At 67.1% G+C, this 55,371-nt stretch carries 54 protein-coding genes, 2 tRNA genes and 1 other RNA gene (1 of these 57 only partly in view); 36 read left to right on the top strand and 21 right to left on the bottom strand.

Going from position 1 to position 55,371, the window contains the following annotated elements; translation table 11 throughout:
* The 10 genes from ccmE to GON01_RS00235 all read left to right on the top strand — a co-directional run.
* Positions 1-221, top strand: partial view of a cytochrome c maturation protein CcmE gene (gene ccmE, locus GON01_RS00280; RefSeq protein WP_157024978.1) — the end only. Its footprint begins 226 nt before the window's first position; only the last 221 of its 447 coding nucleotides appear in the window; its start codon lies beyond the left edge, outside the window; its stop codon occupies positions 219-221.
* A complete protein-coding gene (locus GON01_RS00275) occupies positions 218-2,143 on the top strand; it encodes a heme lyase CcmF/NrfE family subunit (protein WP_157024977.1) in 1,926 nt (641 codons plus the stop codon). The genes ccmE and GON01_RS00275 overlap by 4 nt, the downstream gene beginning before the upstream one ends.
* On the top strand, positions 2,140-2,667 hold the full coding sequence (locus GON01_RS00270; protein WP_157024976.1) for a DsbE family thiol:disulfide interchange protein: 528 nt from the start codon (positions 2,140-2,142) through the stop codon (positions 2,665-2,667). Before GON01_RS00275 ends, GON01_RS00270 begins: the two co-directional genes overlap by 4 nt.
* Positions 2,668-2,810: 143 nt before the next feature.
* Positions 2,811-3,203: a cytochrome c-type biogenesis protein gene (locus GON01_RS00265; protein ID WP_157024975.1), complete on the top strand. Its 393-nt coding sequence runs from the start codon at positions 2,811-2,813 to the stop codon at positions 3,201-3,203.
* The gene (locus GON01_RS00260) at positions 3,203-3,814 is read left to right on the top strand and encodes a tetratricopeptide repeat protein (RefSeq protein WP_181600139.1); all 612 of its coding nucleotides are present in this window, start codon (positions 3,203-3,205) and stop codon (positions 3,812-3,814) included. The genes GON01_RS00265 and GON01_RS00260 overlap by 1 nt, the downstream gene beginning before the upstream one ends.
* Before the next feature lie 15 nt (positions 3,815-3,829).
* Positions 3,830-4,221: RNase P RNA component class A (gene rnpB, locus GON01_RS00255), an RNA gene on the top strand.
* 294 nt (positions 4,222-4,515) lie between these two features.
* Positions 4,516-6,114 carry a phosphoenolpyruvate carboxykinase gene (locus GON01_RS00250; RefSeq protein WP_181600138.1) on the top strand — a complete coding sequence of 533 codons (1,599 nt, stop codon included), beginning with the start codon at positions 4,516-4,518 and terminating at the stop codon, positions 6,112-6,114.
* 48 nt (positions 6,115-6,162) lie between these two features.
* Positions 6,163-6,597 carry a hypothetical protein gene (locus GON01_RS00245; protein WP_157024974.1) on the top strand — a complete coding sequence of 145 codons (435 nt, stop codon included), beginning with the start codon at positions 6,163-6,165 and terminating at the stop codon, positions 6,595-6,597.
* A 205-nt stretch (positions 6,598-6,802) separates the two neighbouring features.
* On the top strand, positions 6,803-7,456 hold the full coding sequence (locus GON01_RS00240; protein WP_157024973.1) for a hypothetical protein: 654 nt from the start codon (positions 6,803-6,805) through the stop codon (positions 7,454-7,456).
* Positions 7,457-7,513: 57 nt separating this feature from the next.
* On the top strand, positions 7,514-8,761 hold the full coding sequence (locus tag GON01_RS00235; RefSeq protein WP_157024972.1) for an FAD-dependent oxidoreductase: 1,248 nt from the start codon (positions 7,514-7,516) through the stop codon (positions 8,759-8,761).
* A 106-nt stretch (positions 8,762-8,867) separates the two neighbouring features.
* Here the strand turns inward: GON01_RS00235 and GON01_RS00230 are convergent, their stop codons facing one another.
* Positions 8,868-10,190: an NF038122 family metalloprotease gene (locus tag GON01_RS00230; RefSeq protein WP_157024971.1), complete on the bottom strand. Its 1,323-nt coding sequence runs from the start codon at positions 10,188-10,190 to the stop codon at positions 8,868-8,870.
* Between the two features lie 187 nt (positions 10,191-10,377).
* Between GON01_RS00230 and GON01_RS00225 the strand changes: the two genes are divergently transcribed.
* The gene (locus tag GON01_RS00225) at positions 10,378-12,180 is read left to right on the top strand and encodes a tetratricopeptide repeat protein (RefSeq protein ID WP_157024970.1); all 1,803 of its coding nucleotides are present in this window, start codon (positions 10,378-10,380) and stop codon (positions 12,178-12,180) included.
* 57 nt (positions 12,181-12,237) lie between these two features.
* On the opposite strand, the gene GON01_RS00220 is transcribed toward GON01_RS00225, so the two are convergent.
* The gene (locus tag GON01_RS00220) at positions 12,238-13,113 is read right to left on the bottom strand and encodes a hypothetical protein (RefSeq protein WP_157024969.1); all 876 of its coding nucleotides are present in this window, start codon (positions 13,111-13,113) and stop codon (positions 12,238-12,240) included.
* A 151-nt stretch (positions 13,114-13,264) separates the two neighbouring features.
* Between GON01_RS00220 and GON01_RS00215 the strand changes: the two genes are divergently transcribed.
* From GON01_RS00215 to GON01_RS00195, 5 genes are all read left to right on the top strand, one after another.
* Positions 13,265-14,293, top strand: coding sequence for an aspartate-semialdehyde dehydrogenase (locus tag GON01_RS00215; protein ID WP_157024968.1), 1,029 nt, complete (start codon positions 13,265-13,267; stop codon positions 14,291-14,293).
* Between the two features lie 4 nt (positions 14,294-14,297).
* Positions 14,298-14,948, top strand: a complete 651-nt coding sequence (locus GON01_RS00210) for a 2-hydroxychromene-2-carboxylate isomerase (protein WP_157024967.1) — start codon at positions 14,298-14,300, stop codon at positions 14,946-14,948.
* A gap of 460 nt (positions 14,949-15,408) precedes the next feature.
* On the top strand, positions 15,409-15,909 hold the full coding sequence (locus tag GON01_RS00205; protein WP_157024966.1) for a hypothetical protein: 501 nt from the start codon (positions 15,409-15,411) through the stop codon (positions 15,907-15,909).
* A complete protein-coding gene (locus GON01_RS16770; protein WP_157024965.1) occupies positions 15,896-17,380 on the top strand; it encodes a DNA-packaging protein in 1,485 nt (494 codons plus the stop codon). Before GON01_RS00205 ends, GON01_RS16770 begins: the two co-directional genes overlap by 14 nt.
* 478 nt (positions 17,381-17,858) lie before the next feature.
* Complete coding sequence (locus tag GON01_RS00195) at positions 17,859-18,257, top strand: nuclear transport factor 2 family protein (RefSeq protein ID WP_157024964.1); 399 nt, start codon at positions 17,859-17,861, stop codon at positions 18,255-18,257.
* Positions 18,258-18,264: 7 nt separating this feature from the next.
* On the opposite strand, the gene GON01_RS00190 is transcribed toward GON01_RS00195, so the two are convergent.
* From GON01_RS00190 to GON01_RS00170, 5 genes are all read right to left on the bottom strand, one after another.
* Positions 18,265-18,642 (bottom strand): SpoIIAA family protein, encoded by a 378-nt coding sequence (locus GON01_RS00190; RefSeq protein WP_157024963.1) that lies wholly within the window; start codon positions 18,640-18,642, stop codon positions 18,265-18,267.
* 259 nt (positions 18,643-18,901) lie between these two features.
* Entirely contained in the window at positions 18,902-20,938 is a 2,037-nt protein-coding gene (gene rpoD, locus GON01_RS00185; protein WP_157024962.1) for an RNA polymerase sigma factor RpoD, read from the bottom strand.
* 23 nt (positions 20,939-20,961) lie between these two features.
* Positions 20,962-22,800 carry a DNA primase gene (gene dnaG, locus GON01_RS00180; RefSeq protein WP_181600136.1) on the bottom strand — a complete coding sequence of 613 codons (1,839 nt, stop codon included), beginning with the start codon at positions 22,798-22,800 and terminating at the stop codon, positions 20,962-20,964.
* On the bottom strand, positions 22,797-23,186 hold the full coding sequence (locus GON01_RS00175) for an endonuclease domain-containing protein (protein ID WP_157024961.1): 390 nt from the start codon (positions 23,184-23,186) through the stop codon (positions 22,797-22,799). Before GON01_RS00175 ends, dnaG begins: the two co-directional genes overlap by 4 nt.
* A 50-nt stretch (positions 23,187-23,236) precedes the next feature.
* A complete protein-coding gene (locus GON01_RS00170; protein WP_157024960.1) occupies positions 23,237-23,686 on the bottom strand; it encodes a GatB/YqeY domain-containing protein in 450 nt (149 codons plus the stop codon).
* 95 nt (positions 23,687-23,781) lie between these two features.
* Here GON01_RS00170 and carA point away from each other — a divergent pair, with 95 nt between their 5' ends.
* From carA to GON01_RS00150, 4 genes are all read left to right on the top strand, one after another.
* Entirely contained in the window at positions 23,782-25,032 is a 1,251-nt protein-coding gene (gene carA, locus GON01_RS00165) for a glutamine-hydrolyzing carbamoyl-phosphate synthase small subunit (RefSeq protein ID WP_157024959.1), read from the top strand.
* A gap of 367 nt (positions 25,033-25,399) precedes the next feature.
* Complete coding sequence (gene carB, locus GON01_RS00160; RefSeq protein WP_157024958.1) at positions 25,400-28,735, top strand: carbamoyl-phosphate synthase large subunit; 3,336 nt, start codon at positions 25,400-25,402, stop codon at positions 28,733-28,735.
* Between the two features lie 82 nt (positions 28,736-28,817).
* A complete protein-coding gene (gene greA / locus GON01_RS00155) occupies positions 28,818-29,294 on the top strand; it encodes a transcription elongation factor GreA (RefSeq protein ID WP_157024957.1) in 477 nt (158 codons plus the stop codon).
* A 35-nt stretch (positions 29,295-29,329) separates the two neighbouring features.
* Positions 29,330-29,959: a rhomboid family intramembrane serine protease gene (locus GON01_RS00150; RefSeq protein WP_157024956.1), complete on the top strand. Its 630-nt coding sequence runs from the start codon at positions 29,330-29,332 to the stop codon at positions 29,957-29,959.
* A 2-nt stretch (positions 29,960-29,961) separates the two neighbouring features.
* On the opposite strand, the gene GON01_RS00145 is transcribed toward GON01_RS00150, so the two are convergent.
* From GON01_RS00145 to GON01_RS00125, 5 genes are read right to left on the bottom strand one after another with little or no spacing between them, the layout of a single operon-like run.
* Positions 29,962-30,183, bottom strand: coding sequence for a DUF4170 domain-containing protein (locus GON01_RS00145; RefSeq protein WP_157024955.1), 222 nt, complete (start codon positions 30,181-30,183; stop codon positions 29,962-29,964).
* 42 nt (positions 30,184-30,225) lie between these two features.
* Positions 30,226-30,624 (bottom strand): hypothetical protein, encoded by a 399-nt coding sequence (locus GON01_RS00140; RefSeq protein ID WP_157024954.1) that lies wholly within the window; start codon positions 30,622-30,624, stop codon positions 30,226-30,228.
* A 2-nt stretch (positions 30,625-30,626) separates the two neighbouring features.
* A complete protein-coding gene (locus GON01_RS00135; RefSeq protein ID WP_157024953.1) occupies positions 30,627-31,022 on the bottom strand; it encodes a DUF3618 domain-containing protein in 396 nt (131 codons plus the stop codon).
* Positions 31,019-31,339 carry a phage holin family protein gene (locus tag GON01_RS00130; protein WP_157024952.1) on the bottom strand — a complete coding sequence of 107 codons (321 nt, stop codon included), beginning with the start codon at positions 31,337-31,339 and terminating at the stop codon, positions 31,019-31,021. Before GON01_RS00130 ends, GON01_RS00135 begins: the two co-directional genes overlap by 4 nt.
* Before the next feature lie 8 nt (positions 31,340-31,347).
* Positions 31,348-31,905 carry a hypothetical protein gene (locus tag GON01_RS00125; protein ID WP_157024951.1) on the bottom strand — a complete coding sequence of 186 codons (558 nt, stop codon included), beginning with the start codon at positions 31,903-31,905 and terminating at the stop codon, positions 31,348-31,350.
* Between the two features lie 151 nt (positions 31,906-32,056).
* On the opposite strand from GON01_RS00125, the gene eno reads away from it, so the two are divergent.
* From eno to GON01_RS00100, 5 genes are all read left to right on the top strand, one after another.
* On the top strand, positions 32,057-33,334 hold the full coding sequence (gene eno, locus GON01_RS00120; protein WP_157024950.1) for a phosphopyruvate hydratase: 1,278 nt from the start codon (positions 32,057-32,059) through the stop codon (positions 33,332-33,334).
* Positions 33,335-33,841: 507 nt separating this feature from the next.
* Positions 33,842-34,129 (top strand): PIN domain-containing protein, encoded by a 288-nt coding sequence (locus GON01_RS00115; RefSeq protein ID WP_157024949.1) that lies wholly within the window; start codon positions 33,842-33,844, stop codon positions 34,127-34,129.
* A 118-nt stretch (positions 34,130-34,247) separates the two neighbouring features.
* Entirely contained in the window at positions 34,248-34,577 is a 330-nt protein-coding gene (locus tag GON01_RS00110) for an FtsB family cell division protein (protein ID WP_157024948.1), read from the top strand.
* 104 nt (positions 34,578-34,681) lie between these two features.
* Complete coding sequence (gene pdhA / locus GON01_RS00105) at positions 34,682-35,737, top strand: pyruvate dehydrogenase (acetyl-transferring) E1 component subunit alpha (protein ID WP_157024947.1); 1,056 nt, start codon at positions 34,682-34,684, stop codon at positions 35,735-35,737.
* On the top strand, positions 35,737-37,143 hold the full coding sequence (locus tag GON01_RS00100; protein WP_157024946.1) for a pyruvate dehydrogenase complex E1 component subunit beta: 1,407 nt from the start codon (positions 35,737-35,739) through the stop codon (positions 37,141-37,143). The genes pdhA and GON01_RS00100 overlap by 1 nt, the downstream gene beginning before the upstream one ends.
* A 112-nt stretch (positions 37,144-37,255) precedes the next feature.
* Here the strand turns inward: GON01_RS00100 and GON01_RS00095 are convergent, their stop codons facing one another.
* The 3 genes from GON01_RS00095 to GON01_RS00085 are packed head-to-tail and all read right to left on the bottom strand — an operon-like array spanning position 37,256 to position 40,427.
* On the bottom strand, positions 37,256-37,951 hold the full coding sequence (locus GON01_RS00095; RefSeq protein ID WP_232328558.1) for a TadE/TadG family type IV pilus assembly protein: 696 nt from the start codon (positions 37,949-37,951) through the stop codon (positions 37,256-37,258).
* A gap of 2 nt (positions 37,952-37,953) precedes the next feature.
* Complete coding sequence (locus tag GON01_RS00090; protein WP_157024944.1) at positions 37,954-38,547, bottom strand: TadE/TadG family type IV pilus assembly protein; 594 nt, start codon at positions 38,545-38,547, stop codon at positions 37,954-37,956.
* Positions 38,544-40,427, bottom strand: a complete 1,884-nt coding sequence (locus tag GON01_RS00085; protein WP_157024943.1) for a TadE/TadG family type IV pilus assembly protein — start codon at positions 40,425-40,427, stop codon at positions 38,544-38,546. The genes GON01_RS00090 and GON01_RS00085 overlap by 4 nt, the downstream gene beginning before the upstream one ends.
* A gap of 81 nt (positions 40,428-40,508) precedes the next feature.
* On the opposite strand from GON01_RS00085, the gene GON01_RS00080 reads away from it, so the two are divergent.
* Both GON01_RS00080 and GON01_RS00075 read left to right on the top strand, forming a co-directional pair.
* Entirely contained in the window at positions 40,509-41,165 is a 657-nt protein-coding gene (locus tag GON01_RS00080; RefSeq protein ID WP_157024942.1) for a squalene/phytoene synthase family protein, read from the top strand.
* Between the two features lie 39 nt (positions 41,166-41,204).
* Positions 41,205-41,666: a histidine kinase gene (locus tag GON01_RS00075; protein ID WP_157025656.1), complete on the top strand. Its 462-nt coding sequence runs from the start codon at positions 41,205-41,207 to the stop codon at positions 41,664-41,666.
* Here GON01_RS00075 and trmFO read toward each other — a convergent pair.
* Positions 41,663-43,069, bottom strand: a complete 1,407-nt coding sequence (gene trmFO / locus GON01_RS00070) for a methylenetetrahydrofolate--tRNA-(uracil(54)-C(5))-methyltransferase (FADH(2)-oxidizing) TrmFO (RefSeq protein WP_157024941.1) — start codon at positions 43,067-43,069, stop codon at positions 41,663-41,665. The two genes, GON01_RS00075 and trmFO, sit on opposite strands and share 4 nt — an antisense overlap.
* Positions 43,070-43,110: 41 nt before the next feature.
* Between trmFO and GON01_RS00065 the strand changes: the two genes are divergently transcribed.
* Positions 43,111-43,713 carry a lysoplasmalogenase family protein gene (locus GON01_RS00065; RefSeq protein ID WP_181600135.1) on the top strand — a complete coding sequence of 201 codons (603 nt, stop codon included), beginning with the start codon at positions 43,111-43,113 and terminating at the stop codon, positions 43,711-43,713.
* On the opposite strand, the gene GON01_RS17130 is transcribed toward GON01_RS00065, so the two are convergent.
* Positions 43,710-43,844 carry a hypothetical protein gene (locus tag GON01_RS17130; RefSeq protein ID WP_258558440.1) on the bottom strand — a complete coding sequence of 45 codons (135 nt, stop codon included), beginning with the start codon at positions 43,842-43,844 and terminating at the stop codon, positions 43,710-43,712. The two genes, GON01_RS00065 and GON01_RS17130, sit on opposite strands and share 4 nt — an antisense overlap.
* A gap of 142 nt (positions 43,845-43,986) precedes the next feature.
* Between GON01_RS17130 and GON01_RS17275 the strand changes: the two genes are divergently transcribed.
* Together GON01_RS17275 and GON01_RS00055 are read left to right on the top strand one after the other, a co-directional pair.
* A complete protein-coding gene (locus GON01_RS17275) occupies positions 43,987-44,307 on the top strand; it encodes a DUF488 family protein (protein WP_157024940.1) in 321 nt (106 codons plus the stop codon).
* Between the two features lie 144 nt (positions 44,308-44,451).
* Entirely contained in the window at positions 44,452-45,099 is a 648-nt protein-coding gene (locus GON01_RS00055; protein ID WP_157024939.1) for a PEPxxWA-CTERM sorting domain-containing protein, read from the top strand.
* A 61-nt stretch (positions 45,100-45,160) separates the two neighbouring features.
* Here GON01_RS00055 and GON01_RS00050 read toward each other — a convergent pair whose 3' ends face one another.
* Complete coding sequence (locus tag GON01_RS00050) at positions 45,161-45,994, bottom strand: TIGR00266 family protein (RefSeq protein ID WP_157024938.1); 834 nt, start codon at positions 45,992-45,994, stop codon at positions 45,161-45,163.
* Positions 45,995-46,106: 112 nt separating this feature from the next.
* Between GON01_RS00050 and GON01_RS00045 the strand changes: the two genes are divergently transcribed.
* Positions 46,107-46,454 (top strand): YbaN family protein, encoded by a 348-nt coding sequence (locus tag GON01_RS00045; protein ID WP_157024937.1) that lies wholly within the window; start codon positions 46,107-46,109, stop codon positions 46,452-46,454.
* A 6-nt stretch (positions 46,455-46,460) separates the two neighbouring features.
* Here GON01_RS00045 and GON01_RS00040 read toward each other — a convergent pair whose 3' ends face one another.
* Complete coding sequence (locus GON01_RS00040; RefSeq protein ID WP_157024936.1) at positions 46,461-47,039, bottom strand: peptidylprolyl isomerase; 579 nt, start codon at positions 47,037-47,039, stop codon at positions 46,461-46,463.
* 113 nt (positions 47,040-47,152) lie between these two features.
* Here GON01_RS00040 and GON01_RS00035 point away from each other — a divergent pair, with 113 nt between their 5' ends.
* Positions 47,153-48,010, top strand: a complete 858-nt coding sequence (locus tag GON01_RS00035; RefSeq protein ID WP_157024935.1) for a hypothetical protein — start codon at positions 47,153-47,155, stop codon at positions 48,008-48,010.
* 73 nt (positions 48,011-48,083) lie between these two features.
* Here the strand turns inward: GON01_RS00035 and gyrA are convergent, their stop codons facing one another.
* Complete coding sequence (gene gyrA / locus GON01_RS00030; RefSeq protein ID WP_157024934.1) at positions 48,084-50,846, bottom strand: DNA gyrase subunit A; 2,763 nt, start codon at positions 50,844-50,846, stop codon at positions 48,084-48,086.
* A gap of 304 nt (positions 50,847-51,150) precedes the next feature.
* Here gyrA and GON01_RS00025 point away from each other — a divergent pair, with 304 nt between their 5' ends.
* Positions 51,151-52,428 (top strand): tetratricopeptide repeat protein, encoded by a 1,278-nt coding sequence (locus GON01_RS00025; RefSeq protein ID WP_157024933.1) that lies wholly within the window; start codon positions 51,151-51,153, stop codon positions 52,426-52,428.
* On the opposite strand, the gene GON01_RS00020 is transcribed toward GON01_RS00025, so the two are convergent.
* On the bottom strand, positions 52,429-52,929 hold the full coding sequence (locus GON01_RS00020; protein ID WP_157024932.1) for an Lrp/AsnC family transcriptional regulator: 501 nt from the start codon (positions 52,927-52,929) through the stop codon (positions 52,429-52,431).
* Between the two features lie 149 nt (positions 52,930-53,078).
* Here GON01_RS00020 and GON01_RS17270 point away from each other — a divergent pair, with 149 nt between their 5' ends.
* The 3 genes from GON01_RS17270 to GON01_RS00005 all read left to right on the top strand — a co-directional run bounded on the left by GON01_RS17270 (position 53,079) and on the right by GON01_RS00005 (position 55,021).
* A complete protein-coding gene (locus tag GON01_RS17270) occupies positions 53,079-54,737 on the top strand; it encodes a sensor histidine kinase (RefSeq protein WP_181600134.1) in 1,659 nt (552 codons plus the stop codon).
* A gap of 36 nt (positions 54,738-54,773) precedes the next feature.
* Positions 54,774-54,848: transfer RNA gene (locus tag GON01_RS00010), tRNA-Ile, on the top strand.
* Positions 54,849-54,944: 96 nt separating this feature from the next.
* A tRNA-Pro gene (locus GON01_RS00005) sits at positions 54,945-55,021 on the top strand.
* Positions 55,022-55,371 lie beyond the last annotated feature (350 nt).

Genomic DNA, 55,371 nt, shown 5'->3' with positions numbered 1-55,371 from the left:
TCGTGGAAGACGGCGGCGCCAAGACTCCGGTGCGCTTCCGCGGCATCCCGCCCGATCTGTTCAAGGAGAATAGCGGCGTCGTCGCCGAGGGCGCGTTCGACAGGAGCGGCGTGTTCGTCGCCGACACGATCCTGGCCAAGCATGACGAGCGCTACATGCCGCCCGAGCTGACCCGCAAGGACGGCCAGGTCGAGCACAGGACGGAGACGCTGGAGCAATGATCGCCGAAGGGGGGCTCGCCGCTCTGTGGCTCGCGGCCGCGCTTTCGCTGCTGCAGCTGATCATGGGCGCCGTCGCGCTGACGCCCGGCCGCGAGGAAGCGGGCGCCATGGTGCGCCCGGTCGCGATCGTGCAGGGGCTGCTGACGCTGCTCGCCTTCGCGGCGCTGATCGCGGTTTTCGTCATGTCCGACATGTCGGTGAAGCTCGTCGCGGCGAACAGCAGCTCGATGAAGCCTTTGCTCTACAAATTCGCGGGCACCTGGGGGAACCACGAAGGCTCGATGCTGATGTGGGTGACGATCCTGGGGCTCGCCGGCGCCGCCGTGGCGATCTTCGAGCACCGGGTGTCGAACCGGATGCTGATCGCAACGCTCGCGGCGCAGGCGGCGATCGGCCTCGGCTTCTTCGCATTCCTGCTGTTCTCGTCCAACCCGTTCGAGCGGCTGCCGATCCCGGCGGCGGATGGGCAGGGGCTGAACCCGCTGCTGCAGGACCCCGGCCTCGCTTTCCACCCGCCCACGCTCTACCTCGGCTATGTCGGCCTGTCGGTGGCTTTCTCCTTCGCGGTCGGCGCGCTGGTCACGCGCGAAGTGAACGCCGCCTTCGCCCGGGCGATGCGGCCCTGGGTGCTGGCGGCATGGATCCTGCTGACGATCGGCATCACCGCCGGCAGCTACTGGGCCTATTATGAGCTCGGCTGGGGCGGCTGGTGGTTCTGGGACCCGGTCGAGAACGCCTCGCTGATGCCGTGGCTGGCGGCCACCGCTCTGCTCCATTCCGTGACCGTGCTCGCGACGCGCGATTCCCTGCGCGCCTGGACCGTGATGCTGGCGGTAGTCGCCTTCTCGATGTCGATGGTCGGCACGTTCCTGGTCCGCTCGGGCATCCTGACTTCGGTCCACGCCTTCGCGGTCGATCCGGAGCGAGGCAGCTTCATCCTCGCGCTGCTCGCCCTCTATATCGGCGGCGCGCTGGCGCTGTTTGCCTTGCGCGTCTCGACGGTCAAGGAAGGCGCGCAGTTCGAGGCCGTCAGCCGCGAAGGGGCGCTGGTCGTCAACAATCTGCTGCTGACGGCGATTCTCGGCATCGTCTTCGTCGGCACGCTGTATCCGCTGTTCGTCGAGGCCCTGTCGGGCGAGAAGCTGTCGGTCGGCCCCCCTTATTTCAACAGCGCCGCCGGCCCGCTCGCGCTGCTGCTGGTCGCGCTGATGGCGGCCGGCCCGCTGATGCGCTGGCGCCGCGACAGGCTGAAGACGGTGCTGAACCGCATGGCGCTGCCGATCCTCGGCACCGCGGTCGTGCTGCTGCTGGTCGTAGTCTTCGCGCCGCCGATCGGCGTGCTGCCGACGCTGGGCCTGATCCTTGCGGTCGGCGTCGGCATCGGCAGCGTCGCGCCGCTCTGGGGCCGCAATCTCCGCCGCACGCCGCTTTTCACCTGGGGCATGGTGGTCGCGCACCTCGGCATCGCCGTCAGCCTGGCCGGCATGGCCTGCGAAAGCGCGTTCACGAAGGAGACGCTGGTCGCCGCGAAGATCGGCGAGACCAAGCAGGTCGGGCCGTTCAGCGTGCGTCTTGACGATGTCGAGCCGGTCGCCGGCCCGAACTGGACCGCGCTGGAAGCGACGCTGACCGCTTCCCGAAACGGCGGCACCGCGTTCGTTCTGAAGCCGCAATCGCGCAGCTGGCCGAACCCGCCTACCGAGACCAGCGAATCCGCGATCTCGACCCGGTGGGACGGCCAGCTCTACACCGTGCTCGGCAAGCAGGACGAGGACGGGCGCTGGCAGCTCCGCCTGTGGTGGAAGCCGTTCGTAACCTTGATCTGGCTGGGCGGCGGGATGATCGCGCTGGGCGGCGCGCTATCGCTGTTCGGCCGCGTCCGCCGCGAGCGCCGCTATCACGACCGGATCGCCTACGCATGAAGCGCTTCTGGCTCTGGGCGCCGCTGGCCGGCTTCGTCATCTTCTTCGGCGTGGTCGCGTTCGGCCTGATCCGGCCGGACAATCGCCAGATCGCGTCGCAGATGGTCGGCAAGCCGCTACCCGCCTTCGACTTGCCGGCCGGGGCGCCGGGCCGCACCGGCTTTTCCAGCAAGGACCTTCAGGGGGAAGGCCCGCGGCTCCTGAACGTCTTCGCCAGCTGGTGCGTGCCCTGCATCGCCGAGGCACCCGTGCTGATGCAGCTGAAGAACCAGGGCGTGACGATCGACGCGATCGCGATCCGCGACCGGCCCGAGGACGTCGCCACCTTCCTTGCCCGCAACGGCGACCCGTACGACAAGATCGGCTCCGACACCGCCTCGCGCGTGCAGCTGGCGATGGGCTCGTCGGGCGTGCCGGAGACGTTCGTCATTGATGCGAAAGGCGTGATCCGCCACCAGCATATCGGCGACATAAGGCCGGAGGACGTGCCGGAAATCCTCGCGCAGCTGGAGAAGGCGAGGTGAAGGGCTTCGTCTTAAAACCCTCTCGGAACTTGCTCGGGGAGGGGGATCGCACGAAGTGCGGCGACCGCGCAGCGGGCGGAGGAAATACCCTCCGCTTCGCTCCGGGCCCCTCCACCATCCCCAAGCAAGGCTTGGCGAGGATTTTGGCCTTCGCCCTCGCGCTCGTCGCCACCCCCGCGCTCGCCGATTCCAACCTTCCCGCTGCGAAGTGGGCGAACGAGCAGCTGCCCGACCCGCGCCAGGAGGCCGAGGCCAGGACACTGATGCTCACCCTGCGCTGCATCGTCTGCCAGGGCCAGTCGATCGCCGATTCCGACGCCGAGCTGGCCGGCGACATGCGGGCGATGGTGCGCACTCGCATCGCCGCCGGCGAGAAGCCGGAAGCGATCCGCCAATGGCTGATCGAGCGCTACGGCCAATGGGTCAGCTACAAGCCGCTGGTCGAGCCGATGACATGGCCGCTCTGGCTGGCGCCCCTGGTGCTGCTCGGGCTCGGCGCCTTTCTCGCCCGCGGCCGATTCCGGAGGCACCGCTGATGGGCTGGCTGGTCGTTCTCGCGCTGGTGGCGATCACCGGCGGCGCGCTGTGGAAATGGGGACATTTGCCGCGCGCGGCATTCGAGCCGATCGCGGCGGCGCTGCTGCTGGGTCTGGCCGGCTATGCGCTGCAGGGCAGCCCGAACCTGCCCGACCATCCGGTGCAGCCGCCGGAGGATCTGTCCAAGGCCAAGGAAGCGGACATCGCGATCCGCAAGCAGATGGGCGAGGCGCGCTTCGGCAGCGGTCCGTCCTGGCTGATGGCGGCCGATGGCGCGATGCGTGCCGGCCTGCCAAGCGCGGCCGTCACCTATATCAAGACCGGCTTGAAGCAGAACCCGCGCGATCCGGATCTGTGGGTCGGGCTCGGCAACGCGCTGGTCGTGCACAGCGGCGGCATGGTCTCGCCGGCCGCGACCTACGCGTTCCAGAAGGCGGCGGAGATCGCGCCGAACCATCCGGGCCCGCCTTTCTTCATGGGGCTGGCGCTTGCCCAGTCGGGCCATTTCGCCCAGGCCCGCGCGATCTGGACCGAACTGCTCGCCCGCGCCCCCGCCGACGCGCCGTGGAAGGCTGATCTGGAGCAGCGCTTGGCGCAGCTGCCGGGCTGACCTATATGGCCCCGGCCAGAGGGTCGGGCGGCCGCGTCGCATTTCGGTGCGCCGAGGAAAGTCCGGGCTCCACGGAACGACGGTGCCGGGTAACGCCCGGCGGTCCTGCGCAAGCGGGGCCAGGGACAGTGCCACAGAAAGCAGACCGCCCAATCTCTCGGGATGAAGCCTTCGGGCGGGCAAGGGCGAAAGGGTGGGGCAAGAGCCCACCGCGGCTCCGGCAACGGAGACGGCACGGCAAACCCCACCGGGAGCAAGACCGAATAGGGGCGGCAGATGGGCCTGTTCCGGCTCGTCGCCCGGGTTGGTTGCTGGAGGCTGTCGGCAACGGCAGCCCGAGAGGAATGGCCGCACATCCCGGATCAGGTCCGGGAGGACAGAACCCGGCTTACAGACCCTCTGGCACTTTCAGTCCCCCTCAGCAGCGCTGAGAGGAGGGCGATCATGCGCAGCATGGTGGAGGGCCGACCGCGCAGCGGGCGGAAACACCCTCTCCGGCTCAAGGCAGGGGTCGGGCCCCTTCACCGCCTTCGGCGGTCCCCTCCCCGAGCAGGCTCGGGCAGGAATGGGGGCTGACGGAACCCGTTCACCATCTCGTTGATTTGACGCGTCGGGTCCCCGGGAGTAATCCGCGCGGACGTGCGGAGCGCGCCCTGGTCCTCAGGAGCGCGCCCTTTGTCTTTTGTTTTGGGAGGATCCTCGTGGCCGATCGCGCGCCTGCTTATTCGCTTGGTTCTCAGGGTATCGAAACGGGTGCCGAGCTTCATTGGAACCTGACTACGGCGCCGCTGGTCGAGCATGCGGTGCGCCGCGCCGAGGGGCTGCTGGCCAAGGACGGTCCGCTGGTCGTCGCCACCGGCAAGCACACGGGCCGCTCGGCGAACGACAAGTTCATCGTCCGCGACGCGGAGACCGAAAACAGCGTCTGGTGGGGCACCACCAACAAGGGCATGACGCCCGACTATTTCGAGGCGCTGAAGCAGGATTTCCTGGCGGAGCTGAAGAACAAGCCGGAGCTGTTCGTGCAGGACCTGTTCGGCGGCTCGCAGCCGGAGCACCGCGTCCGGGTGCGCGTGATCAACGAGCTCGCCTGGCACAACCTGTTCATCCGCACGCTGCTGGTGCGGCCGCAGGTGCATGAGCTTGCCGATTTCGTGCCCGAATACACGATCATCGACCTGCCCAGCTTCCAGGCGGATCCGGCGCGTCACGGTACCCGCAGCGAGACCGTCGTCGCCGTCAATTTCTCCGAAAAGCTGATCCTGATCGGCGGCACGCGCTACGCCGGCGAGATGAAGAAGAGCGTGTTCGGCGTGCTCAATTACCTGCTGCCGGTGAAGGGGGTGATGCCGATGCACTGCTCGGCCAATATCGGCCCGAACGGCGACACCGCCGTGTTCTTCGGCCTGTCCGGCACCGGCAAGACGACGCTGTCGGCCGATGCCAGCCGCACGCTGATCGGCGACGACGAGCATGGCTGGTCCGACACCGCCGTCTTCAATTTCGAAGGCGGCTGCTACGCCAAGATGATCCGCCTTTCGCCCGAGGCGGAGCCGGAAATCTACGCGACCACGAAGCGCTTCGGCACGGTGCTGGAGAATGTCGTAATGGACCCGGTCACGCGCGAGCTCGACCTGGACGACGCGACGCTGGCCGAGAACAGCCGCGGCGCCTATCCGATCGACTTCATCCCGAACGCGTCGGCGGACAATCTCGGGCCGGTGCCGAAGAACGTGATCATGCTGACCGCGGACGCCTATGGCGTGCTGCCGCCAGTGGCGAAGCTGACGCCCGATCAGGCGATGTACCATTTCCTCTCCGGCTACACGGCGAAGGTCGCGGGCACCGAGATCGGCGTCACCGAGCCCTCGGCGACCTTCTCGACCTGCTTCGGCGCGCCGTTCATGCCGCGCCACCCGTCGGTCTACGGCAATTTGCTGAAGGAACGGATCGCCAAGGGCGGCGTCGACTGCTGGCTGGTCAACACCGGCTGGACCGGCGGCAAGTTCGGCACCGGCAAGCGCATGCCGATCAAGGCGACGCGGGCGCTGCTGAACGCGGCGCTGGACGGCAGCCTCAATGACGCCGAGTTCCGCACCGATCCGAATTTCGGGTTCAAGGTGCCGGTTGCGGTGCCGGGCGTCGATTCCGCGATCCTCGATCCGCGCGGCACCTGGGCCGACAAGGATGCCTACGACGAGACCGCGAAGAAGCTGGTCCAGCAATTCATCGACAATTTCGCGCAGTTCGAAGCGCATGTCGATGAAGGCGTCCGCCAAAGCGCGCCCAAAGCCGCCTGACTGGCCCGGTCCCACGGATCGGGCGCTCCCAAGAGAAAGCCCGATCCGATGACCGACCACCGACCCCGCCTGTTCGCCGGCGTCGACGCGATCCGTCGCCTCGGCGAGGGGTTGCTCGCGCGCACGCTCCCACGGCCTGACTGGACGCACGAAGCGCATCTCGCCGCGACCACCTGGCTCGTGGCCGAGCGTCCGGACATCGATCTCGATGCCGAGCTGCCCGGGATCATCCGCCGTTACAATGAGAGCGTCGGCGGCCGTAACACCGACACCGAAGGCTATCACGAGACGATCACGCGCGTTTTCCTGGCCGCCGTTCGCGAGCACATGGGTGCGACGGAGGGGCAGGAGCTATGCGCCCGGGTCAACGCGCTGCTGCTGAGCGAACGCGGCCGTCGCGACTGGCCGCTGCGCTTCTATTCGCGCGCGCGGCTGTTCTCGGTCGAAGCGCGGCTGTTCTTCGTTCCGCCGGACCTTTCCTGAATCAAACGAAGCTCTTAGCCGGTTTGCTTCATGTGCGGCTGGAGGATTTTGCTCGTCAAAAAGTGGTTCGATTCCTGTCACTTCCGCGTGATCATGTCGAATTTATACAATACCGGATAGTAAATCCCGGCTTAGCTGTGCAAACGGAGCTGGGGGGTTCCGAAGGAATGATTCACGACGGCGTGCCGGTCGCGGCGCGGCTGCCATGCTTGCAAGCTACGGCCGCTGGATGAGCGCGCTCGACGCCGCCCTGGTGGAACAGGTGCTGGCCGTGGTCGAGGCGCTCCTGTGCGAGACATTCCCGGACGATTTCCATCGCCGCTGCGCCTTTTCCGCCTTCGCCGTCCGTGCGCTGCTGCGGGATGCGGGCGTCGACGCGGTGTTGGTCGGCGGGCAGTTCGCGGCGTTCGTGATGACGCCTGATCATGGCCGCCTGGCGGTGCAGGGCTTCCGGTCCAGCCACGATCCGCACCCGCATTATTGGGTGGAGGCGGAGGACCGGCTGATCGATCTTTCGCCCTATCTGCTCGCCTTCGGGTCGGACTATCCGATCGTTGCGATGCCGGCGCTGGCCTGGGACATGAGCGCGCCGCTGCCCTCCTCGTTCCGCTACAAGGCGCAGCAGCGCTATCCGGCGGACAGTCGGATGAGCATCGATCAGAAGCTCTGCGCGCAGGCGGATGCGTTCGTGCAGTCCTGCCGCCGGCTGGTCGCGGACCCGGCCGTGACGCCGCGCCTCCCGACCTGGCTTGCCACCAATTATGCGTCGCTGCTGGCGGCGGTCGAGCGCGACGACGCCTGGGCTTGCGGCGCCCGCCGCTTCGAGCAGATGGCGCAGAACCATCCGCTGCCCTTTTAGGCCGCGCCGCGCGCTGATACGATCCGCGATGGCTCGGGCGCCGGAGGCAAGGCGGGCATGACTGAAGGACCGGGCGTGCCGCGCCGCACCGCGCTGGGGCTTGGGGTAGGGGCGGTGCTGCTGGGCGCCGCGTCTCCCGCCATCGCCACCGGCGGCGGCCATCCTGATGTCGCGATCGTCGGCGCCGGCGTCTTCGGCGTCTGGACGGCGACGATGCTCCAGCGGATGGGCCGCAAGGTCCTGCTGGTCGACGCCTGGGGACCGGGCAACGCGCGCGCCTCGTCGGGCGGCGAAAGCCGGATGATCCGCGCCGGCTATGGCCGCGACGCGATCTACACGCGCATGGCCCGCGATTCCCTGTCCGAGTGGAAGGCGCTGTCGGCCCGCGCCGGGCTGCCGATCTTCGCGGAAACCGGCGTGCTGTTCTTCTCCGCCCGCGAGGATGACTATATTCGCGATTCGATCGCGGTGAACCGCCAGGCCGGGCTGCCGGTGGAGGTGCTCGGCCGGGCGGAGATGGCGGCGCGCTTCCCCGCGATCGACTTCGACGGCATCGCGATCGGCTTTCTCGAGCCCGGCTTCGGCGTGCTGATGGCGCGGCGGGCGGTGCAGACGCTGCTGGCCGAGTTCCTGCGCGCGGGCGGCCGCTACCTGAACGCCCAGGTCCAGCCGCCCGCCGGGGAGCGGCTGGAGGCGCTGCGCACTGCCTCAGGCGAAACGATCGCAGCGGACGCGTTCGTGTTCGCGGCGGGCCCCTGGCTCCCCAAATTATTCCCCGATCTTCTCGGGCGGCGCATTTTCCCGACGCGGCAGGAGGTCTTCTATTTCTCTCCGCCGGCCGGAGACGACCGGTTCGGGCCGGCGCGGCTCCCCGGCTGGGCCGACTTCAACCAGGGCGAGATCTGGTACGGCATGCCCGACCTTGAGGCGCGGGGCTTCAAGATCGCCAACGATGTCCACGGCCCGGCGACCGATCCCGACATCGGCGACCGGCTGCCCAGCGCGGCCGCCTTGGCCGACGCGCGCGCCTATCTCGCCCGCCGCTTCCCGGGGATTGCCGGCCGTCCGCTCAACGAGGCGCGGGTCTGCCAATATGAGAACAGCGCCAATGGCGACTTCCTGATCGACCGCCACCCCACCCACGCCAACGTCGTGCTGCTCGGCGGCGGCTCCGGCCACGGCTTCAAGCACGGCCCCGAAGTCGGCCGCTACGCCGCCGAGCTCGTCACCGGCCGGCTGAGCCGCCCCGAACCCCGTTTCTCGCTCGCGGCCAAGGCCGAACACCAGGCCCGCGCCGTCCACTGACGCGACGCGGCCGCTCGCCCCCGGCCGTCGGGACGGGGATCTGCCAAAATGGAAGCGCCGCCAGCAAGGATGCTGACGGCGCTCGTTACGCTGGCGCGTGGTCTGCTCAGGCGTAGCTTACCGACCTGCGGACGCGGCGGCGGGCCGCGGCGCCGACGACGCCGAAGCCGGCGATCATCATGGCCCAGGTGGCCGGTTCGGGAACGGGCGCCAACGATCCGAATGCGGTGACAGCATCCGCCGTGCTGAAACTGTAAGCCGGGTTGGCAAGAACGTTGAAGCCTAGGTCCCAGCCCATCGCATCGAATGCGGCCAGGTCGAGGCCCGTCACGGAGCCGAGTTCGCAGAAGCCCGAGGTCGGGTCCATGATGCCGATCGGCGTGGTACCGAGGATCGAACAGGGGCCGCCGTTTCTCGGCAGATACTGATTGTCGACCCAGTGCGACGCCTGGTTGCCGTCGCCATTGAACGAGCCGGTGGAGAAGCCGGCCGAGCCGAACAGCTCGCTCAGCCCGCCGTCGATCGAGAAATATTTGTCGCCGCCGGTTGTCCAGTCGAGCTGGCGAAGCGGACCATAGTCGCCGCTATGTTCGCCGTAGCGGAACAGGTCCAGCACGCTCATGATCCGGAAGCGTTCTTCCAGATTGCGTTCCGGGCCGAACGCGCCCGCCTCAAGCAACCCGGCAAGAGGGCCGTTATCGCGTGAGACGATGTCATACGTGTCGACGCCGCTCACGAAACCCAGCGCGTGTCCGATCTCGTGAATGGCCGTGGCGATGAAGTCGAGCGACAGCGCGGACACCCCATCCCTTGGGTCGAAGTCGTAGTTCAGCTCGTTGCTGAAGGTGATGCTGCCGTCCGCAGTCGTTGCAAGGTCAACGCCATCGATGACGCCGCTGGTGATGCCCAGCGACTTCACCACCGACGTATTCACGTCCAGGACGATGTTGTTGACGCTGCCGTCGTTATCGAGACGAGCGGTGCCGTGTTGATAGCCGACGCGTGCCGCCGGGTCGACGAAGTTATTGGTCACCGCCGTCAGGGCCAGTTCTCCGCCATTGACGCCGCTGGGCGTCAGCGGTCGGAGATTGGCGACGGCGCTTGCGTCAAGCTGAGTCTTGGCATCCAGGCCGAGCAGGCCATAGGTCTGCCCGACCGTAAGTCCCACCGTCGTGCTGCCGGTCTGCGCGATGACGCCCGGATCAAGAGCCGCAAAACCGATGTCCAGACGGACAGTGATGTCGTCCTTCAGCACCGACTGCCAATAGAGGCGCGCGACATCGAAGCCGAACCGTGCCTGAGTCCCGATAGCCGCGCCGCCACCGGACGTGTCCGTGAACACGATGTTCAGGGCATGAGCCGGCATTGTCGGAAGCGTGGCCGCCACCGCTGCGGCAGCGCCAAGGAGCGCTCGTTGCAAACGTGACATGTGAAACCCCCTCATCGACTCGGCAGAACCCCTTCCGCCGCTTGGCAAGGTTCACCAATAGTTAACCATGAGGCAAGCGCCTTTTGCCGACGTGCCGTAACGGGCCGCGCGCGGCGAAGGCGGCGCGAAGCTGAACGCCAAATGAATGGCCTTGCGTCCGGGCGCGCGCCATTTCACAACCTGAATCATGTCGAGCCCGCTCTCGCCCGTCGATCTTCAGGCGCTCCAGGCCATCCAGGCCCAGCTCAGGGCGAGCGACGCGCTCGGCGCGGTTGACCGGTTCGACGCGCTGCCGGTCCATGTCCGTGATCATCCGAACGGCCTGTTCCTGCGCGCGCTGCTGCTGCAGGCGTTCGGACGCCTGCCGGACGCGCGCCAGAGCTATGAGGCGGCGCTGGAGCTTGCGCCCGATCATCCCGGCCTGTGGCTCAGCTACGGCAATCTGCTCGACGACATGGGCGAAGGCGACAAGGCGGTCGAGGCGCTGCAGCGGGCTACGGCGTTGCGGCCGGACCATAATGACGGCTGGATCGATCTTGGCATCGCCGCGACCGCCGCCGGCAGGTTCGAGGTCGCGGAGGCGGCGCTGGCGCGCGCGATCCGGGCGGCGCCGGCAGTCGCGCGCGGCTGGGCGGCGCTGGGCCTGCTCGAGCGGCAGCGCGGCAACACCGACACTGCCGCGCAGCTCTATCGCCGCGCGATCGATCTCGACGCCGGCGACGTGCGCAGCCGCCACAATCTGGCGACTTTGCTGCGCGAGGAGGACCGCCCGCAGGAGGCGCTGGAAGAGGCGGAGGAGGCGCTGCGCCATGGTCCGGCGCCGCCTGAGACGGCGACGCTGCGCGCCCATCTGCTCGCCGATGTCGGGCGGCACGAGGAGGCGGTCGCCGGATACCGCGACATTCTCGCCCGAATTCCCGAGCATCTCGACGCGCACGAGTCGCTGGCGCTGCTGCTGCCGCAGCTGGGCTTCGGCGCGCAGGCGCTGGACGGCTATCGCGCGGCACTGCGCGCGCGGCCGGGCTCGGTCGCGCTCTGGGGCTCGGCGCTGCGCTCCGCCTTCGCGATCCACGACTATGTCCAGCTCGCCGCCTGGGGGCAGGAGGCGGAGGCGCTGGTCGGCCCGCGTCCTGACGTGCGGATCGCGCGGGCGGCGGCGTTGTCGCGGATGGGCAACCACGATCGCGCCATAGCCCTGCTGCGCGAGCTGCTCGACGCCGCCCCCGATCACGCGCGGGTGCACCAGCATCTTGCGCATTGCCTGATCGCCGCCGGCGATCCGAAGGCGGCCGAGGCGCATGCGCTGCGCGCGACCGAGCTCGATCCCACCGACCAGGCGCCCTGGGCGCTGCTGACCGTCATCTGGCGGCTGCTGGACGATTCGCGCGAGGCGTGGCTGGCCGATTACGAGCGCCTGGTGATGCCGGTCGATCTCGACGCCGCGCCGGGTTTTTTCGACGAGCTCGCCGATCGGCTGAACGCGATGCACGTGATGCGCGACCATCCGGCCGAGCAGTCGCTGCGCGGGGGCACGCAGACGCGCGGCAATCTGTTCGACCGGCGGGACCCGCTGATCCGTCGCCTGGTCGCGCAGGTGCACAGCGCCGTGGAGCGGCGGCTGCGCGAGCTGCCCGACGACCCGACCCACCCGTTCCTGTCCCGCAAGGCGGACGCGATCGACTTCGGCGGCTCCTGGTCGGTGCGGCTGCGCAGCGACGGCTTCCACATCAACCATATCCACCAATTCGGCTGGATGAGCTCGGCCCTCTACGTCAGCCTGCCGCCCGAGGTGTGCGACGGCGAGGCGGGCGCGCTCGCGTTCGGCATTCCGGATGCGGCGCTTGGCCTTAACCTCCCCGCGCGCCGGGTGGAGACGCCGCAGGTGGGGCGGCTGATCGTCTTCCCTTCCTATTTCTGGCACGGCACCGCGCCGTTCGAGAGCGCCCAGCCGCGCCTCACCATCGCCTTCGACGCGCTGCCGAAGAATTAGAAGGGGGCGGTTCTCCCCTTAAGAGCCGCCCCCGCCCGTCACGTTGCCGCGGCGGGATCAGAACCGCATGGTCGCTTCCATCACCTCCGATGCCGACGGATTGGGCCGGCCGTGCGCGACGGCTCGCCTGACCGCGGCCGGCGAGATGCCGAGCGCGCGGAAGCTCTGCGCGTCGCCCGGCGTGCGGATGCGGGCGCCGGCAGCGCGCATCTCGGCGACATAGGCGGGCGTGACGCCCAGCGCCTTCATCGCGGTCAAATCGCCGGCGCTGAGGCTCGCATAGGCTCCCCGCATCTCGCGCGCATAAGCGGGCGTGACGCCCAGCGCCGCCAGCGCCATCATGTCGTGCGCGTTGAGCGGCCCGGCGATCAGCGGCTTCAGCTCGTGCACCATCTCCGGCCGCACGCCGACTGCGCGCATGCCGATATAGTCGCTGAGGTCGACGAACGCGCCTTCGCGGCGGAGCGCCTCGATATAGTCCGTGCGCAGGTCCAGCATCGGCAGCGCCAGCACGTTCGCCCGTTCCGTGCTCAGGTCGTTGCGAACGCCGATCGCCGCCAGCCGCGCGAAATAGGCGGGATCGGCGACATAACGCAGCGTCCCCTGGCCGGTGCCGTTGGCGAACCGGCCGGAGAACGTGATCGTCCCCGATTGGCGGCGCAGCACGAAGGTCACCGGCCGGCCGGTGCCTTTCAGTTCGTCGGCGGTCAGCCCCTCCAGCTCCGCGATCGGCAGGGACGTGCCGAGCATGCCGTGCTCTTTCTCGATGATGCTGACGTGCAGCTTCGCTGGGTCGGACTTGCTGATGCTCGCCGTCCAGGGCGCGTCGACCGCGTAGCCGGCCCGTGCCGCGGCCGCGGCGCGCGCGTCCGCCTGCGCGTCAGCCGATGCGCCGAACGCGGCGAGAAAGAGAATGAGCAAGGCTGGTTTCATTATACCCTCCGGATTTCTATCTGGCGGTCACGCAAAAGACGGGCCAAAGCGTTGGCGCGCCGATTTCCGCGGGTTTTCGACTACGGATGTAATCGAACTGTCCGTTTGCGAACGCGCGAATGTCCGGAAGCGGACGGTGAAGGAGATTGAGATGGGTTACCGGGTCGTGGTCGCCGGCGCGACGGGCAATGTCGGGCGGGAGATGCTCAATATCCTGGCCGAGCGCGAATTCCCGGTCGACGACATCGCCGCGCTCGCTTCCTCGCGCAGCCAGGGCGACGAGGTCGAGTTCGGTGAGACCGGCCGCATGCTCAGGATCCAGAATATCGAGCATTTCGACCCGAAGGGCTGGGACATCGCCCTGTTCGCGATCGGCTCAGACGCGACCAAAACCTACGCGCCCAAATTCGCCGCTGCCGGCTGCACCGTGATCGACAATTCGTCGCTCTATCGGATCGACCCGGACGTGCCGCTGATCGTGCCCGAGGTGAACCCGGACGCGATCGACCTGTATCGCAGGAAAAACATCATCGCGAACCCGAATTGCTCGACCGCGCAGATGGTGGTGGCGCTGAAGCCGCTGCACGACGCGGCGAAGATCACGCGCGTCGTCGTCGCCACCTACCAGTCCGTCTCCGGCGCCGGAAAGACCGGCATGGACGAGCTGTTCGAGCAGAGCCGCAACATCTTCGTCGGGGAACAGGCCGAACCCAGAAAATTTACGAAGCAGATCGCGTTCAACGTGATCCCGCACATCGACTCCTTCCTCGACGACGGATCGACCAAGGAGGAATGGAAGATGGTCGTCGAGACCAAGAAGATACTCGATCCGAAGATCAAGGTGATCGCCACCTGCGTCCGCGTTCCCGTCTTCGTCGGCCATAGCGAGGCCGTGCATGTCGAGTTCGAGAACGAGATCAGCGCCGCCGAGGCCCAGCGCCTGCTGCGCGAGGCCCCCGGCGTGATGCTCGTCGACAAGCGCGAGGACGGCGGCTACGTGACCCCGGTCGAGGCGGTCGGTGAGTTCGCCACCTATGTCAGCCGCGTCCGCGAGGACCCGACCGTGGAAAACGGCCTCGCCCTCTGGGTCGTCTCCGACAATCTCCGCAAGGGCGCGGCCTTGAACGCGGTCCAGATCGCGGAGCTGCTCGGCCGCCGTCACCTGCAGAAGGCGGCCTGAGGCGATGGGGCTCGCGGCGGACCTGTTCTGGTCGTTCCGCAGCCCCTATTCCTACCTCGCCACACGCCGCTACCGCGCGCTGAGCGAGAGCCACGACCTCGAAATCAGCCTGCGCCCGGTCTATCCGCTCGCTATCCGCCAGCCCGATTTCTTCGAGCGCAACCATCCGAATTGGCTGCGCTACACGGTCGCCGACGTGATGCGGCTGTCGGCCTATCTGGGCATCCCCTTCGCCCCGCCGCGGCCGGACCCGATCGTGCAGGACATCGCGACCCGCCGCATCGCGCAGGACCAGCCGCACATCTTCCGCCTGACCCGGATCGGTCAGGCGGCGGCGCGGCGGGGCAGGGGTCTCGCCTTTGCCGACGAGGCGTCGCGGCTGATCTGGGGCGGCACCCCGGGCTGGAACGAGGGCGACCACCTCGCCGGCGCCGCCGCCCGCGCCGGCCTCGACTTCGGCGAGCTCGAAGCGGAAGCGGCAAGCGACGCCGGCGCGCTCGACGCGGAGATCGCCGCCAACCAGATCGCGCTCGAAGCCGCCGGCCATTGGGGCGTCCCGACCCTCGTGTTCGAAGGCGAGCCCTTTTTTGGCCAGGACCGCATCGACCTCGCGCTCTGGCGCATGCGGCAGCGCGGCCTGGCGGCGCGGACGTAGGACGGCGGCGTTGTCCGCGCAGCTGCACGTACGTCGCCTTCACGATCATCCCCGGCCTTGAGCCGGGACCGACCTCCCTTCAGCCGGTGAGGACAGGGGCCGTCATCCCGGCTTTGAGCCGGGATTTACCTTCTTCTTCGCACAGCCCGCGAGTCGCGGCTTTTTGATCTCACACGAAGAAGGGGCGACTCGTCTTTGCGGCCTTTGTGCTCATCGTGAGCCAATTTGAGCTTTCCGCGTGCGCTCTCCCAGCGTGGGCCCGCCTTGAGCCGGGGCTTCGCTGCATTTCGGAACCAAGAGGAAGAGGGTAGGTCCGGGTCAAGGCCGGGACGACGACGGATTGGCCCTTGCCCCCGCCGTCCCCAAATGGGATGGGATATAACCAAATAGGATCAGTTATCTTGACTTTTGGCGTCTGATATGGAACATAGTCCGAACACCCCGATCTGAAAGGTGTTCCATGCCCAAAGCGCCCAAGCCCGTTGGCGAACGGATCGTCATCGGCAAATCCGGCCATCCGCAGAGCGTCAGCTCCGGCCGCTACTTCTGGTCCGACAAGGCCGAGCAGGTCTTCCTCGACCACCTGGCCGCCACCTGCAACGTGCAGGCCTCCGCGGACGCCGCCGGCTTTTCCAACGTCGCCGTCTACCGCCGCCGCCGCAAATGGCCCGGCTTTGCCGAGCGCTGGGACGCGGCGCTTGCCCAGGGTTATGCCCGGCTGGAAGCGGTGATGCTCGCCAATGCGGCCGACACGATGGAAGGGCTGCCGCCCGATCCCGATATGCCGATCCCGCCCATGTCGGTTGCCGATGCCCTCAACCTTCTGCGCCTTCATCGCGCGGCCGTGAAGGGCGGCAGCCCGCAGACCTACAGACACCGCAAGATGAAGTCGCTGGACGACGTGCGCGCCAGCATCGTCCGCAAGCTGGAAGCGATCGAGCGCGCCGGTGCCAAAAGCTAAAGCGCTGCCGGACGATGAGGCGCTCCGCATCCGCATGGCCGCGCTCGGCCCGCTGCACCGCGCGCGTTTCATCGCCCGGCTCGATCCGCCCGAGCTCGATGCGGTAGAGCAGGACTGGGGGGTCTGGGGCCACAAGGGCCAGCACGCCCCGCCGAACGACTGGCGCACCTGGGTGATCATGGCCGGGCGCGGGTTCGGCAAGACGCGCGCGGGCGCGGAGTGGGTGCGGATGGTCGCGCGGGACATTCCCGGCGCCCGCATCGCGCTGGTCGCGGCCTCGCTCGACGAGGCGCGGCGAGTGATGATCGAAGGTTCGAGCGGGCTGCTGGCAGTTGCCGGCAACGCGATCGACAATTTCTACCCCAGCCTGCGCCTGCTGCGCTTCGCCAACGGCGCGGAAGCGACGCTCTTTTCCGGCGCCTCGCCCGAACAGCTCCGGGGCCCCGAACACCACGCCGCCTGGTGTGACGAACTCGCCAAGTGGAGACAGCCGGGCGCGACCTGGGACATGCTGCAGATGGGGCTGCGCCTCGGCGACCGTCCGCGCGCGCTCGTCACCACCACGCCGCGCCCCGGCCGCACGCTCGAGCGCATCATGGCCGCGAACGGCACGGTGCTGACTGGCGGTCCCACCCGCGCCAACCCGCATTTGCCCGATGCCTTCATCGCGGCGATGCACGACCAATATGCCGGCACGCGCCTCGGCCGCCAGGAACTGGACGGCGAGCTGCTGCCCGACGTCGAAGGCGCGCTGTGGACGATGGAGCTGATCGAGCGATGCCGGTTCTCAAATCCTCCCCTCGCGACGCGAGGGGAGGGGGACCATGCGAAGCATCGTGGAGGGGCTGAGGGCGAAGCCCGAAGTCAAACCCTCCGCTTCGCTCCGGGCCCCTCCACCGGCTGCGCCGGTCCCCCTCCCCTGCAAAAGCAGGAGAGGATTGAGTTTGTCCGCACCGTCATCGGCGTCGACCCGCCGGCCTCCGCCGGCACCTGCGGCATTGTCGCCTGCGCACGCGACGCGGCCGGCATCGCCCATGTCTTGGCCGATCACAGCGTCACCGGCCGCCGGCCCGAGGCCTGGGCCCGCGCCGTCGCCGCGGCGGCGGAGGTGCACCGGGCCGACCGCATCGTCGCCGAGCGTAACCAGGGCGGAGAGATGGTCCGCGCCGTGCTCCGCGCCGCAGACGCGCGCCTGCCGGTCCGGCTGGTCCACGCGGCACAGGGCAAGTCCGCCCGCGCGGAGCCGGTCCACGCCCTGTTCGAAGCCGGCAAGGTGGTGCTTCACGGCCGCTTCCCCGAGCTGGAAGCGGAGCTCTGCGGCCTGATCGCCGGCGGCGGCTACGAAGCCCCGGCCTGGGCCGGCCCCGGCGGGCCTGGCGCCAGCCCCGACCGCGCCGACGCGATGGTGTGGGCGCTCACCGAGCTGATGCTGGGCGAAAAGGTCGGGGAGCCGCGGCTGCGCCGCTTCTGACGGGCGCGCCGCGACCACCCACCGATCTTCATCGCCGGTCTTGACCGGGGTGGCTGTGGGTTTTCGTAACCCCGACCTCGCGCCAAGGTCCCGCTTCCCGGCCATACGAGGCGTTCGTCCGGAATGGGGTGGTTTGCGGACCAATCACCTCTCCCTAGGGAGAGGTCGAGTCAGCGCTTGCGCTGACCGGGTGAGGGGTTGGACCTCTCCACGAAGTCCTGGTCCCCTCACCCCGCTCGCGCTGAAGCGCGAGTCGCCCTCTCCCTATGGGAGAGGGGCTGCTAAGGGTCGCAAGCGGTCAAAGATCAAAAGGTCAGGCGAAGGTTCGTTTGCAGCGCGAACGAAGCGGCCGACCGGGTTGTACCCGACCGCCTTGCCGCGCGACCATCGAGGATCGGCGGCGATGGCGGCGCGGCGTTCCGCCTGTGAGACCGGCGCCGGATGAGGTAGACTTGGCCGCCTTAGTGGAGGAACGGCCATGCTGAATCGGCAGGATGCTCTGGAAGCGTTGGGCGGCGCCTATCGGGCGCGCTGTTCGGGGAACGGGGAGGCGCTGGCGCGGTACTGGGCGGACGGTGCGCATTTCGAGATCGTCGGCAAGCCGGACCGGATGGCCGGGGTGCCGCTGAAGACCGCAGGGGCGATGCAGACGATCGGCGCGCTGATCGATCAATTCGGGTTCAGCGATCACCAGATCGTCGACGCGGTGCTGGAAGGCAACAAGCTCGCGGTGCGTTCCCGCGTGACCGTCACGGTGGCCGGCAAGCCGCCGGAGACGACCGACCTGTTCGATCTGGTCGAGTTCGACGCGGACGGGAAGATCAGTTCGTTCGTCCAGTTCGCGGACACGGCGCTGATCCGCGACATGGCCGCCTGACGGCCGGTCAGGCGGCGGGAGCGCCCTTCATCCAAGCGAGCGCCTGGTCGCGCTCGGCGGGCTCGAACACGCGGTAGCTGATGAACGGCAGCACTGCGCTTTCGATCCGGGTCGCGGCGCGCATCCAGGCCTGGTCCGAGACGACGGCGACGCGGCCGAAGCGGGTGAGCTTGCCGAACAGCGGCAGCGCGCGGGCGGTGTAGCGGCCGAGGCCGGACAGCTCGATGCCGTCAAGATCGCGCGTCTCGACGAAGACATGGACCTTGTCGTGCGCCGCGAATGTCCGGTCGAGCCGGTCCATCACTGCGTCGAGGTCCGCGCCGGTGATCTTGCCCTCGATCGTGACCGCGATGGTGTCGGCAGGCGTGTCGATGAAGCTGAGCATCAGGCGTTCTCCTGCAACCGGCGGACCTCGTGGCGAAGCGCGACGAGGCCGCTCTTATAGGCTTTCTTCCATCAGGTGCAGCGCGACGTCGCCGCCCCAGGAAATCGCGAACATAGGCCGGGTCGAGCGCCTCGCCGCCCTCGAAGCGGTCGGCGGTCTCCAGCCAGCCGGTGCCGCCGTCAGCGCGGGCGATGAACCCGTCCAGGCTCGCCACCATGTGGATGGTAACCCTGGACTCGCCCGGCATGACCGCCTCCGGTTACTGGTCGAGGAAGCTCCGCATCTTGCGGCTGCGGCTCGGGTGCTTCAGCTTCCTGAGCGCCTTCGCCTCGATCTGGCGGATGCGTTCGCGGGTGACGCTGAACTGCTGCCCCACTTCTTCAAGAGTATGGTCTGTATTCATACCGATTCCGAACCGCATCCTAAGTACTCGTTCCTCGCGAGGGGTGAGGGAGGCAAGTACACGTGTCACCGTTTCTTTGAGATTGGCTTGAATCGCGGCATCGACCGGGATGACGGCGTTCTTGTCTTCTATGAAGTCGCCCAGATGGCTGTCTTCTTCGTCGCCAATGGGTGTTTCGAGGGAGATCGGCTCCTTGGCGATCTTCATCACCTTGCGGACCTTCTCCAAGGGCATGGAGAGGCGCTCGGCCATTTCCTCGGGCGTGGGCTCGCGGCCCTGCTCGTGGAGGAACTGGCGCGAGGTGCGGACCAGCTTGTTGATCGTCTCGATCATGTGGACCGGGATTCGGATGGTGCGCGCCTGGTCGGCGATCGAGCGCGTGATCGCCTGCCGGATCCACCAGGTCGCGTAGGTCGAGAATTTATAGCCGCGGCGATATTCGAACTTATCGACCGCCTTCATCAGGCCGATATTGCCTTCCTGGATCAGGTCCAGGAACTGCAGGCCTCGGTTGGTGTATTTCTTCGCGATCGAGATGACGAGGCGCAGGTTCGCCTCGACCATTTCCTTCTTCGCGATCCGTGCCTCGCGCTCGCCCTTCTGCACCATGTTCACGATGCGGCGGAACTCCGGCAGCGACATGCCCGTCGCCTGCGCGATCTCGGCGATTTCGGCGCGGATGCGTTCTACGGCATCGGCTTCGTTCGCCGCGAACGCCGTCCACTTCTTGTCGACCGCCTTGACGCCGTCGAGCCAGCTCTCGTCGAGCTCATGGCCGACATAGCGGTCCAGGAAGTCCTTGCGCGGCACCTTGTGGCGCTCGGCCAGTCGCAGCATCTGGCCGCCGAGCGCGGTCAGGCGCCGGTTATAGCTGTAGAGCTGGTCGACCAGATACTCGATCTTCGCGTTGTGGAACTGGACGCTCTCGACCTCGGCGGTCAGGTCCTCGCGCAGCTTCTGGTATTTTTTCTCCTCAGCTGGCGCGAATGCGGCGCCGCCGCCCATCGCATCGAGGCGCGCGGCCTGGAGCTTGGAGAATTTCTTGAAGATCGCCGTGATGTTCGCGAATTTCTCGAGCGCGGCGGGCTTCAGCAGCTCTTCCATCGCGGCGAGCGAGAGGGTGTTGTCCTCATCATCGTCGTCGACCGGACGCGGCGCCCGCCGCTCGGTCATCGACTCCTCATCCTCGTCGTCGGAGGAGGCGACTTCCTCGACCTCTTCCTCGTCCTTGAAGCTGGGGCCGGCGGTCTTTTCCGAAATCTCGCCATCGCCGGCCGCGTCTTCATCGGTCAGGCTTTCGGGCGCCGGGTCCTTGGACAGCATCGCGTCCAGGTCGAGGATCTCGCGCAGCTGCATCGTGCCTTCGTTCAAGGCATTGGACCAGCCGATGATCGCGTTGAAAGTGATCGGCGATTCGCACAGGCCCAGGATCATCGTGTCACGGCCGGCCTCGATGCGCTTGGCGATGGCGATCTCGCCCTCGCGCGAGAGCAGCTCGACCGCGCCCATCTCGCGCAGGTACATGCGCACCGGATCATCGGTGCGGTCGACCGTTTCCTTCTTCTTCTCGACGACGGGCGCAAAGCCATCGCTACCGTCGGAAGCGGCCTCGGGCTCGTCGTCCTCGGCTTCCTTCTCGGCCTCGCCGTCCTCGCCGGAATCCTCGTTCTCGACGATCTGGACGCCCATGTCGTTCAGCGCCGACATGATGTCCTCGATCTGCTCGGACGACATCTGGTCCTGCGGCAGCGCTTCGTTGAGCTCGTCATAAGTGATCACGCCACGCTTTTTGGCGCGGGCGATCAGCTTCTTGATCGAGGCTTCGTTGAGGTCGATCAGGGGCGCGTCGCCGCCGTCCGCCTTCTCGACCGGTTCTTCAATCTGCTTCGCCATTCAACTGCCCGAACTAAAATCAGTTAAGCGCCTTCGTCGTCCTGCATCAGATTTGCAAGCCGCCGTGCATTCTCGTCGCGCAATTCCCGCAAGCGTTGCTGCTCAAGCCGGTCGTTATCGTCCATGGTGCGCATGAAGCGTTCCGTGGCCGATCGCAAAGCCGCCTCGATCTCCGGTTGCTCGACCATCGCCTGGATCACCTCGGCAAGGTCGGTCCTGGCACGCTCCGGGTCCGCATCCTTCTTCGTGAACGAGAAGCGTAGTCTGTCGGCCCGCAGTAAATCCCTCGCTAACGCGTCGAACTCGCTGGAGCGCAATATGGTGCCAAGCCGCTCCGTATCAAGCGCTTGCTCCTCCAGCGCGAGATCAACCAGCGCGTCTAGGAGGCGCGCGATCGCTGGGTCGCTGGCCTGGAGCCCGTGCAGGGCCTCGGCATGGCGGGCGAGCAGGTCGGGGTAGCGGAGCAGGCCGGCGACGACGCCCTTCAGCAGCCGGCGGTCGATGCCTGCCGAGCCGACGCCCTTCGCCTCGGGCGAGATCGGGCGCGGCGGCTGCCAGCCGGTACCGGGCCGGAACGGCGGGCGCGGGCCGCGCTGGAAGGCCGGGCGCTGGAGGAAGCGCGTGTCGAATCGCTCGCGGAACTCGGCCTGGTATTGCTGGCGGACATCGGGATCGGCGATCGCCGCGGCCAGCTCGTTCAGCCGCTTGCGGAGACCTGCGCGCTGCTCGGGCGTGGCGAGCGGCTCGGCGAGCTCGTGGTTCCAGAGGCGATCGACCAAAGGCTCGGGCGCAGCGGCGAGGCTTTCGAACGCGCGCGCGCCGCCGGAGCGGACGAGGTCGTCCGGGTCCTGGCCTGAGGGCAGGGTCAGGAAGGAGAGGCTCCGGCCAGGGGCGAGGCCGGGCAGGGCGCGGATCGCAGCGCGGAAGGCGGCTTTCTGCCCGGCGGCGTCGCCGTCGAAGCAGAGCAAAGGCGCGTCGACCTGCCGCCACAGCCGCTCGATCTGGAATTCGGTGAGCGCGGTGCCGAGCGGGGCAACGGCTTCCTCGATGCCGGCCTGGGCGAGGGCGATCACGTCGAGATAGCCTTCGACCACGATCATCCGCCCGGACTTGCGCGCGGCCGGCGCGGCGCAGTCAAGATTGTAGAGCGTGCGGCCCTTGTCGAAGAGCGGGGTGTCGGGGGAGTTGAGGTACTTGGGTTCGCCCTGGCCGATGATCCGCCCGCCGAACGCGATCACGCGGCCGCGGGGATCGCGGATCGGGATCATCAGCCGGTCGCGGAAGCGGTCGTACGGCTCCTTGCCTTCGACTTCGATCAGCAGCCCGGCCTCGACCAGCATCGCGTCGCCGAATTTGGCGAGCGCGCGCCGGAGGCCGGTCTTTGAGTCCGGCGCATAGCCCAGAGCGAAAGCCTTGCGCGTCGCGTCGGTGATGCCGCGCCTTTCGACATAGGCGCGCGCGGCCGCGCCCGGCAGGCCGTTATATTGTTCCTCGAACCACGCCGCCGCCGCCGCCATCACGTCGTGCAACGACCTGGCGCGTTCCGCCCGTGCCGCCTCGCGGGCGTCCGGAGCGGGAAGTTCCATGCCGGCCGCCTGAGCGAGTTCCTTCACAGCATCGATGAAGGGCAGGCCGCGCTGGTCCGTCATCCAGCGGATCGCATCGCCATGCGCGCCGCAGCCGAAGCAATGGTAGAAGCCCTTCTCGTCGTTGACGTAGAAGCTGGGCGTCTTCTCGTTGTGGAACGGGCAGCAGGCCGCGAACTCGCGCCCCTTGCGCTGAAGCTTCACGGTTTTCGCAACGAGCGCGGACAGCAGGGTGCGCGTGCGGAGCTCGTCGAGGAAGGCGGGGGAGAGGCTCACTCTTCTCCCCTCCCGCTTGCGGGAGGGGCCGGGGGCGGGCCCGAGCCTAAAGCGCGCCTGATCTCAATCAGCGCGCCTTCCGTATGTTGAAATACGTCCTCGTTGGTGAACCGGAGCACGCGAATCCCATATTCCGCGAGAATGCGGTCCCGCCACTTGTCCTTGCCGGGCTGGATGTCGTGGCTGAACCCGTCGAGCTCAATCGCCAGGCCCTCCGTCCGGCAGAGCAGATCGCAATAGAAGGGGCCAATCTGCATCTGGCGACTGAACTTGAAGCCGTCGAGCTGGCTCTTGTTGAGGTACTGCCAAAGGTGGCGTTCAGCCGGGGTGGCTTCGCGGCGGAGCTGCCGTGCCCTTTCCGTATTGCGCCTGCGCCATTTAGGCATGATCCCACCCCCAGCCCCTCCCGCAAGCGGGAGGGGAGTCGTTATGCGCTTTACGCCAAAGCCCCCTTCACCAGCCCGGATGCCTTGCTCATGTCCAGCTTGCCCGCGTGGCGGGTCTTCAGCTCGGCCATGACGCGGCCCATGTCCTTGACGCTGGACGCGCCGATTTCCGCCTTGATCGCCTCGATGGCCGCCTTCGTCTCGGCTTCGTCCATCATCTTGGGCAGGAAGCGTTCGATCACGGCCACTTCCCCGGCCTCCGCCGACGCCAGCTCCGGACGACCGCCTTGTTCGTACATCGTGATCGATTCGCGGCGCTGTTTGACCATCTTCTGCAGCACCTCCGACACCAGCACGTCGTCGTCCGGGGCCTTGCCGGTGCGGGCTTCGATGTCGCGGTTCTTGATCGCGGCCTGGATCAGGCGGATCGTGGCGGTGGTCTGTTTGTCGCCGCCCTTCATCGCGGTGACCAGTGCGGCTTTGATGTCGTCTCGAATCATTTTCGCCGTTTAGCAGGTTGACCGGCCGGGGCCACACGCCTAGCTGCCAAGCCTTAGCGACATCGCTGCCAACCCTGCAAAGGAGCCTGCCGATCATGGCCGACGCCACCCCCACGCGCGCACCCGAAGGAGCGACGGGGGTATTGGTGTTGGCCTCCGGCGATGTGATCTGGGGCCGCGGATTCGGCGCGGAAGGCGAGGCGGTGGGCGAAGTGTGCTTCCACACCGCGATCACCGGTTACCAGGAAATCATGACCGACCCTTCGTTCGAAGGGCAGATCATCACTTTCACCTTTCCGCACATCGGCAATGTCGGCGCGAACCATGAGGATGTGGAAGCGAACCACGCCCATGCGCTGGGCTGCATCGTCCGCGAGGACGTGACCGCACCCTCCAATTTCCGCGCGGCCGAGGGGTTCGACTCCTGGCTGAAGGCGCGCGGGAAGATCGGGCTGGCGGGCGTGGACACGCGCGCGCTGACGCGTCGGATTCGCGAAGGCGGGGCGCCGAACGGGGTGATTGCCTATCGCGCCGACGGCCGGTTCGACGTTGAGGCGCTGCTGGCGAAAGCGCGCGCCTGGCCGGGGCTGGAGGGAATGGACCTGGCGAAGGAAGTGTCTTGCGAGGCGCATCACGGCTGGGAAGGCGGGGTTTGGGAGCTGGGGAGCGGGTACACTTCTCCCCTCCCGCTTGCGGGAGGGGCCGGGGGTGGGCAGGCGCCTGAATCCCGCGCGGACCTAAAGGCTGTTCCCACCCCTAGCCCCTCCCGCAAGCGGGAGGGGAACGTGCCCCACGTCGTCGCCATCGACTATGGCTCCAAACACAACATCTTCCGCAACCTGGTGAAAGCCGGCGCGCGCGTCACCGTCCTCCCCGCCACCGCGACGTTCGACGACGTGATGGCGCAAAGCCCGGACGGCTTCTTTTTGTCGAACGGCCCCGGCGATCCGGCCGCGACCGCTGAATACGCGGTGCCCGTCATCCAGAAGATGCTGGAAACTGACAAGCCACTGTTCGGCATCTGCCTTGGCCACCAGCTCCTCGCGCTCGCGATCGGGGCGAAGACGACCAAGATGTTCCAGGGGCATCGCGGCGCCAACCACCCGGTCAAGCGGCTGGAGGACGGCCGCGTCGAGATCACCAGCATGAACCACGGCTTCGCGGTCGAACGCGAAACCCTGCCGGAAAATGCGCGCGAGACTCACGTGTCGCTGTTCGATGGCAGCAACTGCGGGCTGGAGCTGACCGACCACCCGGCGTTCAGCGTGCAATATCACCCGGAGGCGAGCCCGGGGCCACAGGATAGCTGTTACTTGTTCGAGAAGTTCGTGGGGATGCTTGGGTGAGGATTGTTCTAAGCGTCTTCGCCTTTGCTTCGGCAGGATGTGCTCAAGCGCAAGCCGTCGATCCGGGTGTCCTCGTCTATGCTACTGGTGACTGCTATTCACAGAATGTCGGGTTCGCGCGAGAAAATGGCCTCAGCTATCGACATGTGACTCGCGTCGATGAGCAGGATGAACCCGATATCATCGAGTGCGCCAGCGGCCCTTGTTCGGGATTTCTGTTCCTGAAGGCCCGATCAGCGCCTTTTGCCAATCAGATCATTTCACAGACCATTCAGTCAAAGAAGCGCAGCACTCGGCGCAGTGATCGCCGCCTTGTTGGTTGCCTGACCGTCCGCTTCGTGGTCGCTCCCAGAGACGCAAGATAATTATGCCCAAACGCACCGACATTTCCTCCATCCTCATCATCGGCGCTGGCCCGATCGTCATCGGGCAGGCGGCGGAGTTCGATTATTCGGGGACACAGGCGGCCAAGGCGCTGAAGGCCGAGGGCTATCGGATCGTGCTGGTCAACTCCAATCCGGCGTCGATCATGACCGATCCGGAGTTTGCAGACGCGACCTATATCGAGCCGATCACCCCGGAGATCGTCGCCAAGATCATCGAGAAGGAGCGGCCCGACGCGATCCTGCCGACGATGGGCGGGCAGACGGCGCTGAACACCGCGCTGGCGCTGTTCCGTGACGGCACGCTCGACCGGTTCGGCGTGACGATGATCGGCGCCGATGCCGACGCGATCGACAAGGCCGAGGACCGGCTGAAATTCCGCGAGGCGATGGACAAGATCGGGCTGGAATCGCCGCGATCCCAAATCGCGCACTCGATCGAGGGAGCGATGGGCGCGCTGGAGCTTGTCGGGCTGCCGGCGATCATCCGGCCGAGCTTCACGCTGGGCGGCACCGGCGGCGGCATCGCCTATAACCGCGAGGAATTCGTCGAGATCGTCACCGGCGGCCTCGACGCATCGCCCACCACCGAGGTGCTGATCGAGGAATCGGTGCTCGGCTGGAAGGAATATGAGATGGAAGTCGTGCGCGACCGCGCCGACAACGCCATCATCATCTGCTCGATCGAAAATGTGGACCCGATGGGCGTCCATACCGGCGACTCGATCACCGTCGCGCCGGCGCTGACGCTGACCGACAAGGAATATCAGGTGATGCGCAACGCGAGCATCGCTTGCCTGCGCGAAATCGGCGTCGAAACAGGCGGTTCCAACGTCCAGTTCGCGGTCAATCCGAAGGACGGGCGGCTGGTCGTGATTGAGATGAACCCGCGTGTGTCGCGGTCGTCGGCGCTCGCGTCCAAGGCGACCGGCTTCCCGATCGCCAAGGTCGCGGCGAAGCTGGCGGTCGGCTATACGCTCGACGAGATCGACAACGACATCACCGGCGCGACGCCGGCCAGCTTCGAGCCGACGATCGACTATATCGTCACCAAAATCCCGCGCTTCGCGTTCGAGAAGTTCAAGGGGTCGGACCCGCACCTTTCCACGATGATGAAGTCGGTGGGCGAGGTGATGGCGATCGGCCGCAACTTCCATGAAAGCCTGCAGAAGGCGCTGCGCGGGCTGGAGACGGGGCTTTCGGGCCTCAACATCGTCGACACGCTGGCAGGCGCGCCGAAGGAGGATATCCTGGCCGCGCTCGCCCGGCCGACGCCGGACCGGCTGCTGGTGGCGGCGCAGGCGCTGCGGGAAGGACTGAGCGTCGCCGAGGTCCACGCGGTCGCTAAATATGATCCCTGGTTCCTGGAACGGCTGGCGGAGATCGTCGAAGCCGAGGAGCAGGTGTGCCGCGACGGGCTGCCGCGCGATGCGGCGGAGATGCGGCGGCTGAAGGCGATGGGCTTTTCGGACAAAAGGCTGGCGTTCCTGGCGCTGCGATCGGCGAACCTGCAGCCGGGCACGCGACGCGCGTTCGGAAAGAGTTCCGGGCTTATCGGCGAAGCGGTGAAGGCGATGACGGGGGGCGTGACCGAGGACGACGTCCGCGCGCTCCGGCATCGGCTGGGCGTCCGGCCGGTGTTCAAGCGCATCGACACCTGCGCCGCCGAGTTCGAGGCGAAGACGCCGTATATGTATTCGACCTACGAGGCGCCGAGCTTCGGCGCGCCGGAGGACGAGTCCAATCCCTCCGGCCGCAAGAAGATCGTGATCCTTGGCGGCGGGCCCAACCGGATCGGGCAGGGAATCGAGTTCGACTATTGCTGCGTCCATGCCTGTTTCGCGCTGCGCGAGGCGGGGTTCGAGACGATCATGATCAACTGCAACCCGGAGACGGTCTCGACCGACTATGACACGTCGGACCGGCTGTATTTCGAGCCGCTGACCGCCGAGGATGTGCTGGAGATCCTGCATGTCGAGAAATCGCGCGGCGAGTTGGTCGGCGTGATCGTCCAGTTCGGCGGGCAGACGCCCTTGAAGCTGGCGCAGGCGCTGGAGGATGCCGGCATCCCGATTCTCGGCACCAGCCCCGACGCGATCGACCTGGCCGAGGACCGCGAGCGGTTCGCGAAGCTGGTCAACAAGCTCGGCCTCAAGCAGCCGGAAAACGGCATCGCGCGCAGCCGCGAGGAAGCTATCGCGGTCGCCAACCGCATCGGCTACCCCGTGCTGATCCGCCCCTCCTATGTGCTCGGCGGGCGGGCGATGGAGATCGTCGACGGCGAAGCGCAGCTCGACGCCTATATCGCGACGGCGGTGCAGGTATCCGGCGACAGCCCGGTGCTGATCGACCGCTATCTGCGCGACGCGATCGAGGTCGACGTCGACGCGATCGCCGACGGCGACCAGGTCGTCGTCACCGGCGTCATGCAGCATATCGAGGAGGCCGGCGTCCATTCCGGCGACAGCGCCTGCTCGCTGCCGCCCTATTCGCTGCCGCCGGAGATCGTCGCCGAGATCGAGCGGCAGACCGAGGCGCTGGCCCGGGCGCTTAAGGTCAAGGGCCTGATGAACGTCCAGTTCGCGGTCAAGGATGGTCAGGTCTATCTGATAGAGGTCAACCCCCGCGCCAGCCGCACCGTGCCGTTCGTCGCTAAAGCGGTCGGCACGCCGATCGCCAAGCTCGCCGCGCGGGTGATGGCGGGCGAGAAGCTGGCGAACCTGCCGCCGGTCAACCGCCCGACCGGCCATATCGCGGTCAAGGAAGCCGTGTTCCCGTTCGCGCGCTTCGCCGGCGTCGATCCGGTGCTCTCGCCGGAGATGAAGTCGACCGGCGAAGTGATGGGGATCGATGGCGATTTCGCGACCGCTTTTGCCAAGTCGCAGATCGGTGCGGGCATGACGCTGCCGCAGGGCGGCTGCCTGTTCGTGTCGGTCAAGGACAGCGACAAGCCGGCGATCGTTGAGCCGGTCAAGGAGCTGGTCGCGATGGGCTATTCGGTGGTCGCGACCGGCGGGACGGCCGACTATCTGGAAGCGGCCGGGGTTCCGCTGGAGCGCGTCAACAAGGTGGCCCAGGGCCGGCCGCACATCGTCGACCGGATCAAGGACGGCAAGGTGGACCTGATCTTCAACACGACCGAAGGCTGGCAGTCGTTGAAGGATTCGGCGAGCATCCGCGCCTCGGCGGTGAACGGGAAAATCCCCTATTTCACCACTGCGGCGGCGAGCGCGGCGGCGGCGCAGGCGATCAAGGCGCTCCGCGCGCGGCCTCTTGAAGTGCGATCGCTGCAATCTTACTATTCACAGCCGCACGCCTGACCTTCCCGACAATCCGATCGAGTGGGTAGGCGGTCCGAAAATGGGCCGCCGGGCGGCCAGGTTTTTGACGAAGGGTGGATGAATGGCGACCGTCGACAAGATGCCGATGCTGGCCGAGGGCTATCAGAAGCTGCAGGCGGATCTGAAGCGGCTGAAAGAGGAACGGCCCCAGATCGTCGATGCGATCGAGGAAGCGCGCGCGCATGGCGACCTGTCCGAGAACGCCGAATATCACGCGGCCAAGGAACGCCAGGGCCAGATCGAAGCGGCGATCGCGCAGCTTGAGGACCGGATGAGCCGGGCCCAGATCATCGATCCGAAGGAGCTTTCCGGCGACAAGGTCGTGTTCGGCGCGACCGTGACCCTGCTCGATGAGGACGACAAGCCGGTCCGCTACCAGATTGTCGGCGAGACCGAGGCCGATGCGAAGCTGGGCCGGATCTCGTACAACTCGCCGCTCGGACGCGCGCTGATCGGCCGGCGGGTCGAGGACGAAGTCGAAGTGACGGTGCCGTCGGGCGACCGCTATTATCTCGTCTCCAAGATCGAGTTCATCTGATTTCCCGACTTCGCTCGAAACGAACGGGCTAGAGAATGCCGGAATTGCCTGAAGGCAAGGTGACGCAAGGGATCGCGATCGCGACCGCGGCGGCATTTTTCCTGTTGTGGATCGCCGGCTGGCTGGACGTCGCGTCGCTGAAGGGGGGCTTCATCCCCGCGCGAGTGTCAGGACTGGTACAAGTCCCCGGCGCGGTGCCGGTGTGGCTGACCCCGCTCAGCGCGACTCTCGTCCACGCCGGGCTGCTGCACATCGGCTTCAACCTGCTGATGTTCGTGTTCGTCGGCCGCTTCGTCGAAAGCGTCATCGGCGGGGGCGCGAGCCTTATCCTGTATATCGTCGGCGCCTATGCGGCGGCCCTGCTGCACTGGTCGATGGACCCGACCTCGACCGTGCCGATGGTCGGTGCGAGCGGCGCGATCTCCGCGACGTTCGGCGCCTATGCCCTCTTCTTCGGGCGCGACCGCACGCGCGGCATCGGTCCGCTGTCCGGCTATGCGGTGCGCGTGCTGTGGCTCGCCTCGGCGTGGATCTTCGTCCAGGCGCTGATCGGGATGGCGGCGCTGGGCGGCGTGCAGGTCGCGATCTTCGCCCATATCGGCGGCTTCGTCGCGGGCCTGGCGCTGGCGCGCCCGCTGCTGCTCTGGCGCTACCGAAAGGCCTGAGCTCAGGCGGGCGGGACGTCCGGCTCCAGCAGGCGGTGGAGATGGACGACGACGTATTTCATCTCGGCATCGTCGACGGTGCGCTGGGCAGCACCGCGCCAGGCGGTTTCCGCGCTCTTATAGTCGGGATAGATGCCGACGATGTCGATGTTCTTCAGGTCGACGAAATCAAGGCCGCGCGGGTCCTTCACGCGGCCTCCGAATACCAGGTGCATCTTGCTCATGGGCGTGGGCCCTAACCCTCGCCTGCCGCAGGGGCAAGCCGGTCAGGCTTCCTGCTTGCCCTTGACCGTCGAGGCAGCGGCGCTGCCGGCCGCGGACCCGGCGGCGCTGACCGCGTCCATCGCCTTGTCGACGATCGCTTCCATCGGCGACTTGTTGTCGGTCAGGATCCCGAGCTCCTGCTTGCCGGCGTCGCGCGCGGCCTTCGCGGCTTCGGCGGCGGCCTGGCCGATCCTGCTGCCGATTGGGCCCAGCACCTCGGTTTCGCGTTCGGTGCGGGGGAGGAGCGCGCCGGCCACCGCGCCCGCCACGACGCCCGCGGCCAACGCGGCGAGCGGAGCCGTGTCGATGCCGCTGCCGATCCGGTCGCCGGCTTCGGACGCGCGTCCGCGGATGCCGCCGGCGCGAGCGGTGCTCTGGTTGTTCTGATTGGGGCTCGCCATCATCATGCTCCTTGTTCTGCCGGGGCCTTGGGGCGGGCCCGGACCGGTTCGGGCGGAAGCGGAGCAGGTGCCCGCGCTTCCTGATAGGGTTGTGGCTCCTGGTCACGCGCATCGCGGCCGAGCAGCATTCCCAGCCCGCGCGCAATCGGCTTGCGGAAGAGATAGACGAGGATCGGCACCGTAATCGCGGCGACCGTGGAGGGATGGGTCGCCGCCTGAACCGCGCCTTCCTTGGCCGCGGTCTTGACGCCCTCCGCCTTCTCCTTGGCCTTTTCCTTGACGTCGGTGACGATCGTCTTCGGGCTCAGCCGGTGCTGCAGCTCGTGCAGCGTTCCCATCAGCTTGTCGCGCGCTTGGGCGGCCTCGGCCTCCCTGGCGTGGATCTCGGCCTTGCTCATCGCCGCGCCTCCAGCACCTGCTTGTAGGCGAGATAGCCGAGACCGCCGGCGAGGATCAGCGTCACCAGCACGACGATCAGCGTCGCGGCGAGCGGGCCGACCAGCGTCTGGAGCGCCAGGATCAGCCCGACCAGCAGGGCCGTGACGGCGGACAGCGCAAGGGTCAGCGCGATGCCGCCATAGATCGCCGCGCGCTTGACCGGCTGCGCTTTGTCGGCGGCCTTTGCCTTGTAGAGCTCGACTTCGGCGCGCGCATAGCGCTTGCCGTCGTCGACAAGCTGGCTGAACAATTGCCCGATTGGCACGTCCCCGTTCATCGCGGCGCTCAGGCCGGGAAGGTGGGATTGACGGCCGTGTCCTCGTTGGCGGCCTGGCTGGTTGCGGGCGCGCCGACCGGACCGGCCGGGGCGGCCGAAGGCCCGCTCCTGGCACTGCCGCCGCTTTCGTTCGCCTCGAAGCCCATGCCGGCCTTGGCGAGTCGCGCCAGGACAAAGCCGACGCCGACCGCGGCGCCGATCGCGATCGCCGGGCTCTTGCGCACGAAGCTCCGCACGTCCTCGGTCAGCTCGTCAATGTCCTTGCCGCGCAACTGATCCGCGAAGCCGGACACGCTCTCCGCGGCGGAGAAGCCATAGCGGCCATATTGCGGCCCGAGCTTCTCCTCGACCGAGCGGGCTGTGTCCTCGAGGAACCTGGCGGCCTCGTCCAGCGCGTCGGTCGCGCGGTTCACGCCCTGGCCCGCATAGTCGCGCGCCTTGTCGCTGGCCTGCGACTTGAAGGAGGCGAACTGGCTCTTGAACTTCTCGGCGGTGGTTTCGCCGCCGCCATCGCCCGCGCCACCCTGCCGCGTCTCGCCGTCGTTCGCCTGGCTCACATCGGTCATCGCGCATCCCTTTCCAAACGCCAATCCTGTTCGCCTCCAGAACAATCGCTCCGGCGACGCGGTTCCACGGCATCGGGGCCGCCGATTGCCTTCCGGCATTCGCGCCGATAGGGGCGGCTCCGATCCCGAAACGATGTAGGAAGACCGTTTCATGACCGCAATCATCGACATTCACGCGCGCCAGATTCTCGACAGCCGGGGCAACCCGACGGTGGAGGTCGATGTGAGCCTGGAGGACGGTAGCTTCGGCCGCGCGGCGGTGCCGTCGGGGGCGTCGACGGGCGCGTTTGAAGCGGTCGAAAAACGCGACGGCGATCCGAAGCGCTGGCTGGGCAAGGGCGTCGAGGAAGCGGTGCGCGCGGTCAACGGCGAAATCGCCGAGAACATCCTGGGCCTCGAGGCAGAGGACCAGGCGGATATCGACGCGCAGATGATCGCGCTCGACGGGACCGACAACAAGTCGCGGCTGGGCGCGAACGCGATCCTGGGCGTCAGCCTTGCGGTCGTCAAGGCGGCGGCGGAAGCGAGCGGTCTGCCGCTCTACCGCTATGTCGGCGGCGTGTCGGCCCATCTGCTGCCGGTGCCGATGATGAACATTGTCAATGGCGGCGCCCATGCCGACAACCCGATCGACTTTCAGGAATTCATGGTGATGCCGGTCGGCGCCGAGAACATCGCCGAAGCGGTGCGCTGGGGTTCGGAAATCTTCCATACGCTGAAGAAGGGCCTGCACGAGCGCGGCCTGGCGACGGCGGTGGGAGACGAAGGCGGCTTCGCGCCGAACCTCGCTTCGCCGGCGGAGGCGCTCGACTTCATCATGCGATCGATCGAGCAAGCCGGGTACAGGCCAGGCGAGGACGTGGTGCTCGCGCTCGATTGCGCGGCGACCGAGTTCTACAAAGGCGGGCAATATGCGCTGGAAGGGGAGGGGCGGGCGCTCTCGAGTGACCAGATGGTCGACTATCTGGCCGAGCTTTGCGCGAACTATCCGATCCGGTCGATCGAGGACGGCATGGCCGAGGACGATTATGCCGGTTGGAAAGCATTGACCGAGCGGCTGGGCGCCAAGGTCCAGCTGGTCGGCGACGATCTGTTCGTGACCAATCCGAAGCGGCTGGCGGACGGCATCAAGCAGGGCTTGGCGAACTCGCTGCTGGTCAAAGTCAACCAGATCGGCACGCTTTCCGAGACGCTGGAGGCGGTCGCGACCGCGCAGCGCGCCGGCTACACCGCGGTGATATCGCACCGTTCCGGCGAGACCGAGGACGCGACGATCGCCGACCTCGCCGTCGCCACCAATTGCGGACAGATCAAGACCGGCAGTCTCGCCCGATCCGACCGGTTGGCCAAGTACAACCAGTTGATCCGGATCGAGGAACAGCTGGGCGCCCAGGCGAAATACGCAGGCAGGAACGTATTCCGGGTTTGATGTTTAGCCCCCCCACAACGTATATAGGCGACTACGTTATGGAGGCGGCTGACGAACCTCGACGAATTCAAGCGCAGTCGTGCGGGCCGGATCGTGCAAGACCTGTTCTCCGACCATGCTGTCGTGGCCGAAATGCTGCGGGCACCCAATCAGAAGCCCCCTGTGGAAGCGCTGCAGCGGCATCTAGGGCCGCCAATCTCGATCTTTCCGATCCCGAGCGGCAGCATGTTGGCCGTTGGACGGCGGAAGTTCTCCCGCGCTATGGTTGAAAGTCGATGCGCAGCGCCAAGGGCACCCGTCGAGCTCCGATCGCGGAAGCGGGATCGCTTACATCCGGCGCATTGTACGAACCCGAACAGAGGCTGTCGGCGGCAGAGCGTTGGGCCAGGACACGCGCCATCCTCTCCGGAAATACGCGGGATCTTGGGGCGCTCGATGGTTTCCTGCGAGAGCGTCGCCAGATGTGGGGCGACGAGTGAATATCTCCTGGACGCTTCAGCTGCACTCGTGCCGCTGCTGAACGAAACCGGGGCTGCTCGCGTCGTCGAGTTCACGGATGGGGCAGGGATCACGTCGGTGAATCTCGCTGAAGTCGTGAGGCGACTGGTTCGCCTCCGTCACTCGGACGAGATCATCAACGCAGCCCTCGAAAGCCAGGATTTCCGTGTGGTGCCGATCGACGAAGTGGATGGTCGGTCCGCTGGGCTGCTGGAGAGGTTCAGCGCATGGCAGAACTGTCTCTGGGCGATCGGTTCTGCCTGGCCATCGCGCGGCGCCGAGGTCTTGTCGCTGTGAGCGCGGACCAAAGCTGGGCCTCGATCGCGGACGCGGCAAACGTGAAAGTCGAACTGATCCGGTGATAATTGCGAAAAGCGGGTTGATCCGGCGACTCCGCTGTGATTCAAGGACCTTGATGGCGAAGCACCGCACAGTCTGGGATCTGGTGAAGCGGGCGGCAGGGCCGGCCGCAGCGCTGCTCGTGATCGCCTTTTTCGGCGGCTATGCGCTGGCAGGCCCCAATGGCGTGATCGCCTGGGGCGACTATCGCCACCAGCTCGACAGGAAACAGACGGAGCTGGCCGGGCTCGAGGCGCAGAAGAAGGTGATCGCCAATCGCGTCAGCCTGCTCGATCCGCGCAAGGCCAATCCCGACCTTGCCGACGAGTTGATCCGCGAGCGGCTGGGCTATGCCCATCCCGACGAGATCATCATCCCGATGGACCAGGCCGACCCGGCCAGATAGGCGCGCGGCCTTCGCGCCGGGGCAGGGGCTTTCCATCGGTTGCGAAGCCCGACGAACCGGGCCTATAGGCACCCCAAATCCTCACCCATCAAGGGGTCATTACCTTGGCACGAGCCGCAAAGCCCAAGGCGCCCGCAAGCGCGCCGCCCGCAACACCGAATCGCGAACGCCCGCCGGAGCCGCAGCGCTATCAGGCGAGCAAGGACGAGCTGCTGGAAATGTACCGGCAGATGCTGCTGATCCGCCGCTTCGAGGAGAAGGCGGGGCAGCTATATGGCCTGGGCCTGATCGGCGGCTTCTGCCATCTTTATATCGGCCAGGAAGCCGTCGCGGTTGGCCTGCAGTCGGCGCTGAAGGGCGGTCACGACAGCGTCATCACCGGCTATCGCGACCATGGGCATATGCTTGCTTATGGCATAAACCCGAACGTGATCATGGCCGAGCTGACGGGCCGCGAGGCCGGCATCAGCCGCGGCAAGGGCGGGTCGATGCACATGTTCTCGGTCGACCACCGATTCTATGGCGGCCACGGCATCGTCGGCGCGCAGGTGAGCCTGGGCACCGGCCTCGCCTTCAAGCACAAATATGCCGACGATGGCGGGCTGTGCATGGCCTATTTCGGCGACGGCGCCGCGAACCAGGGCCAGGTCTATGAGAGCTTCAACATGGCGGAGCTCTGGAAGCTGCCGATCATCTTCGTGATCGAAAACAACCAGTATGCGATGGGCACCAGCATCAATCGTGCCTCCGCCGAGGACCAGCTCTACCGCCGCGGCGAGAGCTTCCGCATTCCCGGCATCCAGGTTGACGGCATGGACGTGCTCGCCTGCCGCGGCGCCGGCGAGACGGCGGCCGAATGGGTGCGCGCGGGTAAGGGCCCGATCATCCTGGAGATGAAGACCTATCGCTATCGCGGCCATTCCATGTCCGACCCGGCCAAGTATCGCAGCCGCGAGGAAGTGCAGGCGGTGCGCGAGAAATCCGATCCGATCGACCACGCCGCGCGCGAGTTGGAGAAGATGGGCGTCGGTGAAGCGGAGCTGAAGGAGATCGACAAGGACATCCGGCGCATCGTCAACGAGTCGGCGGACTTCGCCGAAACCTCGCCCGAGCCCGCGCTCGACGAACTCTATACCGACGTGCTGGTGGAAACCTACTGATGGCGATCGAACTGAAAATGCCGGCCCTCTCCCCGACCATGGAGGAGGGCACGCTCGCCAAATGGCTGGTGAAGCCGGGCGACACCGTGAAATCGGGCGACATCCTGGCCGAGATCGAGACCGACAAGGCGACGATGGAGTTCGAGGCGGTCGACGAAGGCACGGTCGCGGAAATTCTGGTGGCGGAAGGCACGGACGGCGTGAAGGTCGGCACCGTGATCGCGACGCTGACCGGCGAGGGCGAGGGCGAGGGCGAGAGCGCGCCATCGGCTTCGCCGCCCAAGTCCGAGAAGGCCGAGCCGGCGGAACAGAAGACCGAGCCGACGCCTGAGCCGAAGAAGGTCGAAACCGGCGCGCGCAAGCTGTTCGAGGCGGCGACGCATGACGCGACCGTCGCCGAGGCGGAAGTGCCCGCCGGCACCGAGATGGTGCGCACGACGGTCCGCGAGGCGCTGCGCGACGGGATGGCCGAGGAAATGCGCAAGGACGAGCGCATCTTCGTGATGGGCGAGGAAGTCGCCGAGTACCAAGGCGCCTACAAGGTCACGCAAGGCCTGCTCGACGAGTTCGGGCCGAAGCGGGTGATCGATACGCCGATCACGGAATATGGCTTTGCCGGTGTCGGCACCGGCGCGGCGATGGGCGGCCTGCGTCCGATCGTCGAGTTCATGACGTTCAACTTCGCGATGCAGGCGATCGACCACATCATCAACTCGGCCGCGAAGACCAATTATATGTCCGGCGGTCAGATGCGCTGCCCGATCGTGTTCCGCGGCCCGAACGGCGCGGCGTCGCGCGTCGCCGCGCAGCACAGCCAGAATTTCGCCCCCTGGTATGCGAGCGTGCCGGGGCTGGTCGTCATCTCGCCCTACGACGCGGCGGACGCGAAAGGCCTGCTGAAGGCGGCGATCCGCAGCGAAGACCCGGTCGTGTTCCTGGAAAACGAGCTGCTGTACGGCCGCAGCTTCGACGTGCCGAAGCTCGATGATTTCGTGCTGCCGATCGGCAAGGCGCGGATCATGAAGCCGGGCAAGGACGTGACCCTGGTCAGCTATTCGATCGGCGTCGGCGTCGCGCTGGAAGCGGCCGAGCAGTTGGCGGGCGAGGGGATCGATGCCGAAGTGGTCGACCTGCGCACGCTGCGGCCGCTCGACACGGAAACGGTGCTGAAAAGCCTGGCCAAGACCAACCGCATGGTCGTGGTCGAGGAAGGCTGGCCGATCTGCTCGATCTCAAGCGAAATCGCGGCAGTGGCGATGGAGCAGGGCTTCGACGACCTCGACGCGCCGGTGCTGCGCGTCACCAACCGGGACGTGCCGCTGCCCTATGCGGCGAACCTGGAGAAAGCGGCGCTGGTCGACACCGCGCGGGTCGTCGAGGCGGCGAAGAAGGTGTGCTACCGGTAAGGGGAACAGCGTCATCGCGAGGAGCGACAGCGACGAAGCAATCCATTGCCGCCATGGGTGGATTGCTTCGCTCGGCTCGCAATGACAGGTCAGACTGACCGCATCGCGCGCTCTAGGCCGTATATTTGTCGCAGGTGAGCTTGGCTGCCCCGACCGACGGAGACGGATCGTAGATGCCCTTGCCGGCGTTGCCCATCAGGTCGCGCTTGTCGCGGACCATATAAGACGCCGTGTACTGGATGCGGGGCGATCCGATCAGCCAGGTGCCGAACAGCGGCTTGTACTGGTAATTGACCTCGACGAAGATCACCGCCTCGCCTTCCGGCGCCTTCACTTCGGAGCCCGCGCGACCCATGCCGGCGAAGCCGGTGCCGGTCTTGCCGTCGCCTTCCTTGCCGTAGCTGGAATCCCAACCGGCGCCGCGCATCACGCCCAGGCAGCGCTGCCAGTGAATCCACTGGCCGCCATCGGCATTGGTCTCCAGGCTCGACAGGGTCACCCGGCCCTTGTTGGCAAGGTCGACGCGCGCGCCTTGCAGGCGCACGCCCTGCATCACGTCATTGATGTCGATCTCGCGCAACTGCTGGATCGTGCCCCCCGATGCGTCGACACCAGCGCGCGAGGCGTTGTCGGCCAGCATCAGCGCGACCTGGCTGACGCGCAGATGGGTCTGCGCCAGGTTCGCCGTCTCCACGCCGTACATGCCCATCCCCATCACCGCCGGCATGGCATAGGCGAACTCGATCAGCGCAAGGCCGCTCAGGTCATCCCGAAGGCGCGACAGGAGCGAGGCGAAGGGCGAAGCCATGATCATGGGCATATATTCTTCACCGTCGGGATGTTCTGCGCATTGTAGGGCTGGTTGCGCAGATAGGTCTTGACCGTGATCGTTTCGGTCGAGGACAGGCCGATCATTCCTGCCAGCGGGAACAGCCGCGGGAAACTCATCTGCATCGTGTACGCTGCGACATCGTTCGGGCCGCCCTGGCCATCGTTGCCCGGATCGGAATCCCACTGGCCGTTGGCGTTGACGTCGTCGAAGCATTCGCCGGCGTCGCGCTGGCCATTGCCGTTGGTGTCGGTGAAGCGTTCCGGCTTCGCCGTAAGATAGCTGGTGTAGCTCTTGCGCAGCGGCGAGAAGGTCGCGTTCTTGACGATGATGCGGACCTGGTTTTCGGCCCTGGCCTGGATCGCGGCGAGCTTGTCGCCGTTGCCTTCCATGCCGGAATCGCGCGACGCCTTCTGGATCTCGCCTTCCAGCACCGAAGTGACGTAGCTGCTATAGGCCAGGTCCATCGATCCCATGATCAGCAGCATCATCGTCGGCGCGACGACGGCGAATTCGGCGATCGGCGAGCCGCGCTGGTCATCCCGAAGTCGCGCAAGGAGGGAGAGGCCCATCATTTCGAGATCCTCAGCTCTGCGATCTTGCCGGCGATCTGCTTGAACGCGTCCTCGAGCTTCTGGTCGGTCGGCGCATAGATTGCCGTGTCCGAACTCGACGCGCAGTCCCTCATATCGTCGGTCAGTGCCTGGGCGTAGGCGACGACCCAGATGGTAATGCCCTTGTTCTTCGCCTGGGTGCAGATCGCCTGCAGCCGCTCGTTGTGGCGATCGACCAGGGTGCCCGGCAGGCCGGTGACGTAGGTCTGGTCGTTATATCGGGTGCAGGTGCCGACCGGCTTATAGCCCATCACGCGCCCCTCAAGCCGCTCGAAGCCCTGATAGCCGTAGATGCAATGGTTGGGCGCCATCGCGCCATCGGTCATCAGGATGATGTGGCGGCCGCAGGTGCGGTTCGCGCGGCAGTCGGTGTCGGCGGCAAACATGCCCGTGGGCGAGATGAAGCGTGCGCCCCAGATCATGCCGGCATCGTGGTAGGTACCGCCGATCGCCCGGAAATCGGATGCGTTCACATAGTTGCTGACCTGAGTGCGCGTCATCTCGGCGAGACGCTGCGCACGCTTGGGGCAGACATAATAGCCGGACTTCAGCAGCTCGGCGACATTGCGCGAGCGAAAGACGCTGGAGGAGCTCGGCCAATAATCCGACGTGCTGTCATCGGCCGCTGCGTCCGGGCGGTCATAGGTCGCGTCGATCCAGGCCGGGCGCCATTTGGTCGCGTTGTTCGTCGGCGGCAGATCGATGTCGAGATCGGGCGGAAGATTGCCCTGCGTGAAGGTCGCGCTGCCCACCGTATTGCGTTCGACCACGCAGCCGTCCCACGCCGAGGTGGTGCCGTCGATGCGCGTCGGGTCAAGGACGCTGGCGCCGGTCTTGTACTGGCTCACGTCCAGCGTCCAAGGCTCATAGCGCCAGACCGGGATCTGCGCCTGCGTCTTGATCGTGCAGATGCCCGGCTTGTCGCTGCCGGAGGTCACGCTTTGCCAGTCGGACATCCACGACTTGGTCGCCGGATATTGCGGGTAGGCGACGCTGCGGCCCTCCCTGGCGAGACAGGTGGCTTTGTCCGTCTTGTTGTAGGTGTTGGTCGTGATGCTGCCGCTTGGGGAATCTCCGACGACATGGCGCGTCTGGTATTCGGCGGAGTCGACCAGGTAGTTAGCCGGCAGCAGCGGGCCGACATTGGCCGCGGAGGAATAGGGGACGAAACCGTATCGGATGCGCGAGTTCGGATCGGCGGCAGCGGCCAGCGTGTCGTAGAAGGTCATGACCGCCTTGCGCAGCGCCTTGATCTTCGAATCCGACTTTTCCTGCAGATAGTAGCGGGTGCCGGCCGGCGTCGCGACCGCGATCGGCGTCTGGGTGCACGATGATTCCGAGGTGTTGCAGACCATCGATCCGGTCGTGTCGAGCACGAACATCACGTCAACGTCGCCGATCTCCTTGCGCGCTTCGCACGTGACGGTGAGCGTGGTCGGCCCGGCGCCGAAGATGCTCATCAGCGTCACCGGCACCTTGACCGAAGCCGTGCCCTTGACCTGGCCGTCGTCCGTGTCGGACGCCGCGAACGACACATCGCTGGTCTTGAACCAGCCGGACTTGAAATTGTTGTCGAAGAAGATCTTGGCCTGGGTCTTGTTGTCTTCGGTCAACGATGTCCCGGTCATCATCTTGCGGCCGGCAAGGGCGCCCGCGTCACAAGACTGTTGCAACCGGACTTTGACGACATAGAGGCGGGCGGTATCGAGCGCTGCGCCAGTGAAGCCGGCGAGAGGAAGCAGCGCCGCCGCCATGATGGCGGCAGTGTTGCCGGCGACGTCGCGCGCCAGCCGCTGGAGGAAGCCAGGGCGTGATTTCGATTTGCGTCGGGTCGCGAACATGTACACCTCGGGCGAACTTGCCTGACCTATGCGGCAACACGCCTAAAGGCCTCTGAAAGGACAGGGTTAACGGCCGGTGACATGACGATTGCGGAAAGCCCCGACCCGGCGCCCGCCGACCCGGAGCGCGCGCTGGCGCTGGCCTACGCGCCCGTTCACGCGCGTGCGGGGCTGGCCGCGCTGTGGGCACTCGACGAGCAAATGGGCGCGATCGTCGCCCGGACCGAGAACCCGGCAGTCGGGCAAATGCGGCTGACCTGGTGGCACGATGCGTTGCGGTCGTTGCGCGAGGCGCGGCCGGTCGATCCGGTGCTGGTCGCCCTTGCCGATGCTATAACGATCGATCCGGCAGCATTGCTGCCGCTGATCGACGGCTGGGAAGTGCTGCTCGATCCGCTGCCGTTGGAGGAGGAGCAGCTTCTGTCCTACGCGGAAGGGCGCGGCGGGACGCTGTTCCGGGCGGCGAGCGGCCTGCTCGGCGGCGATCCCGCCGGATCGATAGACGCGGGCAAGCTCTGGTCGCTGGTCGACCTCGCGTTCCGGATCAGCGACCGGGCCACGGCCGAACGAGCGCTGTCGATCGCGCGGAGATATGCGCCGGGGCCGCTGCCCAGGGCGCTTGCAGTGCTCGCGTCGCTGGCCCGGCGGGATGCGCGGCGTGGGATCGACAGGCCGAGGCGGCAGGGCTCCCCGGCTCGGGTTGCGCGCGCGCTGCTGGCGGGGTTGACCGGTCGCTAGCCGCTCCTAAGCTTGGCCGAAACAGGGGAGAGCGGGGGTATGTGGCGGTTTGTGGCGGGAGTCGCCTCGGCGCTGTTGCTGGCGGGCGCGGGTTTTGTCTGGTGGAGCAGCGGTCAACAGAATGCCCCGCTGCTGTCCGCCGTTGCGCCGCCGCTCGCGCGCTCGACCTCCGCCAGCGAGAGTGCCCCGCCGCCCGCCGCCGAAGAGCGAACCCGCGAGCAGAAGCGCTTCGACCGCTACGACAAGGATCGCGACGAGCTGGTCAGCGCCGACGAGTATCTGGCGAACCGGAAGAAGGCATTCGCGCGGCTGGACGCGAATGGCGACGGGCGGTTGAGCTTCGAGGAATGGGCGAAGAAAACGACCGATAAATTCGCCGGCGCGGACGCGGACAAGTCCAGAACGCTGACGCGCGCGGAGTTCGCGACGACACGCGTGGTGCGCAAGGCTCGGCCGAAGCCGGATTGTCCGCCAGCCGTGCGGGAGGAGGATGAGGGCTAACGTATTCCGTTCGTTTCGAGCGGAGTCGAGAAACTGTCGACGTCGAGCCTGCGCTTCTCGACTTCGCTCGAAGCGAACGGACCTTGATCGCTAGCCATCCACCGCTCCAAATCCCGCCGCGCGCGCGAGGTCAGTGCCGGCTTGCGCTCCGCTTTCTTCGCTTCGGTCTCCAGCGGCGGGAACAGGCCGAAATTGACGTTCATCGGCTGGTAGCTGTCCGCCGCCGCGCCGCCGGTGATGTGGCCGAGCAGGGCGCCCAGCGCAGTGGTCGGCGGCGGCGACTCCAGCGCGTGGCCGGCCAGCTCCGCCGCGGCGAAGCGGCCGGCAATGAGGCCGATCGCGGCACTTTCGACATAGCCTTCGCAGCCGGTGATCTGGCCGGCGAAGCGAACGTTCGGCCGGCTCTTGAGGCGGAGCTGCGCGTCCAGCAGCTCGGGCGAGCGGATGAACGTGTTGCGGTGGAGGCCGCCGAGTCGGGCGAACTCCGCGCGTTCGAGGCCGGGGATCGTGCGGAACAACCGAACCTGCTCGGCATGTTTCAGCTTGGTCTGGAAGCCTACGATGTTCCACAGCGTGCCGAGTGCATTGTCCTGGCGGAGCTGGACGACGGCGTAAGGGCGCTCGCCGGTGCGCGGATCGCGCAGGCCGAACGGCTTCATCGGGCCGTGGCGCAGCGTCTCCGGCCCGCGCGACGCCATGACTTCGATCGGCATACAGCCTTCGAAATAGGGCGTGTCGCGCTCCCAGTCCTTGAACTCGGTCTTCTCGCCGTCGAGCAGGCCCTGGACGAACGCCTGATACTGGTCCCGATCGAGCGGGCAGTTGATGTAGTCGTCGCCATCGCCCTTGTCCCAGCGCGACTGGAACCAGGCGATCTCCATGTCGATCGAGGCCCGGTGGACGATCGGCGCGATCGCATCGAAGAAGGCGAGGCTGTCGCGCCCGGTCGCGGCACCGATCGAGGCCGCAAGCGTCGCCGCCGTCAGCGGCCCGGTCGCGACGATTACCGGCCCGGACGCGGGAAGGACGTCGATCCGCTCGCGCACGATCTCGACATTCGGGTGGGCGGCCAGAGCCGCCGTAACGCCGGACGAAAAGCCGTCGCGATCGACCGCGAGCGCGGAGCCGGCGGGCACGCGGTGGGCGTCGCCCTCGCGCATGATCAGCGAGCCGAGCGCGCGCATCTCGGCATGCAGCAGGCCGACCGCATTGCTGTCGGCGTCGTCGGAGCGGAAGCTGTTCGAGCAGACCAGCTCCGCCAGTCCGTCGGTCTGGTGGGCGGGGGTCCCCTCGACGCCGCGCATTTCCGACAGGCGCACGCGAAGCCCCGCTTCCGCCAGCTGCCAAGCAGCCTCCGAACCGGCCAGTCCGCCGCCGATGATGTGGATGTCGTAGCTTGCCATGTCGCGTGCGGCGATTAGGAGCGCGCACGAGGGGAGGCAAGGTGAACGCATTATTCCTGGCGGCGCTGGCGGCGGGGCTGAGCTATTGGCCGGCCTCGCACCTCGCGATCGATCCTGCGCTGCTGCTGGCCTGGAAAGGCGCCGGCGTTGGGTTGCTGGCGCTCTGGGCGGCCGGCCGGGCGCGGGGCGCGGACGGCTGGCTGCTGACCGCGGTGCTGGCGCTCGGCGCGGCCGGCGACGTTCTGCTGGAAGTGGCACTGACGCCGGGCGGAGCCGTGTTCCTGTGCGGGCACCTGGTTGCGATCGCGCTGTATCTGCGCAACCGGCGGGCCGGTGCCGGATGGTGGCCGCTGCTGCTCGTCCCTGTGGTCGGCGCCGCCGGGGCCATGCTGCCGGCCGATCCGGCCGCGGCGCCCGGCATGGCACTTTACGGCATCGGCGTCGCGGCGATGGCCGCCTGCGCGGCAATGAGTCGCTTTCGCCTGGCGGCGGCAGGCGCGCTGATGTTCACCGTATCCGACCTGCTGATCTTCGCGCGGCTGGGTCCGCTCACGGGCTCGATCCTGCCGAGCCTGCTCGTGTGGTCGCTCTATTTCCTGGGCCAGGCGCTGATCGCGTGGGACGTCGGGCGGCGGCGGGCCTAACCGGCAACGCGGCGGGCCAGCGCCAGCACCGCCAGGACGACCGGCAGCAGCACGATCGCCCAGATCAGCAGATTGCAGACGCGCACGAACGTCGGCGATTCGTCGAAGCCGGGATGCTGCTCCAGGATCACCGGCTGCCGGCGGCGGAGGCGGTCTTCGGCTTCGAGCCGGGCGAGATGACGTCGAGCGCGGTCGAGTTCGCGTTGAAAGGCCGAGGGCCCTTGCGGTGGTGAAAAATCCGCGCCTTCCGATGCGGAGGCTCCCGAGCCGAGACTGGCGGCAGGAACTTTCCCCAAAGCGTCCTCCCTTCGATTCCCCTGTTGTGCAAACGACTGTGGCACAGGATGTTTCCCCGCGCAAAGGGCAGGAGACGCATGCGATCGCGCGACGCTGAAGCGCGTCCGTGCGGGCCAGCCGGAACTCCCCGAAGCGCGGGCCCACGTGGCCGCATTGCGCGCGATGGTAGACGAGACGCCGCCCGCCTTGCTCTGCTTCGAACGTGATCCGGCAATGTGCCACCGGTCCCTGCTGACCGCCGCCACGATGGCCGAGGCCGAGGTCTTGGATCTCTTCGTGTCAGATTTGGTCAAGTAAAACAGATGTCGCCTGCCAACAGGGATAGTTAATGTCCCCCAAAGAGACGTTCTGAAATAGCAGGGTTAACGCGGTCGTAGAGATCAGTGATCTCGACTATCATGCCGGCAGCAGCTGGACTGTGCGTATGAAGGGGGTTTGGGTATGAACAAGTTTGTTGCTTTGCTGGCCGGCCTCACGGCAGCGGCCGCCTCGGTTCCGGCAGTCGCGGTCACGACGGTGTCGTTCAACGGCGGCTCGGGCGTGCTGCCCGCCAACGCTGCGGTCATCCAGGATTTCGAGTCGTTCGCGGCCGGCACGCCGGGCGCGGCGATCGGCCCGAACGCCTATGTCTATAGCGGCAGCGTCGGCAGCCAGTCGGCCCGGCCCGCGTTCGGCAGCACCGGCAATTTCGCGACCGTGCTGACCGGAGGCAGCTACAGCATCGATTTCGCGCCGACCAAGGCGTTCTCGTTCGTGCTCGGATCGCTCGACACCTACAACACGCTGACGCTGAAATACGAGAATGGCAGCAGCCAGGCCTATATCGGCGGCCAGATCATCAACGACCTGACTTTTCCGAGCGGAAACCAGATCAGCGGCGAGACCAATGGCGTCGTGACCTATTCGGTCGCGAGCGGGCCCCGGATTGTGGGCGCGGTGTTCCAGTCGTCGCAGAATTCGTTCGAGGTCGACAATCTGGCCGTCGCGGCGGTGCCGGAGCCTGCGGCCTGGGCCCTGATGATCGGCGGCTTTGGCCTGGTCGGCGCGGTGTCGCGGCGGCGGAAGCGCCAGCCGGTCGCCTTCGCCTGAAGATCACCGAGGGGGTGAGGGGAGCGCCGCCGGCCCTGAACCGGCGGCGCTTTTCCGTCGGTCAGTTGTTGCCGCCGACGAAATCGCCCAGCGCACCGAGCACCGAGCCTTCGCCGCGGTTCTGGCCGCCGCGACTGCCCGCCGCAGCCAGCATCCGCCCGGCCAGGCGGGAGAAGGGCAGCGACTGGATCCACACCTTGCCCGGCCCGGTCAGTCGCGCGAAGAACAGGCCTTCGCCGCCGAACAGCACGCTCTTCACGCCTCCGGCGGTGACGAGGTCGAAGTCGACGCCGGGCGTGTAGGCGGCGAGGCAGCCCGTGTCGACGTGAAGCTCCTCGCCGGGGCGAAGCTCCCTCTCGACCAGCGTGCCGCCCATCTGCACGAATACCCAGCCATCGCCGTCCAGCCGCTGCATGATGAAGCCTTCGCCGCCAAACAGGCCGGTCAGGATGCGGCGCTGGAAATGGACGCCGATCGACACGCCCTTGGCGGCGGCAAGGAAGCTGTCCTTCTGGCAGATCAGCGCGCCGCCATAATTGCCGAGCTTCAACGGCAGGATCGCGCCCGGCGTGGGCGAGGCGAAAGCGACGCGGGCCTTGCCGGAGCCGCGGTGCGTGAACACGGTGGTGAACAGGCTTTCGCCGGTGACCAGCCTTTTGCCCGCGCCCAGCAGCTTGTCCATGAAGCCGCTGCCCTGGCCGCCGCTGCCGTCTCCGAACACGGTCGTCATCTCGATAGTCGCGTCCTTCCAGACCATCGCCCCCGCCTCCGCGACAGCGCTTTCGCCGGGATCGAGCTCGATCTCCAGGAACTGCAGCTCCTCGCCCTTGATCTCGAAATCGATGTCGTCGGCGATGCCGGACTGGCGGCGATGCTCCCACGGACTGTGCGGCATGAATGTCCCCTCTGGTTGATGCCGCCGCTCGTTAGAACGGGCCGCGCGCGCAGAAAAGCCGCTCTGGCGAATGACGCTTGGCGAGCCGGCCCGGCTTCGACATGAAGGGGCGATGCGCACCCTGTATCTGCTGCTGGGACTTGTTGCGGTCGCGCTCGGCACGATCGGCGTTTTCCTGCCGATCCTGCCGACGGTGCCGTTCCTGCTGCTGGCGGCGTTCTGCTTCGCGCGGAGCAATCCCGCCTGGGAGCGGCGCGTGATCGAGCATCCCCGTTTCGGGCCGCCGATCCAGGCCTGGCGCGAGCGCCGGGCGATCAGCAGGCGGGGCAAGACGGCCGCGCTCGTCGCGCTGACCGCCAGCGCCGCGGCAGGGCTGCTGATGCTGGACAGTCCGTGGTGCTATGTTCCGCTCGCGGTTGCCCTCATGTGCGGGAGCTGGATCGCGACACGGGCGGAGTAGCGAAGCTCAGTTGATCCGCTTGGCCGAGATGATCGGGATGCGCTGCTTGATCACCTGATTCTTCATCGCGCCGCGGCCGCGACCGATCCAGGTGGGAGCGGCGAGGATCTTCTTCACCACGCTCATGCCGCTGACGACGCGGCCGAAGGCAGCGTAGCCGGGATAATCGCCGCGCGCGTCGAGCGAGGGCTGGGCGCCGACGCAGATGAAGAAGTCGCCCATTGCGGTGCCGGGCGCGTTGCGGGCCATCGAGATGGTCCCGTCGAGATGCTTGAGGCCGGTCTTGCTGGTCGGCTCGTGATCGATCGAGAAGAAGGCGCGGCGCATATTATGGTCGATGCCGCCCTGGATCAGCCCGAATTGCGGCGCGGACGGCGAGCGGGCGGCGCGGTAGAAGGTCGTGCCGTCGAACTTCCCCGCCTCGACATAGTGGAGGAAGTTCTTCGTCGTAACCGGCGCCTGCTTGTCCGCAAGCTCCACGACGATCGTGCCGAGCGTCGTCTTGATCGCGACGCGCGGGGCGGCGAGCGCGGGGGTGGAGAGAAGTGCGATTGGGAGCAGGAACAGCAACAACACGGAACGCATCGGTCTTGCCTAGCATCCGCATCCCGGCTGGCCAATGCTCTGCCGCGCGTGCTTCACCGTCGCTTAACCCGAGCCGCCTAGCCCGGCGAGGACTCTATCGTGGGATATTTCGGATGACACGCGCCGTGCTGATCGCGTTCCTGGGTCTGGCCGCGGCAACTTCATCGCCCGCGCCGGCGTTGGCACCGCCGCCTTCGCGCGCAGTTGGTACGGCACCCTTCAATATCAAGCAAACGTTCAAGGTCGCCATTCGTCCTGCCACGAATGGGCTCGCGATCTATTTCTTCGTCTCTCCTTCTATTGTCGGAGTCGACGTCGGCGCGGCTCCCTGGCCCGATCTTGTCGCGATCGAGCGTGACCGCAATCCGCCGCAGGAGGCCGAGTCGATAACCGAGGGACTCCGTTCAACCTCCGAGGATGTGAATGCGGTAACTGTCGGATTGCATGCCAAGGCTTCCGATATCCTGACCGTCATGGTTTCCCCGAGGGCTGTTCGCGCCGTCATGATCGGATCGGTGGGAGAATGGCAGGCGCGGGTGCGCGCGGCCGGCTCGGATGCCCAGGTCGTTCGCGCACAAGCGGGCACGGAAGTTGCCTTGGCCGTCCAGCCTGAAGACTTCGCGCGCTTTCCGATTGAACTCGCATTCGACGCGCTCGACACATTGGGCAAGGTAGCGGACGCGTTGATGGCCGGCCGCGAACCTTCTCACGCGGAAGCGTCGATGCTCGTTCGGTCGGCCGACCGCAACGCCGTGGTCGCCTTTCTGGAAAGCCTCAAGGCACGGGCGGAGTTTGCCGGCGGAACCGGCGAGCTGGCCGACGAAACGGCCCTGATCAAGTGGCGGCTTCCGATCGACAAGAAGCGGGCGTTGGCAGGCATGGCGGAGCTGTGCGGCGAGGCGCGTCGCCGGCATCTGCGTTGCGCGGACTTCGGCTACCAGATCAAGTATCCGACCGTTTCCCTGAACTGACCGCCACCTGGCCCCTAGGGGTCTGCGATAGCCCACGTCGGCCCCTCCGGGGTGCGGCCATCGGGTACGCGCCCTAGTCGTCCTCGCCCGAGGCCAGATCCTCGCCGACGGTCGCGCCGGTGTCGGGAGCGGTTTCGCGGGTTTCCTCGAAGCCTTCCTCGTCGTCGCTTTCGTCGATCCGGGCGGCGGCGACGACATGCTCGTTATCGGCGACATGGAAGAGGCGGACGCCCTGGGTGTTGCGGCCGATGACGCGAATGTCGCCGACGGTCGTGCGGATCAGCTTGGCCTGGTCGGTGACAAGGATGATCTCCGCGCCGTTCTTGGCCGGGAAGCTTGCGACGACGTCGCCGTTCCGCTCCGACATCACGATGTTGGTGATGCCCTGCCCGCCGCGATTGGTGCGGCGATATTCGTAGGCGGAGGTGCGCTTGCCATAGCCGTTCGCGGTCACCGTCAGGATAAACTGCTCCTTGTCCGCCATCTCGGCGAAGCGCTCGGGCGACAGCGAAGGTTCGCCTTCCTTTTCCGCCTTCCACGGCGCGAAGCGGAGATAGTCCTCCTTCTCTTCCGTGGTGGTGCCGACGCGCCGCATGATCGAAAGCGAGATCACTTCATCGCCTTCGGCCAGGCTGATGCCGCGCACGCCGGTCGAGGTGCGGCTCTGGAACTCGCGCACCGCGGTCGCCGGGAACCGGATCGCCTTGCCGCCCCGCGTGGCGAGCAGGACGTCGTCCTCCTCCGTCAGCAACGCGACGCCGACCAGCCGGTCGGTCGAATCGTCTTCGCCGTCGCCATTCTCTTCGGTGCCGAAGCGCATCGCGATCTTGCCCGCGGACGGGATGTTCCGGAACGCGTCCATCGAGTTGCGACGGACGGCGCCGTGCGCGGTCGCGAACAGGATGTGGAGGTCGCCCCAGCTTTCCTCGTCCTCGGGCAGCGGCAGCACGGTCGCGATCGTCTCGCCTTCGGAAAGCGGCAGCAGGTTGACCATCGGCCGACCGCGCGTCGCTGGGCCGCCTTCGGGCAGCCGCCACACTTTCTTCCGGTAAACACGGCCGAGCGTGGAGAAGAACAGCACCGGCGAGTGCGTCGACGTGACGAACAGCTCGGTGACGGCGTCCTCGTCCTTGGTCGCCATGCCGGCACGGCCCTTGCCGCCCCGCTTCTGCGCGCGGAAGGCGTTCAGCGGCGTGCGCTTGATGTAACCGTCGAGCGTGACGGTGACGACCATGTCCTCGCGCTCGATCAGGTCCTCGTCCTCGATGCCGTCGAAGGCAGGCGCGATCTCGGTCTTGCGCGGCGAATCGAACTCGGCGGCGACGGCCTCGAGCTCGGTGCGCATCACGCCGTAGAGCTTGGCGCGATCGCCGAGGATTTCCAGCAGCGCGCCGATGCTGGTCGCCAGCTCCTGCAGCTCGCCGCCGATCTCGTCACGGCCGAGCGCCGTCAGCCGGTGCAGCCGCAGGTCGAGGATCGCGCGGACCTGCGCGTCGGACAGGCGGTAGCTGTCGCCTTCGACCTCATGCTCGATCGCCTCGACCAGGCGGATATAGGGCGCGATCTCTTCGATCGGCCATTCGCGGCCGAGCAGCGCGGCGCGCGCTTCCGCCGGGCTCGCAGAGGCGCGGATGATCCGCACCACTTCGTCCAGATTGGTGACCGCGATGACGAGGCCAAGCAAGATGTTCGCCCGCTCGCGTGCCTTCGCGAGTTCGAACTTCGATCGGCGGGTGATCACTTCCTCGCGGAATTTCACGAAGGATTCGATGATGTCGCGCAGGTTCAGCGTCTCGGGCCGGCCGCCGCGGATCGCGAGCATGTTGGCCGAGAAGCTCTGCTGTGCCGGCGTGTGCCGCCAGAGCTGGTTCAGCACGACGTCGACCTGCGCGTTGCGCGCCAGGTCCATAACGATGCGGACGCCCAGCCGGTTCGATTCGTCGCGGATATCCGAGACGCCCTCGATGCGCTTGTCCTTTGCCGCCTCGGCGATGCGCTCGACCAGCGCGTTCTTGCCCTGCTGATAGGGGATTTCGGTCAGCACGATCGAGCGGCGATCGCCGCGGCCTTCCTCGATCACGTGGCGCGAGCGGACGATCACCGAGCCGCGGCCGGTCGTATAGGCGTTGCGCGCGCCGCCCTGGCCCAGGATGATCGCACCGGTCGGGAAATCGGGTCCCGGCACATATTCCATCAACTCTTCGGCCGTGAGTGCGCCATTGTCGATGAATGCAAGGCAGGCCCGGATGACTTCTCCGAGATTGTGCGGCGGGATGTTGGTCGCCATGCCGACCGCGATGCCGCCGGCGCCGTTGACCAGCAGGTTCGGAAAGCGCGCGGGCAGCACCTGCGGCTCACGTTCCGACGCGTCATAATTGGGCTGGAAGTCGACCGTGTCCTTGTCGAGATCGTCCAGCAGCGCGTTGGAGACTTTGGCCAGCCGCGCCTCTGTGTAACGCATGGCCGCCGGATCGTCCGGGTCCATCGAGCCGAAATTGCCCTGGCCGTCGATCAGCATCACCCGCATCGACCAGTCCTGCGCCATGCGCGCAAGCGTCAGGTAGATCGCCGCGTCGCCGTGCGGGTGATACTTACCCATCACGTCGCCGACGATGCGGCTGCACTTGCGGTACGGCCGCCCCGCGACATAGCCGGCTTCCTGGCAGGCATAGAGGATGCGGCGATGGACGGGCTTCAGCCCGTCGCGCACGTCGGGCAGCGCGCGCGCGACGATCACCGACATCGCATAGTCGAGATAACTCGACTTCATCTCGTCGACGATGTTGACGGGCTCGATGTCGCTGGACGGGGCAGAAGGCGGCGGCAGAGTGGCCAAGGCGTGGTTCCGGTGATTGCTGGTGAGGCGCAGGACGCGCCGGATCGGATCGTCCTAGCTGCCCCGGCCCGGAAACGCCACCCCGCGCGCCCGCGCACGCGCGCGAGAGCTGTGGACAAGCCGCGCCGGGCGCTCCTCTATTGCGCCGGCCCAATTGCGTCAAAGCGGGTTCAACCGACGTTCAGTGGCGAAACGGCAAATCGCTTGCCGATCCCGCCGCTTGTCCGGCGGTGGACCGGAGTATAGGGGGCGATCAGCGACCCCGTTCGCCGGAGATGATCCCCTTCGAGAGGAGAGAGTTGGAATGAAGGTTTCTAAACTGGCACTGGGGCTGGCGCTGGCCGCCGGGTTCGGCATGGCGGCCCCGTCCATTGCGAAGGACAAGAAGGAAAGCGCCGAAGCCGCGAAATTCACGCCCGAGCTGAGCAAGGGCTTCCGCAACGCCGTGCAGCCGTTCCAGAAGGCGCTATCGGCAAAGGATTATGCGACCGCCCAGTCGCTGTTGCCCGCGGTTCAGGCCGCGGCGACCACGCCCGACGAGAAATTCTATGTCGGCCAGTTCAAGATCGCGCTGGGCCAGGGCCTGAAGGACCAGGCGTTGCTGCAGGCCGGCGTGCTCGAGTCGTTGAACTCCGGATCGGCCGGCGTCGAGCCGGATCGCGGCAAATTCTCCTGGTATGCGGGCCAGTTCGCGTTCCAGGCAAAGGACTATCCGGCAGCGATCCAGTATCTGACCGCCGCGAAGACCGCCGGCTATCATCCGCAGGATGCCAACGGGCAGCCGGACTCGAACTTCGAGATCATGCTGGCCGAATCCTATTTCCAGACCAAGCAGATCCCGCAGGGGATGGCGGTGCTGGACCAGGCCATCAAGGAGGAGACGGCGGCGGGCCGCAAGGTGCCCCAGTCCTGGTACGGCCGCGCCGCGTCGATCGCCTATCAGTCGAAGAACATGGCGGAGGCCGCCAAGTGGACGCGCGCGCAGGTCGCTGCCTATCCGACCGCCGAGAATTGGCGCAGCGCGCTCGTCATCTTCGGCGATTCCAACCATTTCGACGACCAGACCCAGCTCGATCTGCTGCGCCTGAAGCGCTTCGCCGGCGCACTGGCGGGCGAGCGCGATTACTATGAATATGCGGTGCTCGCCGACAAGATCGGCCTGCCCGGCGAGGCCAAGGCAGTCGTCGACGAGGGCAAGGCCAAGGGCGCGTTCGACGCCAGCAGCAAGGCGATCAACGAGATCGGCGCGGCCGCCGGCGCCAAGGTCGCTGCGGACAAGGCATCGCTCGCCGCGTCCGAAAAGAGCGCCGCATCAGCGGCGAACGGCAAGGCCGCGCTGGGCACTGCCGACGCCTATTTCGGCTATGGCGACTATGCCAAGGCGGCCCAGCTCTACAAGCTGGCCCTGCAGAAGGGCGGCGTCGATGCGGCGACCGTGAACATGCGGCTCGGCGAGGCGCTGGCAAAGGCCGGCCAGACAGCCGAGGCGAAGCAGGCCTTCGCGCAGGTCACCGGCCCGCGCGCCGAGCTTGCCCAGTTCTGGACCTTGTGGGTCGATCAGAACGCCCGCGCGGCCGGCTGATCAGCCGTCGCGATCGAACGAAGGCGCAGCCCCGGCGATCGGAACGCCGGGGCTGTCTTTCGACGTGCGGATCGTGAGCGACGTCTTCACGCTCGCCACATTCGGAGCGGTCGTCAGCTCCGACGTCAGAAAATGCTGGAACGACTGAAGATCGGGCGCGACGATCTTCAGGATGAAATCGATCTCGCCATTGAGCATGTGGCATTCCCGCACCTGCGGCAGGCCGGCGACATGCTCCTCGAACGCGCGCAGCTCATGCTCCGCCTGGCTCTTGAGGCTCACCATCGCGAAGACCGTGATGCTGTAGCCGAGCGCGGCCGGGTCGAGCCGCGCGTGATAGCCGCGAATGACCCGGGCTTGCTCCAGGCTGCGGACGCGGCGCAGGCAGGGCGGGGCGGTCAGCCCGACTCGCGCCGCCAGATCGACATTCGTCATGCGCCCGTCTTCCTGCAGCGCGGACAGGATTTCGAGATCGACCGCGTCGAGCGATTGGGCCGGCATGCGCAACACCTCGCGAGTAACTCGGCCGACATCTATAATATAATTGCGGACACCCGCAATTGTCTCACTTTGTTACGTTCACATTTTCGGGTCTGTCAGCCACCCGGCGAGCGCGCTATTTCAGCCGCTCGGGGAAGGGAACTGCGCCGGTGCGATTCGACGACAGGCTTGCAACGGCGCTCGGCCAGCCGGCGGAGGTTTCCGCCGCGCGCCAGGCGATCTGGCGCCAGCTCGTCGACTTGCTGGGGCAGGACGATGACGAGCATTCGCCGCTGCGCGCCGCCGCGTTCGACCGGCTCCGCGAATGGCGCGGGGAGGTTCCGATCGTCGGACGCCAGAGCGCGGCCATGCTGCTGCTCGGCGACCAGCCGGTCCCGACCGACCTGATCGAATTTTTCGCCGACGACGCAACCGTGGTCTTCGCGCCGCTGCTGGCGGGCCTCGAACTGCCGGGCAAGGTCTGGCGCAAGCTCATCCCGCGCCTCTCCCCTGTTGCCCGCGCGCTGCTGCGCCACCGCCGCGACCTGCCGAACGGCGCGCTGCGGGCGCTGGAGGCGTTCGGCCAGGCGGATCTGGTGATCGAAGGCCCCGCGTCGCCTGACCGCGAAGCCGAGCTCGAGGCCGACTCTGCGCCGGCTCCCGACGAGCACGCGCACTATGCCGCCCCCGATATCCGCGAGCTGCGCGCGCGAATCGAGGCATTCCGAGAGCGTCAGCTGCACGCCGAGCAGGCGGAGCGAACCGAATTCCGCTTCGAGACCGGCGCAGACGGCATGATCCGCTGGTGCGACATGGCGGAGCGGGGCGCGATCGTCGGCGTGTCGATCGCCGACGCCGCGCCCGGCCAGGCGCACGGCGTCGACGGGCAGGCAGCGGGCGCGTTCCGCCGCCGGGCACCGTTCAGCGACGCCCGGCTGACGATCGGAGCGGTCGGGCAGGCGGGCGGGGCTTGGTGCATTTCGGGCGTGCCGATCTTCGACGCCGCGACCGGACGCTTCACCGGCTATCGCGGGACGGCGCGCCGGCCGCGCGTCGGCGAGCGGGCCGAGGGGATCGGGCTGCTCGGCTCGGCGCTGTCGGGCGACGCGCTGCGCCAACTCGCCCACGAGGTCCGCACGCCGCTGAACGCGATCGCCGGTTTCGCCGAGATGATCGAGCGCCAGATGCTGGGGCCGGCGCCGCGCGCCTATCGCGAGCGCGCGGCGACGATCCTGGAGGAGACTCAGCGGCTGCAGGACGTGCTCGACGATCTGGACGAAGCGGCTCATCTCGACGGGGGCACCGCCGCTCACGCGGCCGAGGAAGTCGATTGCGCGATGCTGCTGGCGCGGGTGACGGCCGCGCTCGGCCCGCTGGCGGCGGAGAAGGACGTGACGATCGCGCTCGCGATCGCGCCCCATTGCGCGGCCGCTCTGGCCGATCCGGGCGCGGCGGAGCGGATGACGATGCGTCTGGTCAGCGCCGCAATCGGGCTCGCGCGGCCCGGCGAGCGGATCGCGGTCGAGCTTTCGCCCGGCGACGGCGCGAAATCGGAGACATTGCTGTCGGTCGAACGGCCCTCGCTTGTTGCCGGCCAGAACGAAGCGGAGCTGTTCGCGGCCTGCGACGTTCCGGGCGAGGAGGAGGGGGCGCCGCCGCTGCTCGGGCTGGGCTTCACGCTGCGGATGGTGCGCGGCGTCGCGGAAAGCTGCGGCGGCATGCTGGTGATCGCGCCCGACCGCTTCCATGTGCGCTTGCCCGCGGCCGCCGCTCGGCACGCGCCCGCCGAAGCGACCCAGGCCGCGAACGGCGCCGGACCGCTTGCCTAGCCGCCCGCCGCTCCGCTATCGCCCGCCGGCCGGGCGGGGCCTGTAGCTCAACGGTAGAGCCAGCCGCTCATAACGGCCAGGTTGGGGGTTCGAATCCCTCCGGGCCCACCATCCCGCCGGCCGGCCTCGCCTGCAGCGACGACCCGACGGCGTGGCTTCGCCATGCCGCTTGCACCGGAAAGCGGGGTGGGCCATGAGCGCCCGCGTCGGGGAGTAGCGCAGCCTGGTAGCGCATCTGCTTTGGGAGCAGAGGGTCGCAGGTTCGAATCCTGTCTCCCCGACCATCCTGCCTTTGGCAGATTGCGACCCGTTGCGGACATCAATCTCCTCTGGCAATCGATAGCAATGTGGATAGCCTTTGCGCTGCTTCTGATTGGGGGCGGCCATGCCGGAATAGCATTGGCGACAGGTAAAATGCCGACGACCCTGGGAGAGCCGATCAAGCGTGACGCTAGCCCCGGACTCTATTGGTCGCTCACCGCAATGTCTGGCCTGAGCGGGCTTGTCGGCTTGTTTGGCGTAATCCTCAACCTAGTGAGGTGATCGCGAACGTCCTGTGTGGATGGCTCCCGCGTTGCAAGTGGCGATTTGATGTCGGCGGCTAGTCGGGTGCAGTCTTGTGTCCGGCCTGTTG

Source organism: Sphingomonas horti, from assembly GCF_009753715.1.
In the GTDB taxonomy this organism is placed as follows: Bacteria; Pseudomonadota; Alphaproteobacteria; order Sphingomonadales; family Sphingomonadaceae; genus Sphingomonas_B; species Sphingomonas_B horti.
This window is presented reverse-complemented; position numbering and strand designations above follow the sequence as displayed.

Coding starts and splice junctions, on each gene's coding strand:
- GON01_RS00235 (WP_157024972.1), top strand. CDS start 7,514: ATGACTGAAGGACCGGGCGTGCCGCGCCGCACCGCGCTGGGGCTTGGG.
- GON01_RS00035 (WP_157024935.1), top strand. CDS start 47,153: ATGACACGCGCCGTGCTGATCGCGTTCCTGGGTCTGGCCGCGGCAACT.
- GON01_RS00095 (WP_232328558.1), bottom strand. CDS start 37,951: ATGGCTTCGCCCTTCGCCTCGCTCCTGTCGCGCCTTCGGGATGACCTG.
- eno (WP_157024950.1), top strand. CDS start 32,057: ATGACCGCAATCATCGACATTCACGCGCGCCAGATTCTCGACAGCCGG.
- GON01_RS00230 (WP_157024971.1), bottom strand. CDS start 10,190: ATGTCACGTTTGCAACGAGCGCTCCTTGGCGCTGCCGCAGCGGTGGCG.
- GON01_RS00055 (WP_157024939.1), top strand. CDS start 44,452: ATGAACAAGTTTGTTGCTTTGCTGGCCGGCCTCACGGCAGCGGCCGCC.
- GON01_RS00275 (WP_157024977.1), top strand. CDS start 218: ATGATCGCCGAAGGGGGGCTCGCCGCTCTGTGGCTCGCGGCCGCGCTT.
- GON01_RS00220 (WP_157024969.1), bottom strand. CDS start 13,113: ATGAAACCAGCCTTGCTCATTCTCTTTCTCGCCGCGTTCGGCGCATCG.
- GON01_RS00245 (WP_157024974.1), top strand. CDS start 6,163: ATGACCGACCACCGACCCCGCCTGTTCGCCGGCGTCGACGCGATCCGT.
- GON01_RS00205 (WP_157024966.1), top strand. CDS start 15,409: ATGCCCAAAGCGCCCAAGCCCGTTGGCGAACGGATCGTCATCGGCAAA.
- GON01_RS00040 (WP_157024936.1), bottom strand. CDS start 47,039: ATGCGTTCCGTGTTGTTGCTGTTCCTGCTCCCAATCGCACTTCTCTCC.
- GON01_RS00050 (WP_157024938.1), bottom strand. CDS start 45,994: ATGCCGCACAGTCCGTGGGAGCATCGCCGCCAGTCCGGCATCGCCGAC.
- GON01_RS00090 (WP_157024944.1), bottom strand. CDS start 38,547: ATGATGGGCCTCTCCCTCCTTGCGCGACTTCGGGATGACCAGCGCGGC.
- GON01_RS00190 (WP_157024963.1), bottom strand. CDS start 18,642: ATGCTCAGCTTCATCGACACGCCTGCCGACACCATCGCGGTCACGATC.
- GON01_RS00195 (WP_157024964.1), top strand. CDS start 17,859: ATGCTGAATCGGCAGGATGCTCTGGAAGCGTTGGGCGGCGCCTATCGG.
- GON01_RS00145 (WP_157024955.1), bottom strand. CDS start 30,183: ATGAGCAAGATGCACCTGGTATTCGGAGGCCGCGTGAAGGACCCGCGC.
- GON01_RS00270 (WP_157024976.1), top strand. CDS start 2,140: ATGAAGCGCTTCTGGCTCTGGGCGCCGCTGGCCGGCTTCGTCATCTTC.
- GON01_RS00240 (WP_157024973.1), top strand. CDS start 6,803: ATGCTTGCAAGCTACGGCCGCTGGATGAGCGCGCTCGACGCCGCCCTG.
- GON01_RS00130 (WP_157024952.1), bottom strand. CDS start 31,339: ATGAACGGGGACGTGCCAATCGGGCAATTGTTCAGCCAGCTTGTCGAC.
- GON01_RS00225 (WP_157024970.1), top strand. CDS start 10,378: ATGTCGAGCCCGCTCTCGCCCGTCGATCTTCAGGCGCTCCAGGCCATC.
- GON01_RS00110 (WP_157024948.1), top strand. CDS start 34,248: ATGGCGAAGCACCGCACAGTCTGGGATCTGGTGAAGCGGGCGGCAGGG.
- trmFO (WP_157024941.1), bottom strand. CDS start 43,069: ATGGCAAGCTACGACATCCACATCATCGGCGGCGGACTGGCCGGTTCG.
- carB (WP_157024958.1), top strand. CDS start 25,400: ATGCCCAAACGCACCGACATTTCCTCCATCCTCATCATCGGCGCTGGC.
- GON01_RS00080 (WP_157024942.1), top strand. CDS start 40,509: ATGACGATTGCGGAAAGCCCCGACCCGGCGCCCGCCGACCCGGAGCGC.
- greA (WP_157024957.1), top strand. CDS start 28,818: ATGGCGACCGTCGACAAGATGCCGATGCTGGCCGAGGGCTATCAGAAG.
- rpoD (WP_157024962.1), bottom strand. CDS start 20,938: ATGGCGAAGCAGATTGAAGAACCGGTCGAGAAGGCGGACGGCGGCGAC.
- GON01_RS00210 (WP_157024967.1), top strand. CDS start 14,298: ATGGGGCTCGCGGCGGACCTGTTCTGGTCGTTCCGCAGCCCCTATTCC.
- GON01_RS00175 (WP_157024961.1), bottom strand. CDS start 23,186: ATGCCTAAATGGCGCAGGCGCAATACGGAAAGGGCACGGCAGCTCCGC.
- GON01_RS00045 (WP_157024937.1), top strand. CDS start 46,107: ATGCGCACCCTGTATCTGCTGCTGGGACTTGTTGCGGTCGCGCTCGGC.
- GON01_RS00170 (WP_157024960.1), bottom strand. CDS start 23,686: ATGATTCGAGACGACATCAAAGCCGCACTGGTCACCGCGATGAAGGGC.
- GON01_RS00125 (WP_157024951.1), bottom strand. CDS start 31,905: ATGACCGATGTGAGCCAGGCGAACGACGGCGAGACGCGGCAGGGTGGC.
- GON01_RS00025 (WP_157024933.1), top strand. CDS start 51,151: ATGAAGGTTTCTAAACTGGCACTGGGGCTGGCGCTGGCCGCCGGGTTC.
- carA (WP_157024959.1), top strand. CDS start 23,782: ATGGCCGACGCCACCCCCACGCGCGCACCCGAAGGAGCGACGGGGGTA.
- GON01_RS00260 (WP_181600139.1), top strand. CDS start 3,203: ATGGGCTGGCTGGTCGTTCTCGCGCTGGTGGCGATCACCGGCGGCGCG.
- GON01_RS00140 (WP_157024954.1), bottom strand. CDS start 30,624: ATGGCGAGCCCCAATCAGAACAACCAGAGCACCGCTCGCGCCGGCGGC.
- GON01_RS00075 (WP_157025656.1), top strand. CDS start 41,205: ATGTGGCGGTTTGTGGCGGGAGTCGCCTCGGCGCTGTTGCTGGCGGGC.
- GON01_RS00020 (WP_157024932.1), bottom strand. CDS start 52,929: ATGCCGGCCCAATCGCTCGACGCGGTCGATCTCGAAATCCTGTCCGCG.
- GON01_RS00085 (WP_157024943.1), bottom strand. CDS start 40,427: ATGTTCGCGACCCGACGCAAATCGAAATCACGCCCTGGCTTCCTCCAG.
- GON01_RS00100 (WP_157024946.1), top strand. CDS start 35,737: ATGGCGATCGAACTGAAAATGCCGGCCCTCTCCCCGACCATGGAGGAG.
- GON01_RS00215 (WP_157024968.1), top strand. CDS start 13,265: ATGGGTTACCGGGTCGTGGTCGCCGGCGCGACGGGCAATGTCGGGCGG.
- GON01_RS00135 (WP_157024953.1), bottom strand. CDS start 31,022: ATGAGCAAGGCCGAGATCCACGCCAGGGAGGCCGAGGCCGCCCAAGCG.
- GON01_RS00150 (WP_157024956.1), top strand. CDS start 29,330: ATGCCGGAATTGCCTGAAGGCAAGGTGACGCAAGGGATCGCGATCGCG.